48 protein-coding genes and 1 pseudogene (1 of these 49 only partly in view) are annotated in these 55917 nt (G+C 72.0%); 21 read left to right on the top strand and 28 right to left on the bottom strand.

Features of this window, described 5'->3' with window-relative positions; all coding sequences use genetic code 11:
* Both LZ198_RS34905 and LZ198_RS34900 read left to right on the top strand, forming a co-directional pair.
* Window positions 1-834 carry the final stretch of a Kelch repeat-containing protein gene (locus LZ198_RS34905; protein WP_253976469.1) on the top strand. The gene continues 1344 nt to the left of window position 1, outside the view, so only the last 834 of its 2178 coding nucleotides appear in the window; the start codon falls outside the window, past its left edge; its stop codon occupies window positions 832-834.
* Between the two features lie 165 nt (window positions 835-999).
* A complete protein-coding gene (locus LZ198_RS34900; protein WP_253976468.1) occupies window positions 1000-2106 on the top strand; it encodes an esterase/lipase family protein in 1107 nt (368 codons plus the stop codon).
* Between the two features lie 31 nt (window positions 2107-2137).
* Here LZ198_RS34900 and LZ198_RS34895 read toward each other — a convergent pair whose 3' ends face one another.
* Together LZ198_RS34895 and LZ198_RS34890 are read right to left on the bottom strand one after the other, a co-directional pair.
* On the bottom strand, window positions 2138-3040 hold the full coding sequence (locus LZ198_RS34895) for a helix-hairpin-helix domain-containing protein (protein ID WP_253976467.1): 903 nt from the start codon (window positions 3038-3040) through the stop codon (window positions 2138-2140).
* Between the two features lie 70 nt (window positions 3041-3110).
* On the bottom strand, window positions 3111-3518 hold the full coding sequence (locus tag LZ198_RS34890) for a RidA family protein (protein ID WP_253976466.1): 408 nt from the start codon (window positions 3516-3518) through the stop codon (window positions 3111-3113).
* A 116-nt stretch (window positions 3519-3634) separates the two neighbouring features.
* Between LZ198_RS34890 and LZ198_RS34885 the strand changes: the two genes are divergently transcribed.
* Window positions 3635-5257, top strand: a complete 1623-nt coding sequence (locus tag LZ198_RS34885; protein ID WP_253976465.1) for a peptide chain release factor 3 — start codon at window positions 3635-3637, stop codon at window positions 5255-5257.
* 29 nt (window positions 5258-5286) lie between these two features.
* On the opposite strand, the gene LZ198_RS34880 is transcribed toward LZ198_RS34885, so the two are convergent.
* Window positions 5287-5829: a hypothetical protein gene (locus LZ198_RS34880; protein WP_253976464.1), complete on the bottom strand. Its 543-nt coding sequence runs from the start codon at window positions 5827-5829 to the stop codon at window positions 5287-5289.
* 69 nt (window positions 5830-5898) lie between these two features.
* Between LZ198_RS34880 and LZ198_RS34875 the strand changes: the two genes are divergently transcribed.
* Window positions 5899-7392: a carboxypeptidase M32 gene (locus tag LZ198_RS34875; RefSeq protein ID WP_253976463.1), complete on the top strand. Its 1494-nt coding sequence runs from the start codon at window positions 5899-5901 to the stop codon at window positions 7390-7392.
* A gap of 24 nt (window positions 7393-7416) precedes the next feature.
* Here the strand turns inward: LZ198_RS34875 and LZ198_RS34870 are convergent, their stop codons facing one another.
* Entirely contained in the window at window positions 7417-7773 is a 357-nt protein-coding gene (locus tag LZ198_RS34870; protein WP_253976462.1) for a hypothetical protein, read from the bottom strand.
* 94 nt (window positions 7774-7867) lie between these two features.
* Here LZ198_RS34870 and LZ198_RS34865 point away from each other — a divergent pair, with 94 nt between their 5' ends.
* Window positions 7868-8509, top strand: coding sequence for an O-methyltransferase (locus tag LZ198_RS34865; protein WP_253976461.1), 642 nt, complete (start codon window positions 7868-7870; stop codon window positions 8507-8509).
* A gap of 12 nt (window positions 8510-8521) precedes the next feature.
* On the opposite strand, the gene LZ198_RS34860 is transcribed toward LZ198_RS34865, so the two are convergent.
* Together LZ198_RS34860 and LZ198_RS34855 are read right to left on the bottom strand one after the other, a co-directional pair.
* Complete coding sequence (locus LZ198_RS34860) at window positions 8522-11245, bottom strand: M1 family metallopeptidase (protein WP_253976460.1); 2724 nt, start codon at window positions 11243-11245, stop codon at window positions 8522-8524.
* A 135-nt stretch (window positions 11246-11380) separates the two neighbouring features.
* On the bottom strand, window positions 11381-12547 hold the full coding sequence (locus LZ198_RS34855) for a ribonuclease D (protein ID WP_253976459.1): 1167 nt from the start codon (window positions 12545-12547) through the stop codon (window positions 11381-11383).
* Between the two features lie 65 nt (window positions 12548-12612).
* Between LZ198_RS34855 and ttcA the strand changes: the two genes are divergently transcribed.
* The 4 genes from ttcA (at window position 12613) to LZ198_RS34835 (ending at window position 15562) form a co-directional block, all read left to right on the top strand.
* Entirely contained in the window at window positions 12613-13470 is an 858-nt protein-coding gene (gene ttcA, locus LZ198_RS34850) for a tRNA 2-thiocytidine(32) synthetase TtcA (RefSeq protein ID WP_253976458.1), read from the top strand.
* Window positions 13449-14273, top strand: a complete 825-nt coding sequence (locus LZ198_RS34845) for a tellurite resistance TerB family protein (RefSeq protein WP_234071664.1) — start codon at window positions 13449-13451, stop codon at window positions 14271-14273. Before ttcA ends, LZ198_RS34845 begins: the two co-directional genes overlap by 22 nt.
* Before the next feature lie 12 nt (window positions 14274-14285).
* Window positions 14286-15110, top strand: a complete 825-nt coding sequence (locus LZ198_RS34840) for a phosphate/phosphite/phosphonate ABC transporter substrate-binding protein (RefSeq protein ID WP_253976457.1) — start codon at window positions 14286-14288, stop codon at window positions 15108-15110.
* Window positions 15111-15196: 86 nt separating this feature from the next.
* On the top strand, window positions 15197-15562 hold the full coding sequence (locus LZ198_RS34835) for a GFA family protein (RefSeq protein WP_253976456.1): 366 nt from the start codon (window positions 15197-15199) through the stop codon (window positions 15560-15562).
* A gap of 120 nt (window positions 15563-15682) precedes the next feature.
* Here the strand turns inward: LZ198_RS34835 and LZ198_RS34830 are convergent, their stop codons facing one another.
* From LZ198_RS34830 to LZ198_RS34805, 6 genes are all read right to left on the bottom strand, one after another.
* A complete protein-coding gene (locus LZ198_RS34830) occupies window positions 15683-17038 on the bottom strand; it encodes a serine/threonine protein kinase (protein ID WP_253976455.1) in 1356 nt (451 codons plus the stop codon).
* 97 nt (window positions 17039-17135) lie between these two features.
* Entirely contained in the window at window positions 17136-20141 is a 3006-nt protein-coding gene (locus LZ198_RS34825) for a choice-of-anchor D domain-containing protein (RefSeq protein WP_253976454.1), read from the bottom strand.
* Between the two features lie 221 nt (window positions 20142-20362).
* Window positions 20363-21220 (bottom strand): alpha/beta fold hydrolase, encoded by an 858-nt coding sequence (locus tag LZ198_RS34820; RefSeq protein WP_253976453.1) that lies wholly within the window; start codon window positions 21218-21220, stop codon window positions 20363-20365.
* A 46-nt stretch (window positions 21221-21266) separates the two neighbouring features.
* Window positions 21267-21446, bottom strand: a complete 180-nt coding sequence (locus LZ198_RS34815; RefSeq protein WP_253976452.1) for a hypothetical protein — start codon at window positions 21444-21446, stop codon at window positions 21267-21269.
* Window positions 21447-21670: 224 nt separating this feature from the next.
* On the bottom strand, window positions 21671-23584 hold the full coding sequence (locus LZ198_RS34810) for an AAA domain-containing protein (protein ID WP_253976451.1): 1914 nt from the start codon (window positions 23582-23584) through the stop codon (window positions 21671-21673).
* 109 nt (window positions 23585-23693) lie between these two features.
* The gene (locus LZ198_RS34805; RefSeq protein WP_253976450.1) at window positions 23694-26006 is read right to left on the bottom strand and encodes a S8 family serine peptidase; all 2313 of its coding nucleotides are present in this window, start codon (window positions 26004-26006) and stop codon (window positions 23694-23696) included.
* A gap of 381 nt (window positions 26007-26387) precedes the next feature.
* Here LZ198_RS34805 and LZ198_RS34800 point away from each other — a divergent pair.
* Both LZ198_RS34800 and LZ198_RS34795 read left to right on the top strand, forming a co-directional pair.
* Window positions 26388-26642, top strand: a pseudogene (locus LZ198_RS34800) (tRNA(His) guanylyltransferase Thg1 family protein); the annotation flags it as partial.
* Window positions 26643-26943: 301 nt separating this feature from the next.
* Window positions 26944-29376, top strand: a complete 2433-nt coding sequence (locus LZ198_RS34795; RefSeq protein ID WP_253976449.1) for an ABC transporter permease — start codon at window positions 26944-26946, stop codon at window positions 29374-29376.
* A 12-nt stretch (window positions 29377-29388) separates the two neighbouring features.
* Here LZ198_RS34795 and LZ198_RS34790 read toward each other — a convergent pair whose 3' ends face one another.
* From LZ198_RS34790 to LZ198_RS34775, 4 genes are all read right to left on the bottom strand, one after another.
* The gene (locus LZ198_RS34790; protein ID WP_253976448.1) at window positions 29389-30270 is read right to left on the bottom strand and encodes a hypothetical protein; all 882 of its coding nucleotides are present in this window, start codon (window positions 30268-30270) and stop codon (window positions 29389-29391) included.
* A gap of 4 nt (window positions 30271-30274) precedes the next feature.
* The gene (locus tag LZ198_RS34785) at window positions 30275-30817 is read right to left on the bottom strand and encodes a DUF350 domain-containing protein (protein ID WP_253976447.1); all 543 of its coding nucleotides are present in this window, start codon (window positions 30815-30817) and stop codon (window positions 30275-30277) included.
* A 125-nt stretch (window positions 30818-30942) separates the two neighbouring features.
* Window positions 30943-31632, bottom strand: coding sequence for a peptidoglycan-binding protein (locus tag LZ198_RS34780; protein WP_253976446.1), 690 nt, complete (start codon window positions 31630-31632; stop codon window positions 30943-30945).
* A 101-nt stretch (window positions 31633-31733) separates the two neighbouring features.
* A complete protein-coding gene (locus LZ198_RS34775) occupies window positions 31734-33041 on the bottom strand; it encodes a glycosyltransferase family 39 protein (RefSeq protein WP_253976445.1) in 1308 nt (435 codons plus the stop codon).
* A 186-nt stretch (window positions 33042-33227) separates the two neighbouring features.
* Between LZ198_RS34775 and LZ198_RS43300 the strand changes: the two genes are divergently transcribed.
* Window positions 33228-35309 (top strand): thioredoxin domain-containing protein, encoded by a 2082-nt coding sequence (locus tag LZ198_RS43300; protein WP_267145498.1) that lies wholly within the window; start codon window positions 33228-33230, stop codon window positions 35307-35309.
* A gap of 42 nt (window positions 35310-35351) precedes the next feature.
* Here LZ198_RS43300 and LZ198_RS34765 read toward each other — a convergent pair whose 3' ends face one another.
* The 3 genes from LZ198_RS34765 to LZ198_RS34755 all read right to left on the bottom strand — a co-directional run bounded on the left by LZ198_RS34765 (window position 35352) and on the right by LZ198_RS34755 (window position 38359).
* The gene (locus LZ198_RS34765) at window positions 35352-36836 is read right to left on the bottom strand and encodes a transglutaminase-like domain-containing protein (protein WP_253976444.1); all 1485 of its coding nucleotides are present in this window, start codon (window positions 36834-36836) and stop codon (window positions 35352-35354) included.
* 64 nt (window positions 36837-36900) lie between these two features.
* Window positions 36901-37368, bottom strand: a complete 468-nt coding sequence (locus LZ198_RS34760) for a GNAT family N-acetyltransferase (RefSeq protein WP_253976443.1) — start codon at window positions 37366-37368, stop codon at window positions 36901-36903.
* Window positions 37280-38359 carry a D-alanine--D-alanine ligase family protein gene (locus tag LZ198_RS34755; protein WP_253976442.1) on the bottom strand — a complete coding sequence of 360 codons (1080 nt, stop codon included), beginning with the start codon at window positions 38357-38359 and terminating at the stop codon, window positions 37280-37282. The genes LZ198_RS34760 and LZ198_RS34755 overlap by 89 nt, the downstream gene beginning before the upstream one ends.
* A 147-nt stretch (window positions 38360-38506) precedes the next feature.
* Here LZ198_RS34755 and LZ198_RS34750 point away from each other — a divergent pair, with 147 nt between their 5' ends.
* Window positions 38507-39802 (top strand): HD domain-containing protein, encoded by a 1296-nt coding sequence (locus LZ198_RS34750; protein WP_253976441.1) that lies wholly within the window; start codon window positions 38507-38509, stop codon window positions 39800-39802.
* Entirely contained in the window at window positions 39799-41331 is a 1533-nt protein-coding gene (locus LZ198_RS34745; protein ID WP_253976440.1) for an MBL fold metallo-hydrolase, read from the top strand. The genes LZ198_RS34750 and LZ198_RS34745 overlap by 4 nt, the downstream gene beginning before the upstream one ends.
* A 16-nt stretch (window positions 41332-41347) precedes the next feature.
* Here LZ198_RS34745 and LZ198_RS34740 read toward each other — a convergent pair whose 3' ends face one another.
* The 5 genes from LZ198_RS34740 to LZ198_RS34720 form a co-directional block, all read right to left on the bottom strand.
* A complete protein-coding gene (locus LZ198_RS34740) occupies window positions 41348-42124 on the bottom strand; it encodes a GlsB/YeaQ/YmgE family stress response membrane protein (protein WP_253976439.1) in 777 nt (258 codons plus the stop codon).
* Between the two features lie 19 nt (window positions 42125-42143).
* Window positions 42144-44000 (bottom strand): cytochrome c/FTR1 family iron permease, encoded by a 1857-nt coding sequence (locus LZ198_RS34735; RefSeq protein ID WP_253976438.1) that lies wholly within the window; start codon window positions 43998-44000, stop codon window positions 42144-42146.
* 65 nt (window positions 44001-44065) lie between these two features.
* Window positions 44066-44500 carry a hypothetical protein gene (locus LZ198_RS34730; RefSeq protein WP_253976437.1) on the bottom strand — a complete coding sequence of 145 codons (435 nt, stop codon included), beginning with the start codon at window positions 44498-44500 and terminating at the stop codon, window positions 44066-44068.
* Window positions 44501-44558: 58 nt separating this feature from the next.
* On the bottom strand, window positions 44559-45038 hold the full coding sequence (locus LZ198_RS34725; RefSeq protein WP_253976436.1) for a dihydrofolate reductase: 480 nt from the start codon (window positions 45036-45038) through the stop codon (window positions 44559-44561).
* A complete protein-coding gene (locus LZ198_RS34720; RefSeq protein WP_253976435.1) occupies window positions 45035-45829 on the bottom strand; it encodes a thymidylate synthase in 795 nt (264 codons plus the stop codon). The genes LZ198_RS34725 and LZ198_RS34720 overlap by 4 nt, the downstream gene beginning before the upstream one ends.
* A 73-nt stretch (window positions 45830-45902) precedes the next feature.
* Between LZ198_RS34720 and LZ198_RS34715 the strand changes: the two genes are divergently transcribed.
* From LZ198_RS34715 to LZ198_RS34705, 3 genes are read left to right on the top strand one after another with little or no spacing between them, the layout of a single operon-like run.
* Window positions 45903-46466, top strand: coding sequence for a cob(I)yrinic acid a,c-diamide adenosyltransferase (locus tag LZ198_RS34715; RefSeq protein ID WP_253976434.1), 564 nt, complete (start codon window positions 45903-45905; stop codon window positions 46464-46466).
* A 24-nt stretch (window positions 46467-46490) separates the two neighbouring features.
* The gene (gene queG, locus LZ198_RS34710) at window positions 46491-47504 is read left to right on the top strand and encodes a tRNA epoxyqueuosine(34) reductase QueG (RefSeq protein ID WP_253976433.1); all 1014 of its coding nucleotides are present in this window, start codon (window positions 46491-46493) and stop codon (window positions 47502-47504) included.
* Window positions 47477-48442: a DMT family transporter gene (locus LZ198_RS34705; protein ID WP_253976432.1), complete on the top strand. Its 966-nt coding sequence runs from the start codon at window positions 47477-47479 to the stop codon at window positions 48440-48442. The genes queG and LZ198_RS34705 overlap by 28 nt, the downstream gene beginning before the upstream one ends.
* 4 nt (window positions 48443-48446) lie before the next feature.
* On the opposite strand, the gene LZ198_RS34700 is transcribed toward LZ198_RS34705, so the two are convergent.
* Entirely contained in the window at window positions 48447-49952 is a 1506-nt protein-coding gene (locus tag LZ198_RS34700) for an endo alpha-1,4 polygalactosaminidase (RefSeq protein ID WP_253976431.1), read from the bottom strand.
* 274 nt (window positions 49953-50226) lie between these two features.
* Between LZ198_RS34700 and LZ198_RS34695 the strand changes: the two genes are divergently transcribed.
* Window positions 50227-50550: a hypothetical protein gene (locus LZ198_RS34695; RefSeq protein WP_253976430.1), complete on the top strand. Its 324-nt coding sequence runs from the start codon at window positions 50227-50229 to the stop codon at window positions 50548-50550.
* Between the two features lie 27 nt (window positions 50551-50577).
* Here the strand turns inward: LZ198_RS34695 and LZ198_RS34690 are convergent, their stop codons facing one another.
* Window positions 50578-50826: a hypothetical protein gene (locus LZ198_RS34690; RefSeq protein WP_253976429.1), complete on the bottom strand. Its 249-nt coding sequence runs from the start codon at window positions 50824-50826 to the stop codon at window positions 50578-50580.
* 167 nt (window positions 50827-50993) lie between these two features.
* Complete coding sequence (locus LZ198_RS34685; RefSeq protein WP_253976428.1) at window positions 50994-51875, bottom strand: hypothetical protein; 882 nt, start codon at window positions 51873-51875, stop codon at window positions 50994-50996.
* Between the two features lie 98 nt (window positions 51876-51973).
* Between LZ198_RS34685 and LZ198_RS34680 the strand changes: the two genes are divergently transcribed.
* Complete coding sequence (locus LZ198_RS34680) at window positions 51974-52861, top strand: MTAP family purine nucleoside phosphorylase (protein WP_253976427.1); 888 nt, start codon at window positions 51974-51976, stop codon at window positions 52859-52861.
* 90 nt (window positions 52862-52951) lie between these two features.
* Window positions 52952-54001 carry a YihY/virulence factor BrkB family protein gene (locus tag LZ198_RS34675; protein WP_253976426.1) on the top strand — a complete coding sequence of 350 codons (1050 nt, stop codon included), beginning with the start codon at window positions 52952-52954 and terminating at the stop codon, window positions 53999-54001.
* A gap of 13 nt (window positions 54002-54014) precedes the next feature.
* Here LZ198_RS34675 and LZ198_RS34670 read toward each other — a convergent pair whose 3' ends face one another.
* Entirely contained in the window at window positions 54015-54833 is an 819-nt protein-coding gene (locus LZ198_RS34670) for a M48 family metallopeptidase (RefSeq protein ID WP_253976425.1), read from the bottom strand.
* 279 nt (window positions 54834-55112) lie between these two features.
* Here LZ198_RS34670 and ku point away from each other — a divergent pair.
* Window positions 55113-55917 (top strand): non-homologous end joining protein Ku (gene ku, locus LZ198_RS34665; RefSeq protein WP_253976424.1); only part of this gene is annotated, 805 nt, incomplete at its 3' end.

Below are 55917 nucleotides of genomic sequence, written 5' to 3'. Positions count from 1 at the left end.
ACGAAGCTGTCGCAAGGGCGGGTGCTGGTGTCGGGCGGGCAGTCCACGTCCTCGCTCTACCTGGCGTCCGCGGAGGTGTATGACCCGGCGTCGGGGACCTGGGCGAGCACCAACGGGCTGGCCACGCCGCGCTCGCGTCACACCGCGACGCTGCTCGACTCCGGGCAGGTGCTGGTGACGGGAGGCCGGCAGACGACCAGCTTCAGCAGCACGCTCGCCACCGCGGAGCTGTACGACCCCGCGTCCGGCACCTGGCGCGCCACGGGCACCATGAACGTGCGACGCGTGAACCACACGGCCACGCCGCTCCTGTCGGGGAGGATCCTCGTCGCGGGAGGCACGACGCCGTCGGGGGACACCGCGACCGCGGAGCTGTACGACCTGAACACCGGGCAGTGGACGTTGACGGGGCCCATGGCGGCCACGCGCTACGGACACATCGCCGTGTCGCTCCCCGGCGGCAAGGTGCTGGTGGCTGGCGGCTGGGGGCAGGGCGGCGCGCTGGCGACGGCGGAGATCTACGACCCCGCGATGGGCACGTGGACGACGGTGGCGCCCATGACGAACAGCCGTTATGGCGCGGTGGCGTCGGTGCTGGGGACAGGCCGCGTGCTGGTGCTCGGTGGAGATGCGGGGGCCTCGGTGGGGCTCCTGGCCTCCTCCGAGGTCTTCGACCCCGCGACGGGACAATGGACCTCCGGTGGCGCGATGACCCACGCGCTGACGAACACCGCCGTGACGCGGCTGGCGGACACGGGTCGCCTGCTCATCGTCGGGGGCCTGGGGTCCAACGGCTCCACGTCCGCGGTGGACCTGTACACGCCCGCACCCTGACGTTTCGGGTCTCCACCTGCTCGCGCTTTGTTCTTCCGCGAGCAGGTGGTGTCTGGGGGAGCGCAGTCCCGTGGACAGTGCCGTGTCTCGCTGTCTCGCGATGATTGATTCCCCGTGTTCGCCATGACCTGGATGCACCGCTTCCCCCGATGAGAGGAGTTGGTGATGCCCAGGTTTCACGCGTTCCTGGTGGTGATGGGTGTGTTGTGGCTCGGGCCCGAGGCGCGAGCGGGCGCGACGCGGACGACATATCCGGTGGTGTTCGCGCACGGCATGGGTGGGTTCGACGACATCCTGGGCTTCAACTACTGGGGGGACGACTACGGACAGTTCGTGGGCGACCCGTGCGACGAGCTGTTCGAGGTCGCGTGCAACCCGGACATCGACGTGGGGCAGCGCACCTTCGTGGCGCAGGTGCCGGCGTTCCACTCCTCGGAGGTGCGGGGGCTGGACCTGGCCAACGACATCGAGGGGTACATGGCGACGGAGGGGACGTCGAAGGTGAACATCCTCGGCCACTCGCAAGGCGGCATGGACGGGCGCAAGGCGGCGCGGGTGCTGCGGGAGCGCAAGGGCGCGACGGTGGTGGCGGTGCTGGTGAGCCTGTCGACGCCGCATCGGGGGTCGCCGGTGGCCAAGTACGTGCTGGACCTGGGCCCGGGCGTCTCCAGCGTCGTCGCGGCCCTGGCGAAGTACTACGGCGACAGCATCTACCGGGCCGGCAACGACGCGTACGCGGCGCTCAAGCAGGTCGTCTACAACGACTACTCGGCGACCGACGGGGTGACGACGGGGGCCCGGGCGTTCAACCTGAACTACCCGATGAACAGCAGCGACGTGGGGTACTACGCCTCGCTCATCACCGCGCAGTTCGGCCCGAACGTGAACCCGGCGCTGTACCTGCTCAAGGAGTTCTTCTTCGACATCGACGGTGACGGCTACTGCGAGGAGGACTGCGACAACGACGGCGCGGGCGGGGCGGGGGACGGGGTGAGGGTCGAGCTGGACGACGACGGGCTCGTGGGCATCAACTCCCAGCAGATGGGCCGGCGGCTGCGCTACACGGACGTGGTGCTCGGGTTCGACACGGTGACGAACGACATGTCCGTGCCCGTCGTCACCAACCTCAACTCACCCGGCCCGTTCGCGAGCACCTCCATGTCCAGCATCGTCAATCAAGACCACATGGACGTGGTGGGCGTGGGGCCCGACACGTTCGACGAGCCGGAGTTCTACGCGGCCGTCATCCACTACATCGCGGTGAACGACTGAAGACGGTCCGCGATGACACTCGGGACCGCCGTCACGCCCCGGGCCGCGGCGCTTCCGTCTCCTCGGACTCGACGCCGTAGTACGCGAGGCACTCCACCTCGCGCCCGCGCACCACGCGGCGGCCGTCCAGCGGACCGCCGTGCGCGGTGACGACGGTGCACTGGCCCTCGTCGCCGTCCTTCTCGAAGTACAGCACCACCCAGTCGCGCGTCGCGTCCTGCTGGTGCGCCAGCGCCGTGTTGGAGAACAGCGCCCGGACGCCCCAGCCGTCCAACGTGCGCCGCATCACCGGCAGCCAGGCCTCACCGGAGGGATTGAAGCGCCGGGGCGCGATGGTGCGCAGCTCACCGGCCGCCGCCTTGCGCCGGTACTCCTCGTCCACCTGGAGCAGGAGCCCGACGTCCGGCCGCGGTCCTTCCCCCGCGCCCTCGCGCAGCCGCGCCTGTCCACGCCGGCTCCGCCCCAGCCGCGCCTCCAGCAGCTCGCGCACCTGTTGCCCCCGGCGCGGCCCGAAGCCCTCCACCGCCTCCAGCCGCCCGTCGTGCGCCGCCTGCTCCAACGCCTCCAGCGTGCGCACCCCCAGCTCCTCGTGGATGCGCCGCGCCAGCTCCGGGCCGATGCCGGGCACGCTCGCCAGCAGCCGCTCGGGGGAGGACTCGTCCTCCAGGCGCTGGAGCAGGCCGAGCTGCCCGGTGCGCACCAGCTCCGCCACCGCCGCCGCGATGCTCTTGCCCACCCCGGGCAGCGCGCGCAGCCCCGCCTCGCCTTCTTCCGCGAGCAGCTCCGCCACGGACCGGGGCCACTCCGCGATGCTCCGCGCCGCCTTCCGATACGCGGACACCCGGAAGGGCATCGCGTCCTGCGCCTCGAGCAGGTCCGCCACGCGCTCCAGCGTGTCCGCGAGGGTGATGTTGTCCTTCCACGAGACGCCCATGGCTCCCAGGAAGTTGGAGCGTCCGGTGCGCGACGTCGACCCACCGGGCGGGCGGGGGAGCGCCAGGGCCTCAGCCCGGCTTCGTCACGGCCTCCGCGACGATGGCGTCCGCTTCGATCTCCACCAGGATTTCCGGGGAGATGAGCCGGCTCACCTCCACCATGGAGGTCGCCGGCCGGATGGCGCCGAAGACCTCGCCGTGCGCCCGGCCGACCTCCTCCCAGCGGGAGATGTCCGTGACGAACATGCGGGTGCGCACCACGTCCCCCAGGCCGGCGCCGACGGCCTTCAGGGCGGACTCGATGTTGCGGAGCACCTGGACCGTCTGCAGGTAGGCGTCCGTGCCCCCGACGATGCGGCCCGCCTCGTCCGTGGCGGTGGTCCCGGAGACGGCGATGAAGGGCCCCACGCGCACGGCGCGGGAGTAGCCCACCCGGGGCTCCCAGGGGGTACCCGTGGCGTAGAGGGTGCGTTCCATGGCGTTCTCCGGGAGGACGGCGGGTGGGTGGCAGCCTCCCATGGACCCCGGTCGGAGGGCCAAGGGCCGCTTGTGGGCTGCAAGGAAACACGGCCCGTGGTAGTTGGCCCCGGGTCATGACGAACGAGCTCGACAGGGAGGTCGCCCGGCGGCGCACCTTCGCGATCATCTCCCACCCCGACGCGGGAAAGACCACGCTCACGGAGAAGCTGCTGCTCTACGGCGGCGCCATCCACCTGGCCGGCAGCGTGAAGGCCAAGCGGGCACGACGCCACGCCACCAGCGACTGGATGGAGCTGGAGAAGGAGCGCGGCATCTCCGTCACGTCGTCCGTGCTCCAGTTCACCTATCGGGACCACGCCGTCAACCTGCTGGACACCCCGGGCCACCAGGACTTCTCCGAGGACACCTACCGCACGCTGGCCGCCGCCGACGCGGCGGTGATGCTCATCGACGCGGCCAAGGGCGTCGAGCCGCAGACCAAGAAGCTCTTCAAGGTCTGCCGCATGCGCGGCATCCCCATCTTCACCTTCGTCAACAAGCTGGACCGCTACGGCCGCGAGCCGCTGGAGCTGATGAACGAGCTGGAGCAGGTGCTCGGCATCCGCTCCTACCCGATGAACTGGCCCATCGGCATGGGGCCGGAGTTCCGCGGCGTCTACGACCGGCAGAACCGCGTGGTGCACGTCTTCTCCGCCGAGGGATCCCACGGCGAGTCGGAGGTCGCCGAGCGCTCGGTGTCCATCGACTCCGACGAAATCAAGACGGTGCTCACCGACACGGAGCTGGCCAAGCTGCACGAGGACATCGAGCTGCTCGACATCGGCGGTGACGAGTTCACCCGCGAGAAGAGCGACTCCGGCCTGCTGACGCCCATGTTCTTCGGCAGCGCGATGACGAACTTCGGCGTGCGCCCGTTCCTCGACGCGTTCCTCGACCTGGCCCCCGCGCCCACCTCGCGCCAGACGACCAAGGGCCCGCGCGAGCCCACCCACCCGAAGTTCGCGGGCTTCGTCTTCAAGATTCAAGCGAACATGGACCCGGCGCACCGCGACCGCATCGCCTTCATGCGCGTGGTGAGCGGCCGGTACGTGAAGGGCATGAACGCCTTCCACTCGCGCCTGGGCAAGGAGGTGCGCCTGGCCAAGCCCAGCCAGTTCATGGCCGCCGAGCGCACCGCCATCGAGGACGCGTGGCCGGGGGACGTCATCGGCCTGTTCGACCCGGGGCAGTACCGCATCGGCGACACGCTGGCGGAGGGCCAGGACGTGGAGTTCGAGGGCGTGCCGCGCTTCAGCCCGGAGTACTTCGCCGTGGTGCGCTCCAAGGACCCGCTGCGCCGCAAGCAGATGGAGAAGGGCCTGGAGCAGCTGTCGGAAGAGGGCACGGTGCAGATCTTCCAGCAGCTCGCCATGGGCATGAAGGACCCCATCGTGGGCGTGGTCGGCGCGCTCCAGTTCGAGGTCCTCCAGTACCGGCTGGAGCACGAGTACGGCGCGAAGATCGCCCTGGACCGGCTGCCCTTCAGCCACGCGCGCTGGGTGGTGGGGCCCAACTTCGACCCCAAGTCCTTCGACTGGGAGGGCAACCGCCAGACGGTGCAGGACCGCGACGGGCTGCCGCTGGTCCTCTTCCGCGACGACTGGGCGCTCCAGCACGCCGAGGACAAGCACCCGGAGCTGAAGTTCCTCAACGAGGCCCCGCAGCTGCGCAAGCTCGCGGAGGCCGCCGCGAGCTGACGGGCGGCCCTCCCGGGGGGCGGTGGCGCTTACTTGAAGACGTCCACCGTTCCGCCCCGGTGCTCGGAGTTGCGCAGCACCAGGCCCTCCTTGTAGAGGCGCGCCGCCTTGGGGCCCACGAAGAAGTCCTTGGGCTGTCCCCGGCGGAACGTCTTCTTCACGTACTCCTCGATCTCGAGGAACAGGCTCCGGAAGCGGTCGGGCGCGGCGTTCTTGCGGCCCGTCTGCGCGGTGATGTCCAGCTCCGCCCAGAGCTGACCGCTGACCAGCTCCCCCTCCTCGTTGGTGTGGCAGCGCTCCATGAAGATGACGGGGGAGCGCACCTCGTCCACGCGCCAGGAGCCCTTGTCCGGGCCGCGCTTCATCTTGTCGACGATGGCGGGGCCAAGCTCGCTGGCCACCAGGTACAGCTCCTCCGTGGGGAGCCGCTCGAGGTTGGCCGGGTTGGCGCGGAAGGTCTCCCAGTCCTCGGGCACGCGCCGGGGGTACACCTCCAGCACGAAGCGCTCCAGGAAGCGGAAGAAGGCGACCTCGTCGTCGGGGGTCATGAAGAACTGGATGACATTGGCCATTGCCCGGCCCTCATACCCTTGTGCCTCCCGCCGTGAAAGCCCGGGGTGAGGCGGGTTATGAAGTCGGGCATGGATACCTGGCTGCTGTCCCGGATGCAGGAGTTGAAGGACCTCCAAGGGCTCATCGGGCTCGCCACGTGGGACCAGGAGACGTACCTGCCCGCGCGCGCCGCCCCGGCCCGCGCCCACCAGCTGGCGACACTCCAGGGCATCCACCACGAGCGCCTGGTCGACCCCCGCCTGGGGGACGCGCTCGCCCAGGCCGGCGCCGCGGGCCTGTCCGACGACGAGCGGGCCATGGTGGCCACCCTCCAGCGCGAGCGGGAGCGGGAGGTGCGCGTGCCCGCCGCGCTGGTGAAGGCCCTGGCCGAGGCCCAGAGCCACGCGCTCCACGCCTGGCGCGAGGCGCGCAAGGAGCGCCGCTTCGCCCGCTTCCAGCCCGCCCTCCAGCGCCTGCTGACGCTGCGCCGCGAGCAGGCGGACGCGTACGGCCACGACGGCGAGCGCTACGACGCGCTCCTGGAGGGCTACGAGCCCGGCATGCGCGTCTCGCGCCTCACCCCCGTGCTGACCGCGCTGCGCGAGGCGCTCATCCCCATGGTGGGCCGGCTCACCGCGAGCGCCCCGGAGGCGCCGGACCTGTTCGACGGCCGGCGCTACGACAAGGACGCCCAGTGGCGCTTCACGCTGCGGCTCCTGGAGGACCTCGGCTTCGACCTGGAGGCGGGGCGGCAGGACCTGAGCATCCACCCCTTCACCGGGGGCACCCACCCGCTGGACGTGCGCCTCACCACCCACGTGGACGAGTCCCAGCCGCTGTCGGCGCTCTTCAGCACCATCCACGAGGCGGGGCACGGCCTCTACGAGCAGGGCTTCGCGCCGGAGCTGCACCGCACCCCGCTGGCCGCCGCGCCCTCCATGGGGCTGCACGAGTCCCAGTCGCGCCTGTGGGAGAACATCATCGGCAGGAGCCGCCCCTTCTGGGAGCACTACTTCCCCCTCCTGCGCGACGACTACTTCCCCCAGGCGCTGGCGGGCGTGTCGCTGGAGGGCTTCCTCGCCGCCGTCAACCGTGTGCGCCCGTCGCTCATCCGCATCGAGTCGGACGAGGTGACGTACAACCTCCACATCGCCGTGCGCTACGAGCTGGAGCTGTTGCTCCTCCGCGACGCGCTGCCGCTGGAGGACCTGCCCGCCGCGTGGAACGAGCGCATGGCGCGCTACCTCGGCGTCACGCCGCCGGACGACGCGCGGGGCGTGCTCCAGGACATCCACTGGGCCTGGGGCGAGCTGGGCTACTTCCCCACGTACTCCCTGGGCAACCTCTACTCGGCCTCGCTGCACCGCGCCGCCGCGCGCGACCTCCCGGACCTGGAGGGCCACCTGCGCCGGGGCGAGCTGCGCCCCCTGCGCGACTGGCTGCGCGCCCACGTCCACCAGCACGGCTTCCGGCTCCCCGCCGAGGAGCGGGTGCGGCGGGTGACGGGGCAGGGGCTCACCGATACGGACTTCCTGTCGTACCTGCGTGGCAAGTACGGCGCGCTCCACGGCGTGGCCCTCTGACGGGGGCGCCGCGGCGTCGGTCCGTCAGAAGGAGAACAGCAGCGGGCGGCAGGCGCGGGCCAGCCGCAGCGCGTCCCGGGCGAGCGTGTGGGAGCCCGGGTCCTCCGCGTCCAGCCACGCGGTGCGCGCCACCTGGTTGCTCAGCTCGAAGCAGAGGCTGGCGGTGCGGCGGGCCAGGCGGCTCTCCTTGCGCAGCGCGCGCGCGTTCAGCTCGCACAGCTCCGCGCACTGGCGCAGCGTGCGCACGGCCTCGCTGCTGAGCGCCTCCCCGCGGGCCACGAGGCGCGCCATGCCGGCCTCGCACGCGGCCTGGCACTGGAGGCTCGCATCGATGCAGCGAGTCAGGTCTCCTCTGGCACCTCCCAGCCTGGCTCCCGTCATGGATTGCACCTCCTGGGGGACCATAAGGGTATGCATCCCGCGCGCGGCAGCAACTGGAAGTGAGAGGCCGTCAGGTACTTGTTAAACGGTGACCATGGCCAAGCTCACCCTCATCCCGCCCGCAATCGAAGAGTATGCGCTCGCCCACACCACGCCCCCGGAGCCGCTTCTCGCGGAGCTCCAGGAATTCACCTACGCCCACATGCCCGGGGCGGGGATGCAGGTGGGCGTCACCGCGGGCACCTTCCTGCGGCTGCTCGTCGCGCTGACGGGGGCCCGGCGGGTGCTGGAGCTAGGAACCTTCACGGGTTACTCGGCGCTGATGATGGCGGGCGCGCTGCCGGACGACGGCGAGCTCGTCACCTGCGACGTCAACCCCCGTCACGCGGAGGTGGCGCAGCGCTTCTTCGACAAGAGTCCGCATGGCCGGAAAATCCAGCTCCGGCTCGGGGCTGCCCTGGAAACCCTGGAGAGCCTGCGGGGGCCGTTCGACCTGGTGTTCATCGACGCGGACAAGGGTGGGTATGGGGCGTACTGGGACGCGGTGGTGCCGAAGGTGCGGTCCGGGGGGCTGCTGGTGGCGGACAACGTGCTGTGGTCCGGGCGGGTGTTGAGCCCGGAGGCGCCGGACGACCACGCGGTGGTGGCCTTCAACGCGAAGGTGGCGGCGGACCCGCGCGTGGAGCAGGTGCTGCTGACGGTGCGCGACGGGATGCTGCTGGCGCGCAAGCGCTGAGGCGCGTGCGCGTCAGTGCCGCGTGAGGAAGCGCTCCAGGCCGGGGCGCAGGGCCTCGCGCTGGGCGATGCACAGGTCCACGCGCTCCAGCGTCTGCGCCAGGGCGCGCTCGCCCCCCGCGAAGTCCGGGGCGCGCGGGCCGAAGAAGTCGGCCACCTGCTGGCGGTGGGCGACGTCGCAGAAGAAGCCGCCGGTGGTGAGCAGCCACGTGGACAGGTCCCGCGGCAGCCGCTCGCGCAGGGTGTCGAAGTGCTCGCGCAGGAAGGCGAAGGCCTGCGGGCGCGTGGTGGGTTCGGTGAGCTGGCCGAGCAGGATGGGCGGCAGGGCCTCGCGCGTGTCCACCTCCGGCGCCAGCATCAACTCCAGGCTCGCGCGGGCCAGCGTCGCGTCGCGGAAGCCGCCCAGGGCGAGGAAGAGCAGCTCCCGCTCGTGGGCGGTGGAGGCCCCGCGCACGGCGTCGCGCATCCGCTGGTGCAGCGCCGCGTCGCCCGTCGCCGCCGCCGTGAGCAGGACGGTGTCCGCGTCCTGGGGGGGCAGCGCCGAGCGGTCCTCCAGCCAGCGCAGCGTCAGCCGCCGGGCCTCCGCGCGCAGCGCCGGGTCCGCGCCCACGTTGGCGGCCATCCACAGGAGGGTGGGGCGGCTCTGCCGGACGTCCTCGCTCTCCCCGGGCTTGGACACGAAGCCCAGGGCGCGGGCCCTCGCGCCGAACAGCCCGCGCACGAAGCGCGCGCGGTGGGGCTGCATCGCCGCGGAGAGGAAGTCCGCGCGCAGGCTGTCCACCACGCCCGCGGCGCTGCTCACCAGCGTCGCGTCGCCGGTGCCCAGCCGCGCCACCAGCCCGAGCGCCTGGCCCACGTCCAGTTCGCCATTGCCCAGGAGCGCCCGCGCGTCGTCGAGCAGCACCAGCCGCTCCGCCACGCTCAGCCGCGCCCCGCCCCGCGCGGCCAGCTTCTCGAGCCCGTCTCCCCGCAGCATCGCGTGGTAGTAGCCGCGCGCGTCCGCGTTGGGGTGGACCCAGTCCGGGCAGCCCTTCGCCTCCGTCAGCTCCAGCGCGCCCGTGGCCCCCTCCAGCAGGGTGCACGCGCGGCCCTCGGTGGCGCCGACGCCGTAGCGCACGCACAGGGGCACCCGCCAGGTGAGCGCGGCGCCCTCCACGCCCTTGGAGCCCAGCGGCAGGTAGCGGCGCTGCTCCAGGGCGAGCCTGGGCGGCGCGCCCCGGGGGCACTGGAGCTCCACGGTGACGAGCGGCACGCCGGGCTGGTCCAGGAAGGTGGAGAAGGTGGGGCCCACGTCGCGGCCGGCGACGGTGGACAACGCGTGGAAGAAGTCCGCGGTGGTGGCGGTGCCGCGCGCGTGCTCGGAGAGGTAGGCGCGCACGCCGCGCTGGAAGGGCTCCTCGCCCACCCAGGCCTCGAACATGGCCAGCACCGCCGCGCCCTTGCCGTAGGTGATGGCGTCGAAGGCGCTGTGGATGTCGCCCGGGGTGGTGATGGGCTGGCGGATGCACCGCGCGCTGACGAGCTGGTCGGCGCGCATGGCGCTCCCCCGGGACTCCACGCGCCGCAGCTCGCCGCTCCACTCCGGCCTCCAGCGCGCCACCACCTTGAAGGCGAGCCAGTCCGCGAAGGACTCGTTGAGCCACAGGTCGTCCCACCAGTCCGGGGTGACGAGGTTGCCGAACCACTGGTGCGCCAGCTCGTGCGCCTGGGTCTCCGCGAAGGTGCGCTGACGCCAGGGCGTGTCCTGGGCCTCGGCGCCCAGCATGAGCTGCGCGCCGAAGGTGACGAGCCCGGGGTGCTCCATGGCGCCGCCCTGTTGGCCCGGCAGCGCGGCCACGTCCAGCTTGGCGTAGGGGTAGGGCGTGCCGAACCAGGTCTCCAGCTCCTGGAGCAGCGGGCCGGTGACGTCGGCGGCCCAGCGCGCCTCGGCGCTCCGCCCGTGGGGGACGAGCATGCGCACCGGCACCTGCCGCTGGCCCGCGCGGCCCGCGTCCACCACGTCGAACGGCCCCACCGCGAAGGCGACGAGGTACGTGGGCAGGGGCGGGGTCGGCTGGAAGCGCACCGTCGTCCAGCCCTCCGCGTCCGCGCGCCGCTCGCGCACGGGGGTGTTGGAGAAGGCCTCGTCCCCGCCGCGCACGCGCAGCGCCAGCTCGAAGGGAATCTTGAAGGTGGGCTCGTCGAAGGAGGGGAAGGCGCGCCGGGCGTAGGTCGCCTGGAACTGCGTCATCGCGTACCAGCGGCCGTCCTCCTGCTCGCGGAAGACGCCGCTGTCCTCCTTGTCCCGCGCGTGGCCGGTGAACTCGACGTGCAGCGTGACGCTGCCGGGGCCCACGGGCTCGCGCGGCACGAAGACGAGCAGGTCCTCTCCCACGGGCATGGCGTCCGTGGGCACGCGCGCCTGGGCCACCTGGAACGCGCTGGCCGTCACCGTGAGCTCCTCGCCGTGGAGCCACAGCGCGTGGGTGGGCTCGGGCAGGGACAGCTCGATGTCCACCGTGCCGCGGAACGCCTCCTGGCGCGGGTCCAGCTCCAGCATCACCGCCTGCCGCGTGGGGCGCACGCGCGGGTCCAGCCGCAGCCCGGGGGGCGTGAGCACCCGCTGGGCCTCCTCGGAGGGGCCGGTGGGCGCCGGGGTTGCGCGTGGGAGGGGCGGCGGCTGGGCGGTCGCGGTGGGGCTCGCGCAGCCCGCGAGGAGGACGAGTCCGATGAACGCGCCGAGGTGTCCGAACCGCATCGCGAGGCCCTCTCCCTCCACCCGTCGGGGACCGACCGGTGGCTCGCCGGCCATTCCACCACCGACGTCCCGTGGGCGGTAGCGCTTCGCGGCGGGGTCCGGAGTGACGCGGCCGGGTGGCGGGCGCGCCGCGCTTCAGCCCTGGACGGGGTAGGGGGCGAGCAGCTCGACGAGCGCGGCGCCGTAGAGCTTCAGCCGCTTGTCCCCGAAGTAGGGCAGCCGGGCCAGCTCGTCGAGGTTCCGGGGCGGGTGGGCGATGAGCGCCTCCATCAGCGGGTTGGTGAGCACCACGCTCGGCGTCACCTTGCGCTCGGTGGCCTTCTCCACGCGGAACGCCTTGAGCAGGTCCTCGCGCTTGCGGCGGTTGGTGTCCTTGGGGCCCTTGGCCTCGCGCTCCGGGGCCAGCTCCCCCCGGGCGGACTTCTCCTGCTGCTCGCGGACGATGGCGAGCACCTCGTCGCCGTGGGCCCGCACGAACGCGCCGCGCACACCCGCCGCGCGCGCCAGGTCTCGGGGGGTGGAGGGCAGGCGCGTGGCGATGTCCGCCAGCGCCATGTTGGAGAGCATCCGCCCCATGGGGACGTTCTCCTTCTCCGCCCACTCCAGCCGCTTGCGGTGCAGCGCGTGGGCGATGGCGTGGGCCAGCGCCTGCTGCGCGGCGGACAGCCCGGAGCGCGGCAGCTTGGGCTTGAAGTCCGCGCCCACGTCCGGGCGCGCCACGGCCTCGTCGCACAGCCGCTCGCAGTCGAGCAGCACCTCCTCCAGGATGCCGGCCTCGTCGCAGGCCACGCGCACCTGGCGGCCCAGCTCGCAGAGGTAGCGCACGTCGTTGGCGATGTACGCGTGCATCCCCGGCGGCAGGGGGCGCAGGGAGAAGTCGGACTGCTGATGCTCCTTCGGCAGCTCCACGCCCAGTTTCTCGCGGGCGATGTCCGCCAGCCCCACCTTGGGCCAGCCCAGCAGGGTGGCGGCGCGGTGCGTGTCGAACAGGCCCCGCACGCGCACGCCCACCTCCGCCAGGAACTGCAGGTCGCCCTGGGCCGCGTGGAAGAACTTGGTGCGCTGCGGGTCGCCCAGCAGCGGGGCGAGCAGCCGCGCCTCCACGCCGGGCTGGAGCGTGTCGAAGAGGAAGACGTCGTGGTCGGTGCCGACCTGGATGAAGCACAGCCGGGCGCGGAAGGCGTGCATGGAGTCGGCCTCCAGGTCCACGGCCAGCTCGCTCGTGCCTTCCAGCTTCAGGATGGCGCTGTGGGCTCCAGCGTCATCCACCACGTCCACATCACCCTGCGGGTAGGTTGGCATCGCGGTGGGCAGGCTAGCGGACCGGACCGCCTGAATGACGTGTTTTTTCCCGGGCCGCCGCTAGGATGGCCACGCCGATGAACGACGTCCAGCGCCTGGAAAAGACTCTGCTTGGCCACGTGGGCCGGGCCATCGCGGACCACCGCCTCATCGAGGACGGGGACCGCATCATGGTGGGTGTGTCCGGAGGCAAGGACTCCTACACCCTGCTCTACCTGCTCCGGGAGCTCCAGCGTCGCGCGCCGGTGAAGTTCGACTTGCTTGCGGTGAACCTGGACCAGGGACACCCGGGATTCCCCGGGCACATCCTGGAGGAGTACTTCCAGCGGGAGGGGTACGCCTACAAGATGCTGAAGGAGGACACCTACAGCATCGTCCTGGAGAAGACGCCGCCGGGGAAGACGCAGTGCGCGGTCTGCTCGCGCATGCGCCGGGGCATCCTCTACACGTCCGCGGTGGACATGGGCTGCACGAAGATCGCCCTGGGGCACCACCGCGACGACCTCATCCACACGCTGATGCTCAACCTGTTCTTCGCCGGCTCCATCAAGGCGATGCCGCCGCTGCTCCGGAGCGACGACGGGCGCAACGTGGTCATCCGGCCGCTGTGCTACGCGCCGGAGAAGGACATCGCGAGGTTCGCGGAGTTGAAGGGCTTCCCCATCATCCCCTGCGACCTGTGCGGCTCCCAGGAGAACCTGCAGCGCAAGCGCATGCAGAAGCTGGTGGAGGACCTGGGCAAGGAGATTCCGAACGTCCGACAGAGCATCCTGAACGCGATGGCGAACGTGCGACCGACACATCTGCTGGACCGCTCGCTCAACCCGGACCCGCTCAACGCGGTGGACGCGGCGGCGGCGCCGAAGACCGAAACGCAGGACACGCAAGGGGGAGCCAGTCCATGGCTCGAGAGCAGGCAGTGAGCGCGCGCAAGGAGCGCAATGCCGCGTTGGTGGAGGTGATGCTGCTGGCGGCGATGGCCGACGGCCGTGTCTCGCAGCGGGAGATGACCACGCTCATCAGCCGGGTGCTGGAGCGGCCCGAGTTCGAGGGCACCCGTCCGGAGGAGCTCAACGCCCTGGTGGAATCCAGCGCGGCGCGTCTTTCGGAGGCGCGCAACCTGGAGGACGTGCTGGCGTCGCTGCGGCGGCGGCTGCCGGACCACAAGAACCGGATGCTGGCCTTCGGGCTGGCGGCGGCGGTGGCGCTGGCGGACCAGCGGGCCACGCGCACGGAGCTGGGGCTGCTCAAGACGTTCCAGGCGGCGCTGGGCATCTCCGAGGACGAGGTGGCGCAGATCATCGACGTCATCGAGAACGGCGGCAGCCTGGCGGAGGCCCTGGGCGAGCCCCTGGAGCGGCTCTACGCGGAGGTCATGGTGCTGGTGAGCGCGGCGGACGGCCGGCTCAAGGAGGCGGAGGCCCGGGCGCTGGTGGAGAGCTTCGCGGCGGACCCCCTCTTCGAGAACGTCAGCCCGGAGCGGGCCCAGAGCTTCGTCAGCGAGGCGGTGGTGGCCCTGTCCGCGGAGGGGCTGCCACAGCGACTCCAAGTCCTGGCCCACGGCCTGACGACGCACCCCCAGCGGGTGAAGGCCTTCCGGCTGGCCACGAAGATCGCCCACGCGGGGGGCGAGCCCAGCTCCGCCGAGCAACGAATCCTCGACATGCTCCAGGCGACGTTCGGTCTGGCCGACGATGAAGTGGCGCGACTGGGCAGGGAGGGGTAGTTAGGGGCCTGCATGACCCTGGAAAGCCCCCACGCGCCGAGACACTCCTTCCGCTTCGGTCTTCCTCCGTCCCTCGGCAGCGAGACGGCGCGGGAGCGCGCGGACCGGCTGGCCTCGTTCCTCCAGCGCGCGCTGGGGAAGCTGGTGGAGGTGAACGTCGCCACCAGCTACGAGACGCTCGCGAAGGACCTGCTCTCCGGCCGCGCGGACGCGGCCTGGGCGCCGCCCTTCGTGTGCGCCCGGATGGAGGCCATGGGCGTGCGGGTGGTGGTGCGCGGGGTGCGGCGGGGCATGTCGTCCTACCGCTCCGCGCTGGTGTGCCGGGCGGGGACGGGGCTGTCCATCGACCGGCTCAAGGGCACCACCGCGGTGTGGGTGGACCGGGATTCGGTGGCGGGCTACCTGCTGCCCACCGCGTACCTGAAGGCGCAGGGCCTGGAGCCGACGCGGGCCTTCTTCGCGCAGCACTTCACGGGCTCCTACCGGGGCGCGCTGGAGGCGGTGCTGGAGGGCAAGGCGGACGTGACGAGCGTGTTCTGCCCGCCGGCCTCCACGGGGCTGACGTACGCCACGGGCGTGGACGACGTGCTCGGCGCGGGCTCCGGCCGGCGCTTCGACCTCATCGCCTACACGGACGAGGCGCCCAACGACGGCGTGCCGGTGGCCATGGGGCTGCCGCCGCAGCTGGTGACGGCGCTGGAGACGACGCTCCAGGGGCTGCAGGGCTCCCCGGAGGGCGTGGCGCTGCTCAAGGACATCTTCAACGCGGAGCGCTTCGAGCCGGCGCCGCGCATGGGCTACCGCGCGCTGTACCGCGTGGCGCTCGCGAGCCTGTAGGGCCGCGTGACGCCGCGCCGCGCATGTCGCGACGCGGCGGGCGATTTCGGGTGGACGCTCCCGGCGCGCGGGGCAGGATGCCGCGCATGAGCGAGACCCAGAAGAGCTACGAGGGCGGTTGCCACTGTGGGCGCGTGCGGTACGAGGTGAAGCTCGACCTGTCGCAGCCGGTCATCACCTGCAACTGTTCCATCTGTCAGAAGTCCGGCGGCATGCTGACCTTCGTCCCGACGGAGTTGTTCACGCTGCGCTCGGGGCAGGACGCGCTGACGGACTACCAGTTCAACAAGAAGGTCATCCACCACCTGTTCTGCTCCTCGTGTGGCGTGCGCTCCTTCGCGCGCGGCACCACGCCGGACGGCAAGGCGATGATCGCCATCAACGCCCGCTGCCTGGACGGCGTCGACGCGGCGGCCCTCAAGACGATGCCGGTCGACGGCCGCAGCTTCTAGGGGTGGGGGCGGGGCGTCGGTGCTCGCCCGCGCAGCCCGACGGGGGCCTCACCCAGGAGACGGGATGCGCCCGGGGCGCGGGGCCGTTGTCGAGCCTCGCGTGCGCGCCGAGCGCCAAGGCTAGCCTTCCGGCTCCTCGTCGGCCGCGCGTGACGGGGCGCGCTTGGGCGCGGAGCCGTCGTCCGGCTTCGCGGTCCGCGCCACGCCCTGCCTCGCGGGAGGCGCGGTCGGTGGTTTGCCGGAGCCGGTGTCCGGATTGCGGGGCCGCGTCGGCTGCGGGGCCGCCGTCATGGGAATCGTGGCGGGAGAGGAGCCCGTGCCCGTGCGGCGGGCGGGCGCCGCCAGTGGCGAGGAGCCCGTGCCCGTCCCCTGGGGCCGGGGCGCGTTGGCCGCGGCCTTGGGCGACATGGGCGCCGTCGTCGAGCCCCCGGGCGTGGTGCGGGGCGCGGCCTTCTGCTCCTGCGCGGCGGCGGCCGCCTGCTGGCGCGCGGCGATGCGCGGGTCGTAGTGGATGACGGTGGGCTCGGCGGCGAGCCGCTCCTCCTCCAGCTCCTCCGAATACATGTCCTGCATGAACGCCGCGAGGTGCGCGGGCGTCGCGTGCAGCTTCTGCTGGAGCAGGAACTCGTCGAGCGCCAACTGCACCTCGCCGGCGGAGGAGAAGCGCTCGTCGCGCTTGCGGGCCAGCGCCTTGAGGACGATGGCGTCCAGCGACTTGGGGATGTCCGGCACCACCTCCGACGGCGGGATGAGCTTCATGCCCACCACCGCCTTGAGCGTGGCGATCTCCGTCTCGCGCTTGAACAGGCGCTGGTGCGTCAGCAGCTCGTAGAACACCGTGCCCAGCCCGAACACGTCCGAGCGCGAGTCCAACGGCTCGCCCCGCGCCTGCTCCGGGGACATGTACGCGTGCTTGCCCTTGATGGTGCCGACCACCGTCTGGGAGAACTTCCCGGACGCCTTGGCCACGCCGAAGTCGATGAGCTTGACCCCGCCGTTGTAGCCCACGAGCACGTTCTGCGGGGACACGTCCCGGTGGATCAACGCCAGGTGCCGCCCGGAGGGGCTGCGCGCGTTGTGCGCCGCGTCCAGCCCCGCCGCCGCGTCCGCGATGATGCGGCACTTGAGCCCCAGCGGAATCGCCACCTTGCGCTGCTGGGCGCGCACGCCGAGCGGCCCCACCGCCTCGCCATGCACGTACTCCATGGCGATGTAGTACTGCCCGTCCACGTCGCCCAGGTCGTAGATCTGCGCGATGTTCGGGTGGTTGAGGTGCGCCGCGATGCGCCCCTCGTCGAGGAACATCTCGATGAACTCGTCGTCCTCGGACAGGTGGGGCAACAGCCGCTTCACCACCAGCAGCTTCTGGAACCCGACCGGCCCCTTCTGCCGCGCCAGATAGACAGCGCCCATCCCGCCGATGGCGATCTTCCGCAGCAGTTCGTAGCGGCCGAATGTCTCCACGTCGTCCGACACGATAGCGCCCAGGGGCCCACATGCGGAAGACCGCGCCGCGTCATTTCCCCTCATTTCCAGAGGGGCCCGAGAATCTCGACGCGGCGCGCGAAAGGTCTCAGGGCGCTGGCGCGGGCGCCTTGCACACACTGCGGTAGCGCACCTCCACCGCCTGTCCCGGCCGGGGCACCGCGGCGCCGTTGAAGACGATGGCGTTGGCGGCGGCGTCGTAGGTCCACTGGGCCTCCGGCACGGGCTGGCCCTGGACGCGCACGCTCAGCTCCGCCTGGCCCGTGGGCTCGGCGGTGAGCGGGAAGTCCGCCTGGAGGTCGCCCGCGCGCTGGATGACGGAGTCGAGCAGGGGCCGGTAGTCGCCCTCGCAGATGGACGCCGTGCGGCCGCCGGTGCCGCGCGCCACGGCCAGGAAGCGGGCCGCGACGCCGCCCGCGGTGGTGCAGCGGTTGTCGGTGGGCACCAGGGCGTAGAGCTGGCTGCGGTGGGACATGCCCGTGCCCTTGAGCGTCTGGAGGAACTGGATGTAGCTGTCCGGGGCGAAGCCGGAGTTGTCGTCCTCGTCGGCCAGGACGACCACCGCCATGCGCGCCGCCGGGCGGGTGAAGCCCCAGTTGCCGTCGTTGGGCTGCGCGGTGCGCGGGTCGTCCGTCTGCTCGGACAGGGGCGCCGACAGCGCCTGGCGCATCGTCTCCAGGCCCTGCACCAGGTTGTGGCACATGCCCACGTCCAGGTTGGCCTGCAGTCCCGCGGCCGCGTTGGCGCTGTTGCTCGACAGCACGCGCGCGCGGCTGCCGTCCACGGGGAACAGGCGCCCGGCCTCGCCGCCGTCGGCCCCGCCGCCGCACTGCGGGCCGCGCGCGACCAGGCCCGTGCTGGTGACGCCCAGGCGCACGTCCACGCCCTGCTGTCGCGCGTACTCCAGCCAGCCGGGGACCGCGGACTTCAGGCGCGACTGGTAGGGCCCCATCGTCGTGGTGTTGGAGACGACGAAGAGCACGTCCAGCTGGCTGTCGGTGCCCTGCGTGTAGCGGTCCACCTGGATGCCCTCGTGGTTCGTCTCGCCAATCAACGGGACGAGGAAGGGCGAGGGCTCGTTCGCCACGCGCACGTACAGCGGCGAGAAGTGCTGGCCCAGGACGTCGCGCGCGTAGTCCACCTCCAGCTCGAAGCCCTCGCCCGGCTGGAGCGTGCGCGGCTGGAGGACGGGCGTCAGCAGCGAGAACTGGCCGCTGGTGCCGTTGCCGATGTCCGCGCTCGTGACGGTGAGCGGCGTGCTGCACCGGTTGGAGAGGTACGTCTTGCGGGGCGCGGCGGCGCAGTCGAAGCGGATGGGGCCGAAGTCCACGTAGGCCGGCGCGGCGACGAGGCAACTGGTATGCGACACGCCCTTGAGCGGCAGCGTCACCGTGGGGTGGGCCGGGTTGTTCACCGTCAGCTTCAGCTCGCCCGTGTAGCTGCCCTCGGCCTGGGGCCGGAAGGCCACCATGGCGCTGAAGGCGGTGTCGTAGAGCACCACGCCGCCCGTCAGCGCGCCGCCCGGCATGAAGAAGGCGCCGCCCGCGTCGTTGGAGAGGTGGACGTCCTTCACCGCGCACTCACCCCGTCCGGGGTTGCGGAAGTAGAAGCCCTGCACCGCGCCGCGGCCGGGCACCACGTTGCCGAAGTTCATCTCCGGCTGGGGCCGCAGCTCGAACTCGCACGGGCCGCTGGTGCGGGCGCGGCCGGTGAGGATGACCTCCCGCTCCGGGTTGAACAGGTCGTCCGAGCGCACGCGCAGCCGCGCCAGGAAGCTGCCCTCCGCGGTGGGCTCGAAGTAGACCTTCAGCTCCAGCGCGTCGTCCCCCGGGGCGATCTCCAGCCCGCCGGACTCCAGCGTGGGCCACGCGCCCGCCGTCCATGGGTAGGCCTGCGTGCCGCGCGTGGGCACGCCCACGCTGAACTGCGGGCTGGCGCCGTCCGCCGTGACTCCCACGAAGCGCAGCGACCCGTTGGTGCCCGCGTTGGTGATGCGGATGATCTGCTCCGTCTTCCCGCCCACGGGCAGCTCGCCGAAGTCGAGCGTCACCGGCGTCACCGCCAGGGTGGGCCGGCCGCCGCGCGCGTCCAGGATGACCTTGGACTGCCGGTCCTTGTCGGAGGCGTAGTGCACCGCGAGGTCGCCCATGTTGGGGCCGGAGAAGCGCGCGGCGAACTCCATGGGCAGCTCCACGACCTCGCCCGGCTTCACCATGGAGCCCTCCGGCTTGGACAGCGGGACGAAGGCGAAGTCGCTGGTCTCGAGCCGGGAGATGGTGACCGGGCGCCAGGTGATGTTGCGCGCGCGCGTGAACGACTGCGTGCGCTCGTGCACCGGAATCTGGTCGAACGGCACCGGCGCCGGGTCGAACACGAAGGCGCTGGCCACCGAGTTGCCCTGGAGGGCCACCACGGACGGGGTGCAGTCCTCGCACGAGCGGATCTCCAGCCGCGCGCCCATGGCGCCCAGCGCGCGGGGCAGGTACTTCGTCGCCACCTTGCGCGAGGACTGGGGCGGGATGGTGATGGTGTCCGCGGTGAACGGGTCCGGCCAGTCGCCGCGCACCGTCAGCGACAGGGGCAGGTCCACCGGGTTGATGATGGTGACCTCCAGCGTGCGCTCGCTGTCCACCTCCAGCGTCTCGTAGTCGAGCAGCGGCGGCTCGATGCCTATCTGCGTGGGCGTGCCCAGGCCCGTCACCCGCACCTGGGCCTGCGAGCCCTGGTTGGCGTCCGTGGCCACGTGCACCATCTCCTCGGAGATGCCCTCCCCCAGGGGATGGAAGCGCACGCGCACCAGGTGCGACTCGCCCGGCATCACCCGGCCGCCCCCTTCCGCCAGCTCCACTTCGTAGGAGGGGTTGCCGATGAGCGCCAGGGCTTCGATGGCGAAGAAGGGCACGTAGCCGACGTTGCGGATGCGCACCTCGCGCTCCCGCCACTCGCCCACCGGCACCTCGCCGAAGTCGAGCACGTCCTGGTCCACGACCGCGGTTGCGCGTACGGAGCGGGTCTCATCCCCCTCGTGGCAACCCATCGCGGTCGTGACGAGCACCGCCAACGCGAGGACTCGCCCCCTCAGCCCCATCCCCATTGTCCGCTCCTCACCCTTCTCCCGACACGCACCCGTCTGGGTCCGGCGCGTGATCCACCCACCCCGCTACAATCAATTCGCATACCAACCCGAGAGGCCGAGGACGGTGTCCTGAATTCAAGGGGTTGAGATGCGAAGTGGCCGTGCCAGCGGCGGCTGGGAACGCGGGTGCCCTGGAAGGGGCAAGAGTTTTCCCCGCGTTCTGACCGGGCGGTGGAGGGTCAGCGGATGAAGGTGGCCAACACCCGGGCCACCTCGGAGGGCTGCTCCATGTGCACGTGGTGTCCGCCGGGGAACACGTGCGGGGCGCCGACCAGGGTGGGCAACGCCTCCAGGCGGGAGCGCAGGCGCTCGGGGGCGGGCGTCAGGCCCTCGGCGCCGCGCACCAGTTGGACCGGGCAGGTGACGGCCGCCTGGATGGCCAGCCACTGGGCCTCGTCGAAGCCGTGGGCGAAGCGGCGGCGGTGGCGCGGGTCGAACGTGAAGGCCACGCCGCCCTCGAGGGGCTCGGTGCCGTGCTGTGCCAGGTGCAGCGCGGCGGCCTCCGGCAGGGAGGGGTTGTTCTCCCGCAGGCGCGCGGCGGCCGTCGCCACGTCCGGGTAGCGCTTGCGGTTCGGCGGCCGGCGCGAGTCGTCGAGGAAGGCGCGCAGCCGCTCCAGCGCCACCCGCGGCTCGCCGCCCGTGGGGCCCAGGCTCTCGATGAGGGACACGCCGTGCACGCGCTCGGGCCGGGCGGCGGCGTACATCAACGCGACGATGCCGCCCAGCGAGTGGCCCACCAGGTGCGCTCGCGCCAGGCCCAGGCCGTCCAGCGCGGCCTCCACGTCGAGCGCGTGGTCCGCCATCTGGTAGTGGGCCTCCGGCGGGGCGTGCGCGCTCCGGCCCATGCCCCGGAAGTCGAGCAGCGCCAGGCGCCAGTGCGCCGGCACGTGCTCGAGGAGGGCATCGAAGGTGTGGGAGTGGTCCAGCCAGCCGTGGAGGAACAGCACGGCGGGCGCGCCCTCGGGCGCCGGACGGTGGCGCACCTGGAGACGCAGCCCCTGGGCATCGACGGAGAGGATTTCGAGGGATGGGGACACGGGTGGCTCCTGCCTCCCGTGCCTTAGCCGGTTGTCGCGGGCCCGCCTAGCGGGGCTGCGCGGGGGGCCGCGGGGGGCCGCCGCTGTCCGGCTTGGACATCACCAGCGCCAACTGGCGCGCCTGGTTCTCGGTGGCGCACCGGTACTCCTGCACCTTCCCGTTCTCCTTCTCGATGCGGAGCACCCAGACGTCGTTTTCCTTCGTCACGTTCGGACGTTGAGACATGGCGGTTCCTCCCCACCCGGGGGCAGAAGCACGTCTCGTGCCCGACAACCGGCTTTGAGCCAAATGCTTGATATTCCGGAGCCGCGGCCCGCAAGCGACAGCCGGGGTGACAATTTTCGCTCGGGTTTGCGACAAATTTTGGATCACGACCCTGACAAATGTTGCGTAGTACCCCAGGGCTGGGTCTCTCTCGACCTGAGCTGAGACAGGGAAAACACGCAGTCTCAGAGGGCGTCTGGCCATTCCCAGACGGAGCGGTAGCCGCTGTCCGTTTGAGTCCCTTCGATGAAGCGGGCGTAGAAGGCGTGGCCGCTGAGGGTGGCGGAGTCCCCCACGACGAAGAGGTGGCGGCGGGCGCGGGTGAGGGCGACGTTCATGCGGCGCAGGTCGGTGAGGAAGCCCAACTGCCCCGCCGTGTTGGAGCGGGTGAGGGAGACGAGGACGGCGTCCTTCTCCCGGCCCTGGAAGGCGTCCACCGTGTCCACCTCGACCTCGGGGGCGAAGGGCTCCAGCCGCTCGCGCAGGCGCAGGGCCTGGGCGCTGTAGGGGGTGATGACGGCCAGCTCCCGCTGGGGCAGGCCGGCGGCGAGCAGGGCGCGCACGCGGGCCTCCACCAGGTCCGCCTCGCCGGTGTTGAAGAGGCTGCGGGTGGTGGGTTCGACCTCCTCCTCGAAGCCCTTGCCGGCGGTGTCGAGGAAGAGGACGGGCGGGGCGTCCACGTCCGCGCCGGGCGTGAGGACGTCCGCGAGGGTGCGGTGGGCCACGGACGGGTGGGCGCGAAGCTGGCCGCCGTACATCTCGCGCGAGGGGAAGGCCATGATGCGCTCGTGCATCCGGTACTGCTCGCGCAGCATGCGCTTGACGCCGTCGCCGTGGTCGCCGAGCAGGCGCTCGAAGAGGCTCACCGCGAGCCCCGCGCGCGCGGCCTCCTGGGACAGCACGGTGGGCGGTAGCTGCTGCGGGTCACCGGCGAGGATGACGATGGGCGCGCGCAGGAAGCCCAGGAGCGCCAGCGGTTCGGTGGCCTGGGTGGCTTCGTCCAGGAGGGCCAGATCGAACTGCTCCCCGGTGAGGACGCCGGAGTCGAGGCTGGCCAGGGTGACGCAGACGACGTCCGCGTTGGCGAGCACCGAGCGCACCGCCTTGCGCTCCAGCGCGCGGGCCTCGTCCAGCAGGGCCTTGGCCTCCGTGGTGGACGCGCGGGCGTTGGCGAAGCGCGCGCGGCTGCGGCCCTGGGTGCGCTGGCGCCGGGCGTAGCCCAGCAGGGAGAAGGCCTCGTCGAAGAGGTCGCGGGAGACGACGCGGTCGGGGTGGTCCTCCACCACGATGTCCAGCGTGTGCTCCTGGAAGCGGGGCGCGACGCGGGCGGGGTGGCCCACGCGCACCGCGCGCAGGCCCTGGCCCAGGCACAGGTCCAGCAGGTGGTCCACCGCGGCGTTGCTGGCGGCGGTGCACAGCAGGCGCTGTCCGCGCGCCACGGCCTGCGCGGCGACCTCCGCCAGGACGGTGGACTTGCCGGTGCCCGGGGGGCCGTGGACCAGGAAGAAGTCCTCGGCGGCGAGCGCGCGCCCCACCGCGTCCAACTGCTCGGGGTTGAGGGGGCGGCCCGGCTCGAAGGGGCGGGCGGTGTCGGTGCGCGGCGGCTCGTTGCCCAGCAGCACCTCGCGCTTGTGGCGCTCGACGCCCTTGTCCAGGGCCTTCACGCGCTGGAGGCCCGCGCGCATGCGCTCGTAGGTGATGTCGTTGGGGACGACGTCCAGGCGCAGGAGGCCCTCGTGGACGTAGGGCGGCGGCGAGCGGTCGAAGGCGAGCTGCAGGCGCGTGGCGGAGGCGCGGGAGATGAGCGCGCGGGCGGGCTCGTTCACCTCGGCCCGGCGGGGGAGCACGGCGACCAGGTCGCCGTTGTGCAGGCGGGCGGGAAGGGGGCGGCGGTCGGCGCGGGCCAGGGTGAGCAGGACGCGGCCACCCAGGCCCACCTCCTCCTCGATGGACTCGAGGTCGAGCACGGACAGGCCCTGCTCCTCGCGCTCGTGGAGGGACAGGCCCTCGGCGAGCGTGGCCATGCGGGCTTTCTCGGCCTCGCGCTCCTGGGAGAGGAGCTTGCCGAGCTGGTCGAAGAAGGAGACGTCACGGGCCATGGGCCCGTCATGCCACCTGGGCGCGGCGGCGGCCAGTGTCTGCGTGGGGCCGCCGTCGCGTGGGGAGCGGGCCGGTGCGCCCGGGTGGGGCACCGGCCCGCCGGGACGCCTACTTCTGGATGATGCCGCCGCTCACCACCAGGCCGTAGTTGGCGTCGATGACGCGGGTGTCGAGCTTGGCGTCCTGGACGATTTCATCGCCCAGCACCTCCACCTTCCAGACGCCGGCCTGGGGCTCGGCGAGGAAGACGTTCTCCACCGTGTCCACCTTGTTGGGGGTTCCCCCGGCCGTGGAGGTGTTGCCCGCGGACAGGCCGTTGTTGCCGTAGAAGACGATGCCCGCGGGCGACGTGACACGCAGGGTCAGGTCGTTGATGCGCGCCTGGGCGGCGCCCACCGTGCCGGCGGGGTCCGTGAAGACGAGGGTGACGTTGAGCTCCTTCTCGCCGGCGGCCACCACGACCTTGTATTCGTTGATGCCCAGCGGCAGCAGCGTGTCCGTCTGGTCGATGATGCTCGTCACCGCGGCGCGGTCGTACAGCCGCTTCAGGTCCGCGGTGCCCCAGCCCTGGCGCACGCGCGTCAGGTCGCCGTTGGAGCCGCCCGCGAGCCAGTTGTAGCGGTACGCCATGTTGATCATCAGCGCCTTGGCGGTGGCCATCTGCGGGCGGCTCTCGAAGACGTCCGCCTTGCCGCCGAAGCCCGCCCACACGCCCTCGTGCCACATCTGGAACAGCAGGCCGAAGTGGCCCGACGTCTGGGGCGTGGCCGCGCTGGTGCCGCTGAAGTTGTAGTACGAGGTGTTGCTGGTGTTGTTGGCCGCGCGGATGCCGTCGTAGAAGTACGACAGGTCCGGCTTGATGCGGCCGTCGGCGGCCGGGCCGGTGCTGGCGCCGCCGTTCCAGCGGTCATCCGGGCGGTCGGCGTTGTCGTAGTGGTACATGCCGCCCACGGACACGATGTTCTTGGCCCACGCCTGGGGACGCGAGCTGGTGGAGCCGGCGTTGCTCTGCGACTGGGTGCTGAGGATGGGCGCGCGCAACAGGTAGTCGTCCACCTCCGCGGAGATGGTGGTGTACGCGGTGGTCAGCGTGCTTCCCACGCTCGACGTCTGGAACACCGCGCGGTAGGGGCCCGCCGGGTCCGTCAGCTCGCGGTTGATGTCGTAGCGGGACTTGGCGCCGCCGAACTGGGTGGACTGGCTGTAGAGGAAGAAGATGCCCTGGCCGGAGGGCAGCATGCCGCGCGCGTTGGCGTCGACGCCCCGCGCGAAGTTGATGCTGTAGCAACTGGTGCCGTGGGCGGAGCCGGCGCTGGAGGTGCTGTGGATGATGGGCGGGGTGGCCCACTCCTGGTGGGTGGTGCGCAGCTCGGTGTCGAAGATTTCACCGCGCACGCCCTGACCCGTCCAGCCCTCGAGCGTCTCGAGCGCGGCGGCGCCGCCCACGAGGCGCACGTTGTTCATGTCCACCTCGCCGGGGCCACCCCAGCGGTCGATGTACTGCACGGCGTTGGAGCGCACGAGCTGCTCCAACTGGGGCTGGGAGAGCGTGGCCTCGACGCGCAGGCCCCCCGGCTCGACGAGCTCCACGGCGCCGCCCAGGGCCTTCACCGCGTCCGCGACCTCGCCCTGCCGCGCCGCGCCGCGCTCACCCACCATGATGGAGTAGCGCTGCGGCGCGAGCGCCGCCGCGCGACCCAGGAGGGCCGCGCGCAGGACGGGCTCCACGCGATACTCCGGGTGGTACGGGCCCACCCAGCGCACGAAGGGCAGCTCCGCCACGCGCTTGCGCGCGTCCGCGTCCAGCTCCACCAGGAAGGTGTGGTCCGTGAGGAAGCGCAGCACCTTGCCCTCGCGCTCCAGCGCCTCGCGCATCTCCGGGACGGGCGTGGCCGCCAGTTGCACCAACTGGAGCGTGTTCTTCGCGTCCGCCATCAGGAGCCCGGACACCAGGGGCTGGGCGTCGCGCAGCGGGTCGAACTGGAGGTGCTCCAGCCGCACCTGGTACGTGGTGGCCTGCACGCGCCCGGCGAGCTGCGTCCCACCCCGGCTGTAGGCGAAGAAGTCCTGGCGCCGTCCGTCCGCGTCCACCTCTTCCCAGGTGTGCAGTTGGAGCGCCGAGCCCGACACCTGGAGCGTCTTCAGCGACTGCACCGTGGCGTCCGTGCGGTGGAAGACGAGGCCCGCGCTCGTCACGAGCGCGAAACGGCCCGTCGCAGCCGCGGCCAGCCCGGAGATGGGCTTCGCCGCGAGCGCCGTGGCCGCCTCCACCACGCGCGCCGAGGCGCTCCGCGCGGCGCCGGGCCTCGGCGTGTCCTTCGCCGCCGCGAGCACCGGCAGCGGTGCGATGAGGCCCCAGCCCAGGGCCATGACAGAGAGTCGACGCCAGCGTCCCGCATACGACGAGAATGACGAGGTCATGCGTGTCTCCTGCTCGGGTTGCGCTTCGTGCTGCTGCCTCCGCCGCCTGCCTCCAGTAGGGGCGGCGGATTACGACATCTCTTGAAAACAAGTAAAACGAGATAAACTTGATAACGGCGACGAGCGGGTCGTGTCAACGCGAACGCGGTCCGCGGCGCGGCGCGAGCGTCAGCGGTCCGCGGCGCGTCCGGAGGCGCTGGCCATGGAACTCGTCGTGTTCATCGGGCTGCAGGGCTCGGGCAAGAGCAGCTTCTTCCGCGAGCGCTTCGCGTCGAGCCACGTGCTGGTGGGCAAGGACCTGTGGCCGAGCGCGCGAGACGAGGAAGCGCGTCAGCGGCGGGTCGTGGAGGAGGCGCTGTCGGCGGGGCGGGCGTGCCGGCGATGTTCGACGGGCGCGTGTGGTTGGGCGCGGACGCGCGCGCGGTGCTGGACTCCTTCGCATGGCGCCAGTCGGACGGCACCCGGTGCGCGTTGCAGGGCTGGTGCTACTGGACGCTGCGCAAGGAGGGGCTCTCCGCGGCGCAGGCCACGCGCGAACTGGACGGGCGGCCGGTGGCCTTCGAGCACGAGCTGCTCTTCCAGCGCGGCATCCACTTCGACGAGCTGCCGGCGTGGCAGCGCCGCGGCTCGCTCATCCGCTGGGAGCGCTCCACGAAGGAGGGCGTGGACCCGCGCGACGGCTCGCGCACGCGGACCACGCGCCGCCGGCTGGGCGTGGACGCGGACCTGCCCATGAAGGAGGGCTTCGCGCGGTACCTGCGCGAGGTGCTCGCCAGTCCGCTCCCCGAGGCGCCTCGAGTCGCCTCGCTCTCGGGAGGCTGTTCGGTCGTGGGACCGCGCTGCGCGCAATCGAACAGCCTCTCCGCCCGGGACTTCGTGATTCCGGGGAGTTGGAGGATGGCGGTGCTGGCACGGGGCTCGCTTTGCCTCCGCCGCCATGGAGACCTTCCCGCAGGACGTGAAGTACGCGCTGCGCACCCTGCGCAACAGCCCCGGCTTCACCCTCATGGCGGTGCTCGCGTTGGCGTTGGGCATCGGCGCCACGAGCGCGGTCTTCAGCGTGGTGAACGGCGTGCTGCTGCGGCCGCTGCCCTTCCGCGAGCCCGAGCGGCTCATGCGCGTTTACACCAACCTGCGGGCGTGGGACCTGGCGGAGGTCTCCTCGTCGGTGCCGGAGTACCAGGGCTTCCGCGAGCAGCTGCGTGCCTTCTCGGAGCTGGGCGCCTTCGTCCAGGGCAACGCGACGCTCACCGGTGGGGCGCAGCCCCGGCGTCTGGTGGTGACGCAGGCCACGGCCTCCTTCTTCCAGGTGCTCGGCGTGGCCCCCACGTTGGGCCGCGCCTTCACGGCGGAGGAGGAGCGGGTGGGCCACGCGCAGGTGGTGGTGCTCACGCGCAAGGCCTGGCGCGCGCACTTCGGCGGGGACCCGGAGGTGCTGGGCCGGACGCTGCGGCTGGATGGAGACTCCTACACGGTGGTGGGCGTGCTCCCGGAAGAGGGCATCTACCCGGTCGACACGGACGTCTTCATGCCGCTGGCGCCTCCTGCCGAGCACTTCACGGAGACCTACCGGGGGGCGCGCTACCTGTCCGTGCTGGGGCGGTTGAAGCCCGGCCTGTCGGTGGAGGGCGCGGGCGAGGACCTGGCGCGCGCGTCACGCGTGCTCGGCGAGGCGCATCCGGCGCACTACAAGGACGCGGGCTGGTCCATCTCCCTCAAGTCGCTGGAGGAGCGGACGGTGGGCGGCGTGCGCGGCACGCTGTGGCTGCTCCTGGGGGCGGTGGGCTTCGTGCTGCTGGTGGCGTGCTCGAGCGTGGCCAACCTGCTCCTGGCGCGCGGCGTGGCGCGTGGCCGCGAGGTGGCCATCCGCGCGGCGCTGGGCGCGGGCCGGGGCCGGCTGGTGGCGCAGTTCCTGACGGAGAGCCTGCTGCTGGCCGTGGCCGGGGGCGTGCTCGGCGTGCTGCTCGCGGTGTGGGGCATGGACGCGCTGCTGGCGCTGGTGGGGGACGCGCTGCCGCGGGCCGGAGAGGTGCGGCTGGATGGAGCGTCGCTCCTGTTCACCGCGGGCGTGTCACTGGTGACGGGCGGGGTGTTCGGGCTCGTGCCCGCGCTCCGGGCGAGCCGCGTGGACCTGGACCTGGCGATGCGCCAGGGCGCGCGTGGGACGGCGGATGGCGCGACGGGGCGGCTGCGGGGCGGCCTGGTGGTGGCGCAGGTGGCGCTCGCGCTGGTGCTGCTGGTGGGCGCGGGCCTGTTCGGCAGGAGCTTCCTCGCGCTGCGCGAGGTGGACCCGGGCTTCCGGTCCGACGGCGTGCTCGTCGGCCAGCTCTCCCTGCCCGAGGCCAGCTACGCGGGGGCCCCGCGTCAGGCGGCCTTCCAGGAGGACCTGCTGACGCGGCTGCACGCCCTGCCCGGGGTGGAGTCCGCGGGGCTCGCCAACCTCCTGCCGCTGTCCGGGCAGCGGGACAACACCTTCGACATCGAGGGGCGCAAGCTGGACTCCGCCGAGCGGCTGCCCGCGGTGCAGTACCGCGCGGTGTCCGCCAGCTACCTGCGGACGCTGCGGGTGAGGCTGCGCGAGGGCCGCATGCTCCAGGACTCGGATGACGCCCGCGCGCCGTGGGTGCTGGTCGTCAACCGGACGTTCGCGGACCTCTACTGGCCGAAGGGGGACGCGTTGGGGCAGCGGCTGAAGCTGCACGCGCAGGGCGCCCAGTGGGCGACGGTGATGGGTATCGTCGAGGACCTGCGTGAAGCCAACCCGGGTCTGCCCGCGCGGCCCACCGCGTACTGGGCGCTGGCGCAGCGGCCCTCGTCCAACCTGGGGCTGGTGGTCCGGCCGGTGTCGGGGGCGCCGGAGGCGGTGCGCGCGGGGGTCGAGGCGGTGCTGCGCGACGTGGACGAGGACGTGCCCCTCTTCGACGTGACGACGCTGGCGCGGCTGATGGACGACGCCACGGGCTCCCGGCGGCTGTCGGCGTTGTTGATGGGGCTGTTCGCCGGCGTGTCGCTGCTGCTCGCGGCGCTGGGCATCTCCGGCGTCATCGCGTTCATGGTGGTGCAGCGCACGCGGGAGATGGGCATCCGCATGGCGCTCGGCGCCGCGCGGGTGGACGTGCTCCGGCTGGTGCTGGGGCAGGGCCTGCGGCTGACCGCGCTGGGGATGGTCGTGGGCCTGGGGCTGTCGCTCGCGTTGAGTTGGGGACTGTCCCGCGTGCTGGGGCCGCTGCTGTACGGCGTGACGGCCCGCGACCCGTGGACGTTCGTGGGCGTGGCGGCGCTGCTGGGCGCGGTGGCGTTCGTGGCCACGTGGCTGCCGGCGCGGCGGGCCACGCGCGTGGACCCCATCATCGCGCTGCGGGCGGAGTAGGCCGTGCGGGGCTCAGCCGTTGACGCCCGGCCCCACCGGCAGGACGACCCACAGGTGGGGCTTGTCGTAGCGGGGCGGAATCATGCCCAGCGGCCAGCCGTCGGTGGTGACCTCCGCGTACTGGTAGCTGCGCCCGCCGTATCGAAGGCGCGTGCGCCCTCCCGGGAGGTCCACGCCCACCGCCGCGTGGGCGAGCGGGTCCGAGTACAGCACCACCGCGTCGATGCCCACCTGCTGGAGCAGCATCACCGCGAGCACCGCCTTGGAGTCGCAGTCGCCTCGGTTGCGCGCGGGCACCAGCGCGGGCGGGACGATGCCGAAGGGCTCGTCCCGGGGCAGCTCGTAGTGGATGCGCTGCACGAAGCCGAGGATGAGCTGCGCGGCCTGGGCGGCGTCGAGGTCGCGCTCGCGGATGGAGGCCTCGAAGCGCTCGCCCAGGGCCTTCACCGGCCCGGCGTTGCTGCGGATGAGCTCCTCGTAGATGCACCGCATGTCCGCGGAGCAGCCGCGCGGCGCCTGATACGTGAAGCGCTCGTCGCCCAGGGAGCGGTAGCGCAGCCGGCGCGCGAAGGCGCGGTGCTGGTCCTCGAGCCACGCATCCAGCGTGGTGCCCAGGCCATACGTCACGCGGTGCCGGGGCGGGCGGAGGCTCTCCGTGGTCCAGTCGTACGTCTGCGCCTGCTCCAGGGGCGTGTCGGGCGGCAGCAGCACCGCGCCCAGCTCCTCCGCGTCCTCGCCCTCCGCGAGGGGGGCGACGGCGGCCGTCGTGGGGCCCGGCTCGACCCAGCGGTCCACCGTGCCCAGGGCGACGACGGACACTCCGCCGACGACGCAGAGGCACACGACGAGCAGTTGGAGCACCGTCCGGCGGGAGCTGGGCGCGGGGGACGTCATCGGCTCACGACGGCGCGCGCAGCGTCCCTTCGGGGAGCTGGGGGAAGGGGATGAGGCCGTCGAGCGCGGACTGGAGGCCGGGCGCCGTCAGGAGGGCGAGCACCAGCAGCATCGCGGAGAGGATGAGCGCCGCGGCGACGTTGCCCTTGCGCACCTCGGCCAGCTCGTCGATGCCGGGCGTCATCCGGTCGAAGAGCAGGATGCCCAGCCCGAGCACCGCGACGCCCACGCCCAGCGACAGGCCCACGTGCAACGTCGCCACGAGGAGCAGCCGGCCCACCATCATCGGCTGGAAGGACGACGCCCGCACCGTCAGGTCCACCGCGTCGGACGTGGCCAGCACCGCGTGCTGGACCAGCATGCCCAGCGCGACGAGGCTCGTCGCGTGGACGATGCCGGCCGCGACGTTGCCCTGCTTCAACTCCTCGACCGGCTGGCTGCCGAGGATGCGGCTCAGGCCCCTCAACGCGAGCCAGATGCCCAGCGCGGCGACGAGGCCGCCCAGCACCACCTTGACGAGTCCGACGAGGAAGAGGACGGGGTCCATGCAGGGCTCCGTACTCTATATCGCCGCGCCCCGGGCACCGCTCGCCACGGACGTGGGGGGCCGGGCGCGGTGCCCGGCCCGCGGGGGTCGCCGCCTCGGAGGGGGACGAGGCGGCCTCGCGCCGCTCAGTACTTCAGGCCGGGCACCAGCGCGCCCGACGTCCAGCCGCGCCCCTTGGCGCTGAAGATGCCCACGCCGTAGGCGCTGCCCTTGGCCTCGATGGTGCGGCCGTCGCCCAGGCTGATGGCCACGTGCCCTGGCTTGAACAGCAGCGCGCCGCGCGTCTTCAGCGCCTCCGCGACGGAGAGCGTGGTGCCCTTCTGCTTGCAGTACGGCACCTGGTTCATCGTCCCGTCGGGCATGTGCACCCCCGCCTGCGCCGCCGCCCACTCCACCAGCTCCGAGCAGTCGAACGCCTTCGGGTTCGGGTCGTCCAGCCGCGTCTCCGCGCCGAAGATGTACTTGTCGCCCGCCTGCGCGAGCGCCTTCTGGACGAACGTCTCCACGGAGCCCTTGCCCTGCGGCGGCTTGCCGGTGGGCGGCTTCACCCCTCCCGCCTTCAGCGCGCCCCACGTCTTCGGCCCCACGATGCCGTCCTGCGCCAGGCCCTTCGCCTTCTGGAACGCCTTCACCGCCTTCTCCGTCTTCGGACCGAAGAGGCCGTCCACGGGCCCCGGGTTGAACCCGGCGGCGGCCAGGCGTTTCTGGAGGTCCGTCACCGTGGCCCCCTTGGCGCCCTCGCGCACCGTGGGGGGCGTGCTGGAGGTGGCGGTGGTGGCGACGCGTCGCGAACCCGTGGCAGAGACACCAGACATTTGAACCCCCGCTAAACGAGAAAAACCAGACTCTCGTGTTGTCGGGGATTGGGAAAATCAGGTTGTCTCGCCCTGGAGGGAGGGGTGGTCCTGACACCCTTTCAGGGCTTCGCGTCGCGAATCCACCACACGCGGAAGGTGTGGAGGACGCGCCCCTGATAGGTCCCGTACAGGTAGGCGGGGTCGTCCATGGCGCCGAAGCGGTCGGTGAGGGTGCTGGGGGCGAAGGGGCCATCCTCCTCGACCCAGAGCACGTCCTGGCCGGGGGCGACGGCGGGCGGGGGCCACAGGTCGTACTGGCTGAAGCGCACGGGGCCGGCGGTGCCCACGGGGACTCCCGCGTAGCGGGCCACCTGTGACGCGAGCTGGTAGTTCCCCGTGTAGACGGCGACCACGTCCCCCGGCTTCATGTCGGGGAAGAGCGTGTGGGGCGTGGCGAGTGCGGAGAGCACGTCCCAGCCCTGGGTGCGCCACAGCGCGGTGTCCCGTTCGAGGCGCAGCACCGGGAAGAAGAGGTGCGAGACGACGGCCAGGACCAGGGCGAGGTTGGTGAACACCGCGACGCGCTGCCAGGGGGGGCGCATGCCCGCCACGCCCACGCAGACGGAGACGTACGCCATGGCGGGCCAGTTGGCCTCGCCCCGCGCTCGCACCGCCGCGTAGCCGAAGAAGAGCAGCGGCACCACGGCGGCCATGCGCAGCAGCAGGTGCGCGCGAGGGCCTCGCGCCGCGTACACCCACGCGAGCGGGAAGAGGACCAGGCCCCCGAAGATGAACTGTCCGCCGACGAATTCGCCGAGCGTCGACCAGCCGCCCTGGCCGTCCAGCCCGTGCCGCAGTTGGAAGGCGACGCCGACCCAGTCGTGGCCCGCGTTCCACAGCAGCACGGGGGTGACGCAGGTGGCGGCGAGCGCGGCGGTGCCCCAGGCGCGCCGGGGGAACCGTCGCGTGGCCAGCGCGGTGAGGAGGAAGGCGGCGCCCAGCAGCACCGCGGGGAACTTCGACAGGAGCGCCAGGCCACAGGCGAGGCCCGCGAGCACCCACCGCTCGCGCCACAGCGCCCACAGCGCGAGCGTCCAGAAGAGCAGCAGCGGCGAATCCGGCGTCGCCCACGTGCCCGCCACCATGCCCCCTGGCACCACGCTCCACAGCGCCGCCGCGCGCCACGCCGCCGCGCGGTCGCCGTACACGTCGCGCGCCAGCCCCCAGACGGCGGCGACGGTGGCGGCGCCGCAGCCCAGCGCGGTGCCGTGGATGCCCAGCAGGGCGATGAGCCACGCCACCAGCGGAGGATGGTCGTAGTAGCCCCACGCCAGGTGGCGGGCCCATTGCCAGTAGTACGCCGTGTCGAAGTAGACGTTCGTGCCCAGCGCGAGCGCGACGCGGAGCACCAGCGCGACACCCACCACGACGAGGGAGCACTTCAGTCCAAGGCCAGCGGGGGATGGCGGGGCGGGTGCGGGAGAGACCATTCGCGCGTCGGGGTGGGGAGCGTACCAGCGCACCCGTTGGCCAGCGAAGGGTTGCGTCCTTTGGACTTGCCCTGTTTTCCCGTGCTCCATATTCCCCGGTGCATCCCCTCGCTCGGAGTCCGCATGGCTTCCCACCCCCCGTCTTCCGGTGGCTCGAATCGACTGGCCCAGGAGCCCTCGCCGTACCTGCGGCAGCACGCGGACAATCCGGTGGACTGGTTCCCCTGGGGCGAGGAGGCGCTCGCGCGCGCGCGGGCGGAGGACAAGCCCATCCTGCTGTCGGTGGGCTACTCCGCGTGTCATTGGTGTCACGTCATGGCCCATGAGTCGTTCGAGTCGCCGGAGATTGCCCGGTGGATGAACGAGGGCTTCGTCAACATCAAGGTGGACCGCGAGGAACGTCCGGATCTGGATCAGCTCTACCAGGGCGTGGTGCAGCTCATGGGGCAGGGTGGGGGTTGGCCGCTGACGGTGTTCCTGACGCCGGACCTGCGGCCCTTCTTCGGGGGGACCTACTTCCCACCCGTGGACAGTCATGGCCGGCCGGGCTTCGCGCGCCTCCTGGGGGCGCTGCGCGACGCGTGGGCGAACAAGCGCGAGGAGGTGCTGCGTCAGGCTGCGCAGTTCGAGGAGGGGCTCGGGGTGCTGGCCGCGTACGGGCTCGACGCGGCGCCGGGCACGCTCGTCCCCGCGGACGTGGTGGCCATGGGCCAGCGCATGGCGCGGCAGGTGGACCCGGTGAATGGCGGCTTCGGCGGAGCGCCCAAGTTCCCCAACCCCATGAACCTCTCGCTCCTCCTGCGCGCGTGGCGACGTGGGGGCGGCGCGCCGCTGAAGGACGCGGTGTTCCTCACGCTGGAGCGGATGGCGCTGGGGGGCATCTACGACCAGCTCGGCGGCGGCTTCCACCGGTACTCCGTGGACGAGCGGTGGCTGGTGCCCCACTTCGAGAAGATGCTCTACGACAACGCCCAACTGGTGCACCTGTATTCGGAGGCGCAGCAGGTGGAGCCCCGGCCGCTGTGGCGCAAGGTGGTGGAGGAGAGCGTGGAGTACGTGCGCCGCGAGATGACGGACGCGGGCGGCGGCTTCTACGCGGCGCAGGACGCGGACAGCGAGGGTGAAGAGGGGAAGTTCTTCGTCTGGACGCCCGAGGAGGTCGACCGGGTGCTGTCACCGGAGCGCGCCGCCCTGGTGAAGCGGCACTTCCACTTCGCGCCCCGAGGCAACTTCGAGCACGGCGCCACGGTGCTGGAGGTGGTGACGCCCGTCGAGACGCTGGCGAAGGAGCGCGGCGAGTCGGTGGAGCGGGAGCTGGTGGAGGCGCGCCGGGCGCTGTTCGAGGCGCGCGAGCTGCGGGTGAAGCCGGGGCGGGACGACAAGATCCTCGCGGGTTGGAACGGGTTGATGATTCGCGGGCTGGCGCTGGCGGCGCGCGTGTTCGACCGGCCGGACTGGGCGCGGATGGCGGTGACGGCGGCGGACTTCGTGCTGGCGAAGCTGTGGAACGGCCAGCGGCTGGCGCGCTCGTACCAGGAGGGACAGGCGCGCATCGACGGCTTCCTGGAGGACTACGGGGACCTGGCCTCGGGGCTCACGGCGCTCTACCAGGCGACGTTCGACGTGAAGTACCTGGAGGCGGCGGACGCGCTGGCGCGGCGCGCGGCGGAGCTGTTCTGGGACGAGGAGAAGGGGGCGTACCTCACGGCTCCGCGCGGACAGAAGGACCTGGTGGTCGCGACGTATGGCTTGTTCGACAACGCGTTCCCCTCCGGGGCGTCCACGCTGACGGAGGCGCAGGTGGCGCTCGCGGCGCTCACGGGCGACAAGCGCCACCTGGACCTCGCGGAGAAGTACGTGTCGCGGATGCGCGAGGGGCTGGTCTCCAATGCCATGGGGTATGGCCACCTGGGGCTCGCGGCGGACGCGCTGCTCGACGGCGCCGCGGGCGTCACGTTCGCGGGGACGAAGGACGCGGTCGCGCCGCTGCTGCGGGACGCGAACGCCGTCTACGCGCCGACCTATGCCTTCGGGTGGAACGCGACGGGGGCGCCGGTGCCCGCGCTGCTGAAGGACCTGTTCGAGGCGCGTGAGCCCGTGGGCGGGAAGGCGGCGGCGTACGTGTGCCAGCGCTTCGCCTGCGAGCGTCCACGCACGGACGCGAGGGGGCTGGCGGAGCGGCTCTCGGCGCCGGACGTCGGGTGAGGCGAGGGCCTGTCAGCTTCGACGGGCCCTCTCCCTGGGGGCCTACCGGACCTCGGTGACCTTCAGCGTGCCGATGAGGGGCGTGATTTCGGCGTTGCCCTCGCGCCCGAAGGCGAAGTGCGTGGCGTCCGCGACGGGCTGGTTGAACGTGGGGTCCAGCTGCGTCCACTCACCCACGAACGCCTCCACCCACTCGTGCCAGTACAGCGCGGGCACGCCGTCCTGGTTCACCATGTAGATGACCCCGTCCACGCGCCGGGCCGGAATCCCCGCCGCGCGCAGCAGCGCCACGGACAACAGCGAGTGCTCCGTGCAGTCCCCGCGCTTCTGGCGCAGCACGTCCGTCGCCCGGTCCGCGCTCGCGCCGTAGTCCTTCTCCAGGTGCGTGGCCACCCACGTGTTCACCTTCTGCGCCGCCCGGTACGCGTCCTTCTCGTCGCCGACAATCTTCTTCGACTGCTCGCGGATGACGGGCGTGTCGCTCTCCACCATGAGCGTCGACTTGAGGTTCTCCCCGCCCTCGGGGTCCGCCAGCGGTCGCGGCTTGCGGTTGGCGGCGGACGGCGCGTTGGCCAGCAGCGTCACCTCCACGCTGCCATCCGGCTGCGCCTCGTACTTCTGCCGGTAGGAGTCCACGCGGAACTTCTCCGGCAGCCCCTGCACCAGCAGCTTCACCGTCCCGGGCACCGCCCGCGCGGACTCCGGCAGCGGCTTGGGCAGCACCACGCGCGTCAAGCCGAACACCTCCACCAGGTCCATCCGCTTGGCGACGGCCTCCGTCTCCTTGCGCGCCTGCATCGTCTGGCCGAACTCCACCAGCACCATGTCCCCGCGCTGCGTGACGTAGGACACCACCGGCACCTTCTCCTTCTGGGAGAGCGTGCTCGCCTTGGCCAGCTTCACCTTCACGCCGTTGAGCGTGCGCTGCTCGGCGGGCTCCACCGTGGTGGCCATCCCGTACGTCTCCAGGTCCATGCCATCCAGGCTGAAGCCCTCCACCTTCGCCTTGCGCAAGAGCGCCACGCGGGCCTGGTCCGCGTCCTCCACGTGCTCCTTGGCGGGCGGCTGCTTCGGCAGCGTCTCGTCCGCGTGGCCCACGCGCTTGCGCACCACGCTCACCCCGTCCGGCGTGGCCGCGCCGTGCAGCTCCTGGTCGCCGCCGTCGCCCCGCTGCACGACGGTGAAGGACAGCAGCCGCCCCTGCGGTTTCGCCTCGTAGATGCGCTCCTCGCGGTGCGTGCGCTCGGACAGCCGCGTGCCCACCAGGGCCTTGAACGTGAGCTGGTTGGTGACCTTCACCTTCGTGGGGTCGCCCGGGAGCGGCTCCAGGTCGGTGAAGAGCCAGCCGACCTTCTTGTCCATGAGGTAGAGGCCGAAGTACTCGCCGCCCTTGGGGCGGGGGGCCTTCACCGCGTCGGACAGCTCGGCGGTGGCCGCGGGCGCGGCGGCCAGGGCGGACGAGGCACCCACCAGCAGGGCGCACAGGGACACGAGGGCCAGGGACATCGGTCGGGGCGTGCGGGTCATCACGCCCCTTCTAACGGGGGAGGCGGCCTTTGTCTTCAACCGCCCCCACCCCGCTCCCAGCGGATTACAGCCGCTTGGTGAGGATGATGAGGTCGTCGCCGACCTTGTAGAAGTCGCGGATGCGCGCTTCCTCGCCGTACTTCATGGACGCGTAGAAGCCGCGTGTGGGGCCGTAGGCCTCCGTGGCGCTCGTCTCCACGCGGATGAGCCGGCCGTTGCGGCGGCGCAGGTCGCCCTCCATGGCGGACACCAGCGCGGCGCCCACGCCCTGGCCACGCACCTCCGGCGAGGAGGCGATCCAGTACAGGTCGTACGTGTCCTCCGTCATCGGCGTGGGGCCGTAGCAGATGTAGCCGACCAGCTCCCCGCCGCGGTCCGCGACGAGGATGGCGTAGTCCGTGTTGCCCGGCGTGAGCGTGATGCCCGCCAGCTCGATGGCGACCTCAACCTCCTGCGGCGAGAAGGTTTCGATCTTTCGAATCAGCGCGGCGAGGGGCTCCCGGTCCTTTCCTTCGATGGGACGGATGTCCATGGGCTCTTTCGGAAGCGACCTCCACCAGCCGGGCGGCCAGTGTCGGGTAGTCCATGCCCGCGGCGGCGGCGGCCCTGGCGAACCCTGCGCCCGGGTGGAGATCGCAGTTGGGGTTGATGTCGATGACGTAGGGCACGCCCTCCGGAGACACCCGGAGGTCGACCCGGCCATAGTCCTGACAGTCCAGCGCTGCGAACGCCTCCAGCGCCACCTGCACACAACGAGCTTCCAGCGCCGCGTCCACCTGGCACGGCCCGGTGGGCGTGTCCCGGTACTCGGGCGAGCCCACCTCCCACTTGGCGCTGTACGACACGATGTTGGGCCGGTCCTCGAAGGTCCGGCCGAAATGGATCTCCGTCAGCGGCAACGCGCGGCGCGGCTGGTTGCCCAGCAGCGGCACGTAGATCTCGCGGCCGGGGATGAACTGCTCCACCAGCGCGGGCTGGTGGTAGGTGCGCAGCACCGTCTCGCAGGCGCGCACCAGGGCGGAGCGGTCGTGCACCACCGAGTCCCCCGTCACGCCCACGCTGGCGTCCTCGCGCGCGGGCTTGACGATGAGCGGCCAGGGCAGGTCCACCGCCAGCGCGTCCTCGAGCCGCTCCACCACGCGGAAGCCGGGCGTGGGCACGCCCCGCGCGGTGAGCACCTCCTTCGCCTTGGGCTTGTGCAGCGCCAGCCCCAGCGAGAGGGCGGACGAGCCGGTGTAGGCCAGGCCCAGCGCGTCGAGGAGGCAGGGGACCGCCATCTCCCCTCGGCTGTCGGCCGCCAGCGACTCGCAGAGGTTGACGACCAGGTCTGGCTGGCGCCGGCGCAGGGTGTCCACGAAGTCCAGCCGGTCGCCCTCGATGGCCAGCGGCTCGGCGACGGTGTCCCCCCGGGTGAGGGCCTCGGCGAGCGAAGAGGCGACGCGCACCACGTCCTCACGCGCCTCCCGCCCCGGGTCGTCCTGGAGGAGGTCGTGGTCGCGGTTGTGCAGCAGGATGATGTGCATTCGTAGGTGGCGGAGGGTTACCACGTCCCCTCGCGCGAGCACAGTCCGCACGTGACGGTTGGTTACCTCCTGGGCTACCTCTCGGAGGGGTATGAAGTACGGTGGACTACTCCGGTCAGGGGTATCCAGGAGTATGGAAAGGGCATCATGCGCATCCGAGACCCCATTCACGGCACCATCCCGGTGAGTGATTCGGAGAAGGCCGTCATCGACAGCCGGCACTACCAGCGGCTGCGGTACGTCCGGCAGCTCGGCTTCGGAGACCTGGCCTTCCCGGGCGCCACCCACACGCGCCACATCCATTCGCTGGGCGCCATGCACGTCGCGTCCCGGGTGTTCCAGGCCGTGGCCGCCCGCTCCGCCCTGCCGGAGGACGTCCGGGAGCACTTCTGTGCCGCGGTGCGGCTGACGGTGCTCTGCCACGACCTGGGGCACATGCCCCTGTCGCACGCCTCGGAGCGCATCGCCCCCCGGCGCTCGCTCCTGCGGCTGCCGGGCTGGCTGGACGCGGTGGCGGAAGGGGAGCAGGCCACCCACGAGGACTTCACCGCGAAGATCCTCCTGGACAGCTCGCTCACGCCCATCATCGAGCGCGAGTTCGGCCCCCGGGGCATCACCCCCATGGCGGCGGTGGCGCTCATCACCGGCGCCCGCCCGCCCAAGGACCCGGGCTTCACCTGGCAGGGCGTGGACTGGACGCCGCTGTTGCGCGCCATCGTCTCCGGAGAGCTCGACGCGGACCGCATGGACTACCTGCTGCGCGACTCCTTCTACACGGGGGTCAACTACGGCCGGTACGACATGGATTGGATCATCAACAACCTCAACCCGGCGGTGAAGGACGGGCGCGCCTACCTCGCGCTGAGCCGGGCGGCGGCGTTCGCCTTCGAGGACTTCCTGCTCAGCCGGTACCACATGTTCGTGTCGGTGTACCTCCACCACACGTCGGTCAACTTCGACTACATGTTGCGGCGCTACTACGAGGAGTCGCCGGGCGAGTTCGAGATTCCGGCGGACCCGGAGGCGTTCCTGCTCTGTGACGACGCGGCGCTCTGGTACACGCTGCGCCGCTCCCGCAACAAGTGGGCGGAGCGCATCAGCACGCGCCAGGGCTTCAAGCTGCTGGCGCAGTTCACCGAGCGCGATGCCGGGTATGACCTGGACGTGCTGCGCAGCGCACTCGTCACGTCGGGCTACGAGCACTACGTCGTCGAGTCGGTCAACGCCCTGAGCAAGTACACCTCGGGTCCCAAGGGCTCCGGGCCGAGCCTCTACATCATCGACGCGTCCACGGGCCGTTTGACGGAAGTGGCGCGCTACACGGCCCTCTATCAGCGCTACAGTGGAGCCGTCCGCCTGAGCCGGCTGTACGTGCGGCCGGACCAGGCGGACGCCGCGCACGAGCTGATGGGCCGGCTCCTCGGCCAGACGGTGCAACCATGAGCGAGCGACTTCCAGGCCTCGGCCTCGGTCTCGACCTGACCCACGTCCCCGTGGAGCCCCGTGGCTCCGCCGTGGCGCTGCTGTATCGCCGCGTCGGCGCGGGCGTGGAGGTGTTCTGGGTGAAGCGGGGCAAGGCCCTGTCCTTCGCGGGCGGCTTCTACGCCTTCCCCGGCGGCAAGCTGGACGCGGCGGACGCGGACGTGCCCGTGCGGGGCGCGAGCGGCGAGGAGGCCGCGCTGCGCTCGGCGGCGGCGCGCGAGCTGTTCGAGGAGGCGGGGGTCCTCGTCGCGGAGGGCGCGGAGGGGCTGTCCCAGGAGCGCGTGGACACGCTGCGCCGGGCGCTCCTGGCCGGGGAGCGTGGCTGGGGCGCGCTGCTGAAGGAGGAGGGGCTGGCGCTGCGGGCGGAGGACTTCCGGCCGGCGGGGCGCTGGATTACGCCCCCGTCGGTGCCGGTGCGCTTCGACACGCACTTCTACCTGGTGGAGATGCCCGCGCACGCGCGCACGGAGCTGTGGCCGGGAGAGCTGTCGGAGGGCGCGTGGATCTCCCCCGCGGTGGGCCTCGCTCGCTGGGGGCAGGGCACGGCGCTCCTGCACCCGCCCGCGCTGCACGCGCTCCAGGTGCTCGGCGCCTTCCAGGACGAGGCGGACGCGCGCGCCCGGCTGACGACGCCGCCCTACTGCCCCGGCTACGTCGCCCAGCGCATCGAGTTCCAGCAGGGCATCCGCGTGGTGGCGCTGGAGACGCCCACGCTGCCGCCGGCCACGCACACCAACGCGTACGTGCTGGGCAACGGCGAGCTGTTGCTGGTGGACCCGGGCTCCGGTGACGTGAAGCAGTACGCGAAGCTGCTGTCGCTGGTGGCGGGCCTCAAGTCGGAGGGGCTGCGTCCGGTGGCGGTGCTGCTGACGCACCACCACGGCGACCACGTGGGCGGCGCGCGCGCGGTGAAGGAGCGGCTGGGGATTCCGCTGTGGTGCCACGCGGAGACGGCGCGGTGGCTCGACTTCCCCGTGGAGCGGCTGCTGGAGGACGGCGAGGTGCTGGAGCTGGCGGGCGACGTGCCGCAGCGCTGGCGGGTGTTGCACACGCCCGGCCACGCGCGCGGGCACCTGTGCCTGGTGGACGAGCGCAGCCGCGCGGCCGTGGTGGGCGACATGGTGGCGGGCGTGGGCAGCATCGTCATCGACCCGCCGGAGGGCAACATGCGGGACTACCTGGCGCAGTTGGCGCGCCTGCGGGACTGGCCCGTCTCCACGCTGTACCCCGCGCACGGCCAGCCGCTGCTCGACGGCCCCGCCAAGTTGCAGGAGTACCTGAACCACCGCGCCCAGCGCGAGGCGCTCATCCTCCAGGCCGTGCCGGTGGAGGGGGCTTCGCTCGCCAAGGTGGTGGAGGTGGCCTACGCGGACACGCCGCCCTTGATGCACCCGGTGGCCGAGCGCAGCGCGCTGGCCACGCTGGAGAAGCTGGTGGCGGAGGGCCGCGTGCGAGAGGAGTCGCTCCAGTACTTCCGCGTGGAGGGCTGAAGCGGGGCGGGCCGCTTCAGAAGCGGCCCATCAACCCCAGGCGCGGGCCGTGCTCGGTCATCCCCGCCAGCGGCATCACCCGCACGGCCTTCTGGTGGGTGGGGACCGGCGTGGGCGGCGGTTGGAGGAGCGCGTCCTGTTGGGACAGCTCGTAGCCGGTGGTGGCGCCCGCCAGGGGGAGAATCAGGAGCAGGGCCGCGAGCGTCTTGTCGTCGTCACCCAGGCCCAGCACGGCGGAGCCCAGCAGCGCGCCGCCCCAGCCCACGAGGCTGCCCGCGGTGGTGGCGAGGAACGTCCCCTTGCCCCCCATGACCTTCCCACCCACCCACGTGCCCGCGGGGATGCCCACGAGCACGCCGGCGAGGCCGCCCACCAGCGACACCACGTGGCACTCGTCGCACCCCACGGTGGGCGCGCCCAGGAGGTAGCCCGCCACCAGTCCCAGGGTGCCGCCCACCGCGCCTCCGGCGACGCCGCCCACCGCCTCCACGGCGATGCGCGGGACGGGGTCCTCGCCCCGCGTGGCCAGCTCGCGGCGGGGCAGGGCGTGTTCACCCACCGCCGGACGGGCGGGCGCCTCCCGCGCGTCGTCGTCGTCCTCCGGCGCCTGCCTCGCGGCGTCGCCGGGGGAGATGGGCACGAGCGGAGGGGGCGTCAGCTCCGGCGCGGGGACGCGGGCCTCCTCGGCCTCCGTCGCCTCCTGACCCCAGGCTCCCCGTGGTCCGGACAGGAGCAGGAGGACGAGGAGGGGAGGCCAGGTGCGCGCGAACTTCACCCCCGCACGGTACCGCATGGCGGGGGGCCTCGTCAGTTCAACCCGCGGAGGCCTCGGTGACACGCGGCGTGCGCGAGCGGCGCCGCAGGGCGAGCGCCAGGGGCACGGCCGCCAGCACGGCCTGGGGCAGCAGCGACACGGCGTCCGGATACAGGCCCAGCAGGTCCACGGTGACGAAGGGCACGGGCACCAGTGGCAGCGCGCCCACCTCCTGCAACGAGTGCAGGCCCTTGCCCAGCAGCATCACCGCGGTGACGACGAGCACCCCGGTGGAGATGTTGAAGAGCGTCTTCATGGGCAGCCGGAAGCCCAGGCGGTTGATGAAGAGCACCAGCACGCCGATGACCACCGCGCCCACCAGCGAGCCCCAGGCCACGCCCGCCGGGGAGTCCAGCGCGAGGCCCTGGAGGAAGATGGCCGTCTCGAAGCTCTCGCGCAGCACCGCGGTGAAGGCGATGAAGAACAGGCCGAACATGCTGCCGCGCCCCAGCGCGCCCTGCATCTTCTGGCGCAGCTCGCCCATGAACTGGCTCATGTTGGAGCGCGCGTTGAGCCACAGCGCGGCGTAGATGAGCATGCCCACCGCCACCAGCGCGGCCACGCCCTCCATCCACTCGCGCTGCGCGCCCGCCAGCAGGTGCCGGCCCAGCACGTAGGCCACCGCGCCGACGACGAGCGCGGAGGTCCAGCCGGCGTGCACCACGCGCACGTGCTCGGTGGCCTTCATCTTCTTCAGGGCCGCCAGCAGCGCGGCGACGATGATGGTCGCCTCGAAGCCCTCGCGGATGAGGATGAGCACCGTCAGCCACAGGGTGGACATGAGGTCCGCGGCGCTGCCGCTGCCGCGGCGCGCCTGGTCCAGGAGCGACACCAGCTCCCGGCCCTCGTCCTGGAGGTGGGGGCTGCCCTTCTCCGCCGCGTGTCGGGCCTGGAGGAAGGCCGTCTCCAGCTTGCGCACCAGCGCCGGGTCGCGCGAGCTGAGCTTGGGCTCCACCGGCTCCAGGCCGTTGAGGTACGCGTCCATCAGCGCCGCCTTCGCGCCCGCCCCGTCACCCGCCGAGGCCCGGCGCAGCGCCTCCTGCACGCTGTCTCGCGCCGCCAGCAGCGAGCGCTCCTCGTCCACCTGCGGCAGGTCGCGACGCAGGCACGCCAGCTTGTCCTCGCCGAACGCCTTCACCAGGTCGTCGTCGGTGGCGTTGGCCAGCCGCTCCAGCGACGCGCCCGGCGAGCGGCCCTCGCACGGGGGCAGGCGCATCGTGAAGACGAAGAACGCCAGCGACCAGCGCTCGTCCTCCGTCAGCGTGGGGTAGGCCGGCATCGCGGTGCCCGGCACGCCGAAGCTGGTGGTGTTGAACGCCTTGTACGGCGTCAGGCCGCCCATCAGCTCCGGGTCCCGGAAGTTGGCCGGCTGCGGCTCCATGGTCGCCGCGATGGCCACGTTCGCGCTGCCGTCCGCGGCGTGGCAGGCCGCGCAGTTGGTCTGGAACAGCGCCTCGCCATGCTTCAGGTCCGGCGGGTGCCGCGGGCTGCGCGCCAGGCCACCGGCGAGCACCAGGTCCTCCACCAGCGCGCCGCAGTCCCGGCTCACGCCCTCCGCGTCGCTCGCGCTGTCCACGCGCGCCTGCACCGCCTTCACGCGCGGCACGAACTGCTCCGCCGCGGGCCCCAGGTCCCGCGCCGCGGAGAGCGCCTCCGCCGCGAAGCTCTTCTGCTCCGCCAGCTCGAACTCGGACTGCGACGCGATGGCCGCCGGATAGTCCGCCTCCAGGTACTGGAGGATGCCCACCAGCCGGTGCCAGGTCCGCTCGTCCGTCCCGCCGCCGCCCTCCTCCGCCAGGGCCGAGGTGGACAGGGACGCCAACAGACAGAGGAGGACCGGGACCGCACGATTCATGGCCTCCCGTGTACCAGCCGCGAAAGGCCGCATCAATCCTGAGAATCAATCTCAAAATTGGCGTTTCAAGCCTGCGAAGACATGGGGGGTGGCGCGGACGGATTGCCAGCGCCTGTCCATTGTCCGACCTCCAAGGAATCGATGCGCAGTTGGGCGAGGTGCCAGTCCCGGCCACGCAGCCGGCCCACCGCGAGGCTGCCGATGGCGAGGCTGCCGATGGCGAGCGCGCCGATGGACAGTGCGCCCACGGCGAAGCCTCCCACCGCGGCGGCGCCGAGGGCGAGCGCGGGCAGGGCCCTGGGGCCGAGCGCGCGAGGCGTATGGGCGCGGCGTCGATGCAGGGCCGCGTGCCGCCGGGGGCCGAGCGTGAGCGCGGCGGTGTTGGCGGTGAGGAGGGTGGCGGCGCCGACGAGGGCCAGGGGCCGCCAGGGGCTCGGCGTCGCGACGACGCCCGGGATTCGGAAAGGCAGGAGGGTGCGCATGCCGTTGCAGGTGGGCATCACCCCCGGTGCCGTCACCGTGCGAGGAGGGGAGCCCCTGGCCGCAGGCGCGCGCGTCTCAGCGCTCGAAGGTGATGAACTCGAACGGAGGCTCCGACTCCGGGTGCCGCTCCTCCTCGACGCACCGCCAGCCGGACAGGTCCACGTCGGGGAAATACGTGTCGCCGGGGTACTCGCGGTCGATGCGCGTCAGGTACAGGCGGTGGAGCAGGTGCATCGTCTGGGCGTAGAGGTCGGCGCCGCCGATGACGAAGACCTCGTCGTCCGCGCGCGCGCGCGCCTGCCCGAGCGCCTGCTCCACGGAGTGGGCGACCGTCACCCCCTCGGGGGCGTAGTCCGGCTGGCGCGTGACGACGATGAAGTGCCGACCGGGGAGGGGCCGGCCGATGGACTCGTATGTCTTGCGCCCCATGATGAGCGTGTGGCCCATGGTGAGGCGCTTGAAGCGCGCGAGGTCCGCGGGCAGTCGCCAGGGCAACTGGTTGTCGGCGCCGATGACGCGGTTGGACGCCAGGGCGACGATGGCTGACAGCTTCATACGGCCACGGGGGCCTTGATGGCCGGGTGCGGGTCGTAGCCCTCGAGCGTGAAGTCCTCGTACCGGAACGAGAACAGGTCCTTCACGTCCGGGTTGAGGCGCATGCGCGGCAGGGTACGGGGCTCGCGGGCCAACTGTGTCCGCGCCTGCTCCACGTGGTTGAGGTACAGGTGCGCGTCGCCGAGGGTGTGGATGAACTCGTGCGGCACGAGCCCCGTCACCTGCGCCACCATCATCGTCAGCAGCGAGTAGGACGCGATGTTGAAGGGCAGGCCCAGGAACAGGTCCGCGCTGCGCTGGTAGAGCTGGCAGGACAGCTTCCCATCCGCCACGTAGAACTGGAACAGCACGTGGCAGGGCGGCAGCTTCATCGCGGGCAGGTCCGCCACGTTCCACGCGCTGACGATGTGCCGGCGTGAGTCCGGGTTCTTCTTCAGCCCCTCCACCAGCGTCTTCATCTGGTCGACGTGGCCGCCATCCGGGGTGTTCCACGAGCGCCACTGGTGTCCGTAGACGGGGCCCAGCTCGCCCTCCGCGTTGGCCCACTCGTCCCAGATGGAGACGCCGTTGGCCTGGAGCGTGCGCACGTTGGTGTCCCCCGCGAGCATCCACAGCAGCTCGTGCAGGATGGACTTCACGTGCAGCTTCTTCGTCGTCACCAGCGGGAAGCCCTGCGTCAGGTCGAACCGGAGCTGCGGCCCGAAGACGCTGAGCGTGCCCGTGCCGGTGCGGTCGCCCTTCTTCGTCCCGTGCTTCAAGACCTGGTCGAGCAAAGACAGGTAGGGCTGCATGGGGGCAGGCGTCTAGCGCAGGTGGCCCGTAGATTCCAGATACGCGTGTCGTATCTGGGCTAGAAGCGCGGCCATGAAGATCTACACGAAGAGTGGCGATGCGGGAGAGACCGGCCTGTTCGGTGGTGGACGGGTCGCCAAGGACGACGAGCGTGTGGATGCGTACGGCGAGGTGGACGAGTTGAACGCGACGCTGGGCATGGCGCGGGCGTTCTCCCTGCCGCAGGAGCTGGACGCGATGTTGCAGCGTCTGCAGGACCAGTTGTTCACGGTGGGCGCGGTGATGGCGACGCCCACCGGGACGAAGGCGTCCTCGTACATCCCGGAGCTGAAGGCCGCGTGGGCGGAGGACATGGAGCACGCCATGGACCGCTTCGACACGGAGCTGTCGAAGATGACGCACTTCATCCTCCCCGGAGGCACGCAGGGCGCCGCCGCGCTGCACCTGGCGCGCACCGTCTGCCGCCGCGCCGAGCGACGGGCCATCCCGCTGCTCCGCGACGGGAAGATTCCCCAGGACGTGGTGGTCTTCCTCAACCGCCTGTCGGACCTGCTCTTCGTCATGGCGCGCGTGGCGAACCACCGCGCGGGCGTGCAGGACGTGAAGTGGATTCCGGAGAAGCCGTCCGCGTCCTAATCGTCCTCCGGGGTCTCCCGTCTCGTGTTGCCCACCGCCCATCTCCGCGACCTCGCCCGTGCCGTCGGCTTCGACCTGGTGGGCTTCGCTCGCGCGGAGCCCATCCCGCCCTCCTTCCTCATGGAGTGGCTGGAGGCGGGCTTCGCCGCGGACATGGACTGGATGGGGGAACGGGCGGACGAGCGGCTGGACGTGGGACGGCTCCTGCCCGGCGCGAAGACCGTCATCTCCTTCGCGAACAACTACTGGCGTGACGACGCGCAGTCGGTGGGCTCGCCCATCGCCCGGTATGCGCGGGGGCGGGACTACCACTCCACGCTGCGCGACCGGATGAAGGCGTTCCGCAAGTCCATCACGGTGATGTACCCGGGGCTGGGCACGTATGGCGGCGTGGACAGCGCGCCGTTGATGGAGAAGGTGTGGGCCGCGCGCGCGGGCCTGGGCTACGTGGGCAAGAACGGGTGCTTCATCACGGAGCCTTACGGCTCGTGGGTGCTGCTGGCCACGCTGGTGCTCGACAAGGAGGTGGACGACTACGCGGACGGCCCGGCGGCGGACCGGTGTGGCGCGTGCCGCCGCTGCCTCGTGTCGTGTCCCACGGGGGCGCTGGTGGGCAACGGCCGGGTGAACGCGAGGGCGTGCCTGTCCTACCAGACCATCGAGAACCGCGAGCAGGAGGTGCCCGAGCCCTTCCGGCTCAAGTTCGACAACCTCATCTTCGGGTGCGACATCTGCCAGCAGGTGTGTCCGCTCAACCGCAAGCCCGTGTTCGCGGCGCATCCACGCTTCGCGCCCCGCGCGGTGGCGGAGCTGGGCACCCGGGAGCTGGCGGGGCTGACGCTCACCCAGTACGAGCAGCTCATCCCCGGTACGGCGCTGGCCCGCGCGCGTTATGACGGTCTGCGGCGCAACGCCGTGTACGCACTGGGCGTCGCCAGGCAGGCGGACTCGCGGGCGTTGATCGAAAAGCTCTGCGGCGACCCGAGCGACTTGGTACGTAGCGCCGCGCAATGGGCGCTTCGCCAGCTCGACCCCTGATTTCCCCCGCCGCGCCTTCGCTCGGTGGGGTGTACGCCGCGCTCCTCCTCCAGGTCCTCATCAGCGCCGGCACGTACCTGACCGCCAAGCGCGCCATGACGGAGCTGCCGCCGCTCAGCGTGGTGCTGTGGCGCTTCCTGCTGAGCGGTGTCGTGTTCGCGCTGATGCTGGCGTTCCTGCCGGGGCGCAAGCTGCCCCCGCGGGAGGCGTGGGGTCGCGTGGTGATGCTGGGCCTGCTCGCGGGGCCGGTGAACCAGGTGTTCTTCTTCAGCGGGCTGGCGCGCTCCACCGCCGCGCACGGGGCGCTGCTCTACGCGCTCACCCCGCTGGGCGTCTACCTGTTGAGCCTGGCGCGGGGCCAGGAGCGCTCGTCGGGCCGGACGCTGGCGGGCATCGCCATCGCGTTCGTGGGCGTGGTGGTGTTGCTGCTGGGGCGCGGACTGGCGGACGCGCGGGGTTCGGTGGTGGGCGACGTGCTCATCCTCTTCGCGGTGCTGGCGTGGGTGGCCTACACCACCGAGGGCAAGCCGCTCGTCGCGACCTACGGCCCGCTGCACGCGACGGCGTGGTGCATGGTGATGGGCTCGGTGCTGATGCTGCCCTTCGCGCCCTTCTACGGCGACGTCGGCGCGCTGCTGGCGACGAGCGGAGCGGCCAAGGCGTGTATCGGCTACCTGGGGCTGCTGACGTCGGTGGTGGCGTACCTGCTCTGGTTCTACGCGCTGTCGAAGGTGTCCGCCTCGAAGGTGGCCATCTTCTCCAACCTCCAGCCCGCGGCGACCGCCGTGGCCGCGTGGGCGCTGCTGGACGAGGCGCTGCACTGGGAGATCGCCGTGGGTGGCGCGCTCGTGCTCGCGGGGGTGCGGCTCACGCAGCGGGTGACGGCTCCGGCGCCGTCGGCGCCCCTCGCTCCGGTGGAGGGACGCCGGGCGGCGTGAGCCGCTACTGCGGATCCCACCCCGCGTTCACCGTCATCCGGTCCAGCGCGCGCACGGTGACGTAGGGGACGAAGCCCGCGGCGCGCGAGCGCGTATAGGCGTCCGCCACGTGCGAGGCCTGGGTGGCGTAGTCGACGGTGAGCACCAGCTTGCCCGCGGCCCGCACCCGGGCGGCGTTCACGCGGTTCTCCTCGCACCAGGACTCACTGCAGGCGGTGTCGTCGGACCAGTACATGTCCTCCATGCCCAGCCCGTCGATGGCGGGCAGGTAGGCCGGGTCGTCCACCAGCTCCGGGGAGTTCTGTGGCATCACCTTGAAGGCCGGGTTGCGGGCCTTGGCGTACTGGTTGATGCGCGCGATGAGGGCCACCATCTTCTTGGCGAGGTCCGCGCGGTGGGTGCCGGCCGCGTCCGCCGGAATCTCCTCGTACGTCACGACCATGTCGAGGTAGCAGCCGGTGAAGCCCGCGGCGAGCGCCTGGTCGATGCGCCCCTTGACGATGGGCCACCAGCGCTCGTCCCAGTACTTCACGTACTGCTCGTCGGGCCAGCCATCCACGGGGCCGAGCTTCAGGTCCGCGGGTACCTGGGACCACTCGGGGCGGTACTCCTCGATGGCGCCAATCTCGAAGTACGCGAGCACCTGCTTGCCGCGCGACTTCAGGGCGGAGATCTCGGCGGCGGTGAACCAGTCGGAGTGGCCGTCCCGCGACAGCTCGACGACGGCGAGGTTGAACTTCGAGTTGGCGAGGGTGTCGAGCTTCCCCTGCGGGTAGTTGGTGAGCTGGTAGGTGAAGCTGCTGACGCCCTCCCACGGCACGGGCGTGCCGGCGTCGGTGGAGGTCCCCGCGTCCGAGGGCGTGCCCGCGTCACCGGGCGTACCGGAGTCCGGCGGGGTGCCCGCGTCGCCCGGGGTGCCCGCGTCCGTGGCCGCGGGCTGCACGCGCACCACGAGCAGGTCCAGCAGCGAGGCGTCCGCCGAGGACGTCGTGCGGTAGCGCAGCTTCACCGGGCCCCCGCTGACGAAGCGCTGCGGGGAGCCCAGCGCGAGCGAGGTGGCGGTCCACTTCCAGGACTGGGCGAAGGTGTTGTCACCGACGAGGACCCAGGCGCCCGCGGCGTAGTCCCACGCCTCGAACAGCCAGCGCATCTCCGACTTCAGCGGCCCACGGTAGTTGACGCCGAGCTCGGCGGCGACGACGTCCGCGGCGCGCACGTCCGCGGGCAGCGCGTAGGTGCAGGTGATGGACGTGCCGGGCGCGAACTCGACGTACTCCGCCCACCGGTCCTGCGTGCCCGACAGCGTCTGCGTGTGCAGGCCCTGGACCGTCTGCCCCGCGCCGATGGAGCCGCTCTCCACCTGGAGGTTTCCACACGTCAGCGTGCGGGCGTTCGCGAGCACCTCCGCGTTGCCGCTGCGCTCCGGGCCGTCCCCGCTGTCGGAGGACCCGCCGCAGGCGAACAGCGCGACACACCCCAAGCTCGACCACCCTGCTACCGCGAATCGCATGTGCTCTCCCTTGCGCTGGAGCCGGGCTTCGCCCTGGGGCGAGGGGCTCCGCGAACGCGGCGGCTTTAACGTCAGGGGTTCGGAGGCAGCAACGCGAACTCACGCTCGGCGCGCGGCATTCCTCCTCGCGTTGGAACATTCGTTCCTGTCTGGACGCTGAGCTGCGCGATAGAGCAGTCGGCTTGGCCCCCGCTGGAAATTTGAAACCCCCGCATGCCGGGGCACGGGCCTCACACTCCCGTGCATGTTCCGTCCGGGGGAAGACCTGCTTCATGTGGAAGAGCGGCTCCGGGTGCTGAGCGCGCCCACGGGCAAGGCCATCTACGACTTCGCGTTCGACACGTACTCACCGGAGCAGCACCTGCTGGCCACGGAGCTGCCCCACTGGTACCCGCGCCTCACGCCGCGCAGCGTCTGGTTCGACGAGCGGCCGGATGCGGCGACGGTGGAGGCCGCGCTGGGGTGGCCCGTGTTCGTGAAGGGCGAGCGGCAGACCCGCCGGCATCGCAAGTCGCTCTCCATCATCGAGGGGCCGGAGCAGTTCCGCGCCGCGATGGAGGTCTACGCGAAGGACCCCATGCGCGAAGCCGGCCGGTGAGGCGGCGGGCGCGTCCTTCGCCGGGCCTCACCGCTGCGGCCGCTCGAGCAGCAGGAGCGCGAGGGTGACCGCCGCCGACACGAGCCCGACGACGAGGCCCACCGCTCCCCCGGCGAAGACGAGGAGGCCGTTGAGTCCGCCTTCATCGTGACCGCTTCGCGCCTGGAGGTGGAGCCCCACCGCCAGCGGAATCGCGAAGCCGACCATCCCGATGAGCAGCACCACGCCGGTGATGTAGAGGCCGTGGACGATGGCGTCCTTGCGACGAGCGTGCATGGGGCCAGGTGCCTGAGCAAGCCACATGCCCGCGCGTCCGAGCCCTGGCCGCGCGCTCCCGTCGTCGCCGGTGAGCAACGGCTTGCACGCAGCCCCGTGCACGCGGCTTCACGAGGACCCCGGAGGGGCCCTCGGCGCGGAACGGGGCGCCCGTCCGTGAGTCCTGCTCAGTCCCCGTTCGGGTCCCACTCGGAGATGTCGTGCTTCGGCTCGGGAGGCAGGGCCGGTCGCGTCGGGCTCGAGGGCGGCGGGGGCGGCGGCTTCTTGGCCGTGGGCGGCGGAGGCGGGGGGGCCGCGGGCGCGTCCTCGTCCAGCAGCGGGTCCTTCTCGTCGGTGAGCGACGCGGCCGTGGGGCGGGGGGGCGGGGGCTTCGCGGGCTCCGGCTTCACCGGTGCCTTCGCGGCGGCCGTGGGCGCGGCGGGAGGTGGAGCGTCCATCGGCTCCAGGTCCTCGAGCCCGGACGTGGACGCCGGGCTCGGCGTGGGCGCGGGCTCCGGGTCGGACTGGGACGCGCGATAGACGCCCTGGCGCGAGACGGGGGGCGGTGGCGGCGAGGTGTCCACCGGCGCGGGGGCCGCCTCCTGGGGGGCGCGGCCCGTGTCGAGCGGCGGCGGGGGCTCATCGGTGCGGCCCGTGTTGCGGTGCCCGGCGCGGATGGAGCGGCTCTCCGGCTGTCCGTCCCCGAACGGGTCCTCGTCGCGGTTGGTGGTGCGGCGCGCGCCGCTGTCGGAGTCGCCGAAGGGATCCTCCTCGCGGTCCACCTTCTTCCCGCCCGGGCGCTTGCGCGGACGCGGCTCGTCGGCGGCCACTCCCGGGGGCAGCCCGCGCAGCGCGGAGTGACGGTCGGCGCAGTTGGCGCGGTTCTCCTGGCACTCCCCGAGGCACTGGGTGAGCTGCTTGATGGTGCGTCCACTGCCGCCGAACTCGATGGAGCAGTCTTCCTTGCAGGTGGCGTAGTCCTCCTGACAGCCGGAGGGGACGGAGCGAGCGCTCTGCGCGGCGGCGGGGCCGGCGGCGAGCGCCATGAGCAGGACGGGAACGAGACGCATGGCAATCAGGAAAACTACCAGTCTTCCCACCTCCCGGCGCCAGGGGGCCGCGCTATGGTCCAGGAATGGCGCGGCCGGCGCGCACGCGAAGGAGGCACATGGCTGTCAGGGTGGGCATCATCGGGAGCCACGGGCTGGAGCAGCATCTGGGGCTCGCTGGTCGGTTGGAAACCCACACCCTCGAAACGCCGTTCGGCCCGCACGCGGGGCCGTTGATCAGCGGAGAGCTGGACGGCGTTCCCGTCGTCTACGTCCCCCGGCATGGCGCCGGACACGTCTTCAACGCGACGCGCGCGCCCTACCGCGCCAACCTCTTCGCCCTGAAGCTCCTGGGCGTCACGCACGTGCTGGCCACCGGCACCGTGGGCAGCCTCCAGGAGCACCTGCCGCCGCTGCGGCCCGTCGTGCCGGACCAGGTCATCGACCGGACCTACCGGCGGCCCTGCACCTTCTACGACGACGTCGCCGTGCACGTGGAGATGGACCAGCCCTTCTGCGGCACGCTGCGCCAGGTGCTCGTGGACGCGGGGCTCGCCAGCAACGTCGCCGTGGCCCCCCAGGCCACCTACGTCTGCGTGGAGGGGCCCTCCCTCAGCACGCGCGCGGAGAGCCTGCTGTACCGCGCGTGGGGCGCGGACCTGGTGGGCATGACGGCCATGCCCGAGGCGCGCCTGGCCCGCGAGGCGGAGCTGCACTACGCCCTGCTCGCGCTGCCCACGGACCACGACTCCTGGCAGCCCCGGTCCGAGGGCCACGAGCACGAGGCGCTCCTGGCCCGCCTGACCCACAACGTCCAGGCCGTCACCACCCGGGGCGCGGCGCTCGTCCGCCGCGCGCTGCCGCGCATCGCGGAGGCGAAGGCGGTGTGCCGCTGCGACTCCGCGCTGACGCTCGCGCTGTGGACGGAGCGCTCGCGCATCCCGGAGGAGGTCCGCTCCCGGCTGCGTCCCCTCCTGGGCAGGTACCTCCCGCCGAACGTCGTCTAGCCGGACGAGCCCCCGGCCGCCCGGCTGCTGCCATCGTCCATCGCGGACCCCACCTTCCGTTACCCGCAGGTCGGGAGCGAGGAGGGGAGGATGCGGCTGCCGCGGCTCAAGTACATCACCTGGCGCGAGTTCACGCGGCGCTTCGTGAAGGAGTTCCAGGAAGACACCGTCACGGACATCGCCGCGCAGCTGTCGTACTACCTCCTCTTCTCGCTGTTCCCGTTCCTCTTCTTCCTCGTCACCCTGGTGGCCTACCTCCCGTTCGCGCCGGGGGCGGTGGACGCGATGTTGGACCGCATCCGTCCGCTGGTGCCCGCGGACGCGCTGGGCGTGGTGACGCAGCACCTGACGTCGCTGGTGGACCAGCCCCGGCCCCGGCTGCTCACGGTGGGTCTCGTGGTGGCGCTGTGGACGGCGTCGCGCGGCGTGGACGCCCTGCGCAAGGCGCTCAACCTGGCCTACGACGTCCCGGAGTCGCGCCCATACTGGAAGACGCAGGGGCTCGCCGTGGTGGTGACGCTCGTCGGCACGCTGCTCATCCCGCTGTCCTTCGCCGTCTTCCTGTTGGGAGGCCGGCTGGGCGTGTGGCTGGCGGAGCGCCTCCACGTCCAGGAGGCCTTCCACATGGTGTGGTCCTGGCTGCGCTGGCCGTTCACCGCGGGCCTGGTGATGCTGGTGCTGTCGCTCTGCTACTACCTGCTACCGGACGTGAAGCAGCGCTTCAAGTACATCACCCCGGGCTCCGTGCTGGGCACGCTGGTGTGGATGGGGAGCACGTGGGGCTTCACGCAGTACGTGGAGCACTTCGGCAAGTACAACGTCACCTATGGCTCCATCGGCGGCGTGGTGGTCCTGCTCTTGTGGCTCTACATCTCCGGGCTGGTGTTCATCTGCGGCGGCGAGCTCAACGCCATCCTCGAGCACGCCTCCGCGGAGGGGAAGGCGAAGGGCGCGCGCGACTTCGACGAGCCGCCTCCCCTGGAGCCGCCCCTCAAGACGCCCGGCGCGGCCAAGAGCGCCAGCAGCGCGCGGCGCTCCCGCCTGGCCTTCTGGCGCTGGCGCCGGCGCGTGGCCCGGGGACAGTCCCCCGAGCCGAGCGGGGCGGAGCAGCAACAAGGCCCTCCGCCCACGCTGCATTGAGGTGGCGCGGTGACTACCTGGCGCCCAGCTTCTGCTTGATGGCGGGGAGCTGACCCGGGCTGTCGTTGTTGCCGCGCAGGTTGTTCTTCTGGATGAACGCCTGCAGGTCCTTGATGCGCTTCTCGTTGGTGGGGTGCGTGCTGAGCCACTTCATCACGCCCGGCGTGCTGCCCTGCTCCTTCTGGAGCTTCTCGAAGAAGGTGATGAGGCCGCGCGGGTCGTAGCCGGCGCCGGACGAATAGCGCGCGCCGTACTCATCCGCCTCCGACTCCTCGCTGCGGCTGTGCGCCAGCATCGCGCCGCCGCCCACCAGCTGCGCGGCGACCTGCGCGGCCGCGCCCGGGTTCTGGCCCAGCGCGAGCTGCGACACCGTCTGGATGCCCATCTGGTTCACCATGGCCCGCGCGGAGTGCCGGCCCACCACGTGGCCCGCTTCGTGCGCCATGACACCCGCCAGCTCCGCCTCCGTGTCCGAGGCGAGGATGAGGCCGGTGTAGACGTACAGGTAGCCGCCCGGCGTGGCGAACGCGTTCACCGTCTTCGGGTCGTCGATGACGTTGATCTTCCACTTCACGCCCGGCCGGTCCTTGGTGGCCTGGCGGATGATGGGCGCGGAGAGGTTGCGCACGTAGTCGACGACGGCGGCGTCCTGCACGTACTTGATGCCCTCCTTCGTCTCGAGCTCCTTCTTCACCTGCTGGCCGATCTCCTCCTCCTGCTCGTCGGAGACGAAGGTCTTCGCCAGCGCCTTCTCCGCCTGGACGCGCTGGGTGGTGCAGCCCACCGTCAGGGCCAGGGAGAGGCCCAGTACCGCCGTGAGAATCCGTTGCATGGCCGAGGATGCCTTTCTTGTGCCTGTGGGGTCCGTCGAGGAAGCGACCGCCCGGACTCTTGGGCAGCGTCGGGCCCGGCGGCAAGTCCCGAGTCGTCGATGCCGGGAGGGGACACTCGCCGCCGGTGGGAGCGGGCAGGAGGAGACGGGGTGACCCGGGGGCGCGCAGGGCCTCGGGCGGCGCGGGGCCCGCCACGCCCGCGCGTCCACCGGAGCGCCCGCCGGCGGCGCTTGCGACGCGCCCGGCCGGGACGGAGCTTTCCGGGGGAGGAGGTCGTCATGTCGCGTCCCGTGTGGGTCGGCTCGCTGAGCTTCGGCGTGGTGACGCTGCCGGTGCGGCTGCACGGCGCCGTCGCCTCGCGCCAGGTGCGCTTCCACCTGCTGCACGACGCGGACGGCGGGCGCGTCCAGAACCGCCGCGTGTGCGCCGTGGATGGCGAGGAGGTGGCGCTGGAGCACGTCGTGCGGGGTTACGCCCTGGACGGCGGAGGCCACGTCGCGGTGACGAGTGGCGAACTGGACGCGCTGGACCCCCAGGCCCGCCGTGTCATCGAGTTGACGCAGTTCGTGGACCCGTCCTCCGTGGACCCGGTGTTGTTGGACACCTCCTACCACCTGGTGCCGGCGGAGGGCGCGGAGCAGGCCTACGCCCTGCTCACGCAGGCGCTGCGCTCCGCGGGGCGGGCCGGGGTGGGGGAGCTGGTGCTGCACCAGAAGGGACACCTGTGCCTGGTCGCTCCCCATGGCCGGGGCCTGCTCTTGACCACGCTGCACTACGCCGACGAGGTGGTGTCCCAGGACGCGCTGCCGGAGCTGGCGCTGTCCGCCCCGGAGCCGGCGCCCCAGGAGCTGGACGCCGCGCTGGGGCTCATCTCCGCGCGCGCCACGGACTTCGACCCGCGCCGCTACCACGACACCCACCGGGAGCGCGTGCTCGCGTTCCTGGAGCGCCGGGCGCGGGCGCGTCCCCGGGCGGCGCGTCCGGTGACGGCGGGGCCCCGGGCCGGGCGCGCGCCGGAGGTGGATTCGGGGGCGCTGCGCCTGCGCCCCCGGCAGGCGGCGCGCGAGGTCCGCGAGCGGGACG

The organism is Myxococcus dinghuensis (assembly GCF_024198235.1).
Classification (GTDB): domain Bacteria; phylum Myxococcota; class Myxococcia; order Myxococcales; family Myxococcaceae; genus Myxococcus; species Myxococcus dinghuensis.
Note: the sequence above shows the minus strand (reverse complement) of the source record. Positions and strands in the feature narration are given on the sequence as shown.

Bases quoted from the DNA above. Each gene is read 5' to 3' on its own strand.
- LZ198_RS34870 (WP_253976462.1), bottom strand. From the start codon at position 7,773: ATGACGGGAGCCAGGCTGGGAGGTGCCAGAGGAGACCTGACTCGCTGC.
- LZ198_RS34750 (WP_253976441.1), top strand. From the start codon at position 38,507: ATGCGCATCCGAGACCCCATTCACGGCACCATCCCGGTGAGTGATTCG.
- LZ198_RS34785 (WP_253976447.1), bottom strand. From the start codon at position 30,817: ATGGACCCCGTCCTCTTCCTCGTCGGACTCGTCAAGGTGGTGCTGGGC.
- LZ198_RS34715 (WP_253976434.1), top strand. From the start codon at position 45,903: ATGAAGATCTACACGAAGAGTGGCGATGCGGGAGAGACCGGCCTGTTC.
- LZ198_RS34835 (WP_253976456.1), top strand. From the start codon at position 15,197: ATGAGCGAGACCCAGAAGAGCTACGAGGGCGGTTGCCACTGTGGGCGC.
- LZ198_RS34765 (WP_253976444.1), bottom strand. From the start codon at position 36,836: ATGACCCGCACGCCCCGACCGATGTCCCTGGCCCTCGTGTCCCTGTGC.
- LZ198_RS34725 (WP_253976436.1), bottom strand. From the start codon at position 45,038: ATGAAGCTGTCAGCCATCGTCGCCCTGGCGTCCAACCGCGTCATCGGC.
- LZ198_RS34745 (WP_253976440.1), top strand. From the start codon at position 39,799: ATGAGCGAGCGACTTCCAGGCCTCGGCCTCGGTCTCGACCTGACCCAC.
- LZ198_RS34720 (WP_253976435.1), bottom strand. From the start codon at position 45,829: ATGCAGCCCTACCTGTCTTTGCTCGACCAGGTCTTGAAGCACGGGACG.
- LZ198_RS34690 (WP_253976429.1), bottom strand. From the start codon at position 50,826: ATGCACGCTCGTCGCAAGGACGCCATCGTCCACGGCCTCTACATCACC.
- LZ198_RS34740 (WP_253976439.1), bottom strand. From the start codon at position 42,124: ATGCGGTACCGTGCGGGGGTGAAGTTCGCGCGCACCTGGCCTCCCCTC.
- LZ198_RS34875 (WP_253976463.1), top strand. From the start codon at position 5,899: ATGGATACCTGGCTGCTGTCCCGGATGCAGGAGTTGAAGGACCTCCAA.
- LZ198_RS34825 (WP_253976454.1), bottom strand. From the start codon at position 20,141: ATGGGGATGGGGCTGAGGGGGCGAGTCCTCGCGTTGGCGGTGCTCGTC.
- LZ198_RS34845 (WP_234071664.1), top strand. From the start codon at position 13,449: ATGGCTCGAGAGCAGGCAGTGAGCGCGCGCAAGGAGCGCAATGCCGCG.
- LZ198_RS34685 (WP_253976428.1), bottom strand. From the start codon at position 51,875: ATGCGTCTCGTTCCCGTCCTGCTCATGGCGCTCGCCGCCGGCCCCGCC.
- LZ198_RS34730 (WP_253976437.1), bottom strand. From the start codon at position 44,500: ATGCCCACCTGCAACGGCATGCGCACCCTCCTGCCTTTCCGAATCCCG.
- LZ198_RS34810 (WP_253976451.1), bottom strand. From the start codon at position 23,584: ATGGCCCGTGACGTCTCCTTCTTCGACCAGCTCGGCAAGCTCCTCTCC.
- LZ198_RS34840 (WP_253976457.1), top strand. From the start codon at position 14,286: ATGACCCTGGAAAGCCCCCACGCGCCGAGACACTCCTTCCGCTTCGGT.
- LZ198_RS34675 (WP_253976426.1), top strand. From the start codon at position 52,952: ATGCGGCTGCCGCGGCTCAAGTACATCACCTGGCGCGAGTTCACGCGG.
- LZ198_RS34885 (WP_253976465.1), top strand. From the start codon at position 3,635: ATGACGAACGAGCTCGACAGGGAGGTCGCCCGGCGGCGCACCTTCGCG.
- LZ198_RS34895 (WP_253976467.1), bottom strand. From the start codon at position 3,040: ATGGGCGTCTCGTGGAAGGACAACATCACCCTCGCGGACACGCTGGAG.
- LZ198_RS34805 (WP_253976450.1), bottom strand. From the start codon at position 26,006: ATGACCTCGTCATTCTCGTCGTATGCGGGACGCTGGCGTCGACTCTCT.
- LZ198_RS34860 (WP_253976460.1), bottom strand. From the start codon at position 11,245: ATGCGGTTCGGACACCTCGGCGCGTTCATCGGACTCGTCCTCCTCGCG.
- LZ198_RS34705 (WP_253976432.1), top strand. From the start codon at position 47,477: ATGGGCGCTTCGCCAGCTCGACCCCTGATTTCCCCCGCCGCGCCTTCG.
- LZ198_RS34700 (WP_253976431.1), bottom strand. From the start codon at position 49,952: ATGCGATTCGCGGTAGCAGGGTGGTCGAGCTTGGGGTGTGTCGCGCTG.
- ttcA (WP_253976458.1), top strand. From the start codon at position 12,613: ATGGCCACGCCGATGAACGACGTCCAGCGCCTGGAAAAGACTCTGCTT.
- LZ198_RS34780 (WP_253976446.1), bottom strand. From the start codon at position 31,632: ATGTCTGGTGTCTCTGCCACGGGTTCGCGACGCGTCGCCACCACCGCC.
- LZ198_RS34855 (WP_253976459.1), bottom strand. From the start codon at position 12,547: ATGCCAACCTACCCGCAGGGTGATGTGGACGTGGTGGATGACGCTGGA.
- LZ198_RS34900 (WP_253976468.1), top strand. From the start codon at position 1,000: ATGCCCAGGTTTCACGCGTTCCTGGTGGTGATGGGTGTGTTGTGGCTC.
- LZ198_RS43300 (WP_267145498.1), top strand. From the start codon at position 33,228: ATGGCTTCCCACCCCCCGTCTTCCGGTGGCTCGAATCGACTGGCCCAG.
- LZ198_RS34790 (WP_253976448.1), bottom strand. From the start codon at position 30,270: ATGACGTCCCCCGCGCCCAGCTCCCGCCGGACGGTGCTCCAACTGCTC.
- LZ198_RS34670 (WP_253976425.1), bottom strand. From the start codon at position 54,833: ATGCAACGGATTCTCACGGCGGTACTGGGCCTCTCCCTGGCCCTGACG.
- LZ198_RS34815 (WP_253976452.1), bottom strand. From the start codon at position 21,446: ATGTCTCAACGTCCGAACGTGACGAAGGAAAACGACGTCTGGGTGCTC.
- LZ198_RS34760 (WP_253976443.1), bottom strand. From the start codon at position 37,368: ATGGACATCCGTCCCATCGAAGGAAAGGACCGGGAGCCCCTCGCCGCG.
- LZ198_RS34890 (WP_253976466.1), bottom strand. From the start codon at position 3,518: ATGGAACGCACCCTCTACGCCACGGGTACCCCCTGGGAGCCCCGGGTG.
- LZ198_RS34795 (WP_253976449.1), top strand. From the start codon at position 26,944: ATGGAGACCTTCCCGCAGGACGTGAAGTACGCGCTGCGCACCCTGCGC.
- LZ198_RS34865 (WP_253976461.1), top strand. From the start codon at position 7,868: ATGGCCAAGCTCACCCTCATCCCGCCCGCAATCGAAGAGTATGCGCTC.
- LZ198_RS34880 (WP_253976464.1), bottom strand. From the start codon at position 5,829: ATGGCCAATGTCATCCAGTTCTTCATGACCCCCGACGACGAGGTCGCC.
- LZ198_RS34735 (WP_253976438.1), bottom strand. From the start codon at position 44,000: ATGAATCGTGCGGTCCCGGTCCTCCTCTGTCTGTTGGCGTCCCTGTCC.
- LZ198_RS34755 (WP_253976442.1), bottom strand. From the start codon at position 38,359: ATGCACATCATCCTGCTGCACAACCGCGACCACGACCTCCTCCAGGAC.
- LZ198_RS34680 (WP_253976427.1), top strand. From the start codon at position 51,974: ATGGCTGTCAGGGTGGGCATCATCGGGAGCCACGGGCTGGAGCAGCAT.